General features: G+C 56.4%; 53 protein-coding genes and 3 tRNA genes (2 of these 56 cut by a window edge). 23 read left to right on the forward strand and 33 right to left on the reverse strand.

Annotation, left to right across the window (positions count from 1 at the left end; translation table 11 throughout):
• Positions 1-170: the 3' portion of a YtfJ family protein gene (locus ACWKXN_RS19045; protein ID WP_047059492.1), read on the forward strand. 388 nt of this gene lie to the left of the window's left edge; the window shows 170 of its 558 coding nt (coding positions 389-558); the start codon falls outside the window, past its left edge; its stop codon occupies positions 168-170.
• Here ACWKXN_RS19045 and cysQ read toward each other — a convergent pair.
• Entirely contained in the window at positions 164-904 is a 741-nt protein-coding gene (gene cysQ / locus ACWKXN_RS19050) for a 3'(2'),5'-bisphosphate nucleotidase CysQ (protein ID WP_023310160.1), read from the reverse strand. The genes ACWKXN_RS19045 and cysQ overlap by 7 nt on opposite strands.
• A gap of 190 nt (positions 905-1,094) precedes the next feature.
• Here cysQ and ACWKXN_RS19055 point away from each other — a divergent pair, with 190 nt between their 5' ends.
• The gene (locus tag ACWKXN_RS19055) at positions 1,095-3,038 is read left to right on the forward strand and encodes a bifunctional 2',3'-cyclic-nucleotide 2'-phosphodiesterase/3'-nucleotidase (protein ID WP_454544146.1); all 1,944 of its coding nucleotides are present in this window, start codon (positions 1,095-1,097) and stop codon (positions 3,036-3,038) included.
• A gap of 478 nt (positions 3,039-3,516) precedes the next feature.
• Here ACWKXN_RS19055 and ACWKXN_RS19060 read toward each other — a convergent pair whose 3' ends face one another.
• Positions 3,517-3,903, reverse strand: coding sequence for a winged helix-turn-helix transcriptional regulator (locus tag ACWKXN_RS19060; protein WP_023331869.1), 387 nt, complete (start codon positions 3,901-3,903; stop codon positions 3,517-3,519).
• 84 nt (positions 3,904-3,987) lie between these two features.
• On the opposite strand from ACWKXN_RS19060, the gene ACWKXN_RS19065 reads away from it, so the two are divergent.
• Positions 3,988-4,836 (forward strand): SDR family oxidoreductase, encoded by an 849-nt coding sequence (locus ACWKXN_RS19065; protein ID WP_454544147.1) that lies wholly within the window; start codon positions 3,988-3,990, stop codon positions 4,834-4,836.
• An 85-nt stretch (positions 4,837-4,921) separates the two neighbouring features.
• Here the strand turns inward: ACWKXN_RS19065 and ACWKXN_RS19070 are convergent, their stop codons facing one another.
• A complete protein-coding gene (locus ACWKXN_RS19070; RefSeq protein ID WP_454544148.1) occupies positions 4,922-6,376 on the reverse strand; it encodes a beta-ketoacyl synthase in 1,455 nt (484 codons plus the stop codon).
• A gap of 620 nt (positions 6,377-6,996) precedes the next feature.
• Between ACWKXN_RS19070 and ACWKXN_RS19075 the strand changes: the two genes are divergently transcribed.
• The 3 genes from ACWKXN_RS19075 (at position 6,997) to ACWKXN_RS19085 (ending at position 9,951) form a co-directional block, all read left to right on the forward strand.
• Complete coding sequence (locus ACWKXN_RS19075; RefSeq protein ID WP_454544149.1) at positions 6,997-8,037, forward strand: GlxA family transcriptional regulator; 1,041 nt, start codon at positions 6,997-6,999, stop codon at positions 8,035-8,037.
• 48 nt (positions 8,038-8,085) lie between these two features.
• Positions 8,086-8,910: an AraC family transcriptional regulator gene (locus ACWKXN_RS19080; RefSeq protein WP_182931466.1), complete on the forward strand. Its 825-nt coding sequence runs from the start codon at positions 8,086-8,088 to the stop codon at positions 8,908-8,910.
• A gap of 75 nt (positions 8,911-8,985) precedes the next feature.
• Positions 8,986-9,951: a DMT family transporter gene (locus ACWKXN_RS19085; protein ID WP_182931465.1), complete on the forward strand. Its 966-nt coding sequence runs from the start codon at positions 8,986-8,988 to the stop codon at positions 9,949-9,951.
• Positions 9,952-10,039: 88 nt separating this feature from the next.
• Here ACWKXN_RS19085 and ACWKXN_RS19090 read toward each other — a convergent pair whose 3' ends face one another.
• Entirely contained in the window at positions 10,040-11,689 is a 1,650-nt protein-coding gene (locus tag ACWKXN_RS19090) for a methyl-accepting chemotaxis protein (RefSeq protein WP_045888470.1), read from the reverse strand.
• Between the two features lie 244 nt (positions 11,690-11,933).
• Between ACWKXN_RS19090 and ytfE the strand changes: the two genes are divergently transcribed.
• Positions 11,934-12,596: an iron-sulfur cluster repair protein YtfE gene (gene ytfE / locus ACWKXN_RS19095; RefSeq protein WP_033144474.1), complete on the forward strand. Its 663-nt coding sequence runs from the start codon at positions 11,934-11,936 to the stop codon at positions 12,594-12,596.
• Between the two features lie 96 nt (positions 12,597-12,692).
• Here the strand turns inward: ytfE and cycA are convergent, their stop codons facing one another.
• Positions 12,693-14,102 (reverse strand): D-serine/D-alanine/glycine transporter, encoded by a 1,410-nt coding sequence (gene cycA / locus ACWKXN_RS19100; protein WP_048977313.1) that lies wholly within the window; start codon positions 14,100-14,102, stop codon positions 12,693-12,695.
• Positions 14,103-14,413: 311 nt separating this feature from the next.
• Entirely contained in the window at positions 14,414-15,034 is a 621-nt protein-coding gene (fklB, locus tag ACWKXN_RS19105) for an FKBP-type peptidyl-prolyl cis-trans isomerase (RefSeq protein WP_008502892.1), read from the reverse strand.
• 233 nt (positions 15,035-15,267) lie between these two features.
• Here fklB and ACWKXN_RS19110 point away from each other — a divergent pair, with 233 nt between their 5' ends.
• Positions 15,268-15,912: a LysM-like peptidoglycan-binding domain-containing protein gene (locus tag ACWKXN_RS19110; protein ID WP_454544150.1), complete on the forward strand. Its 645-nt coding sequence runs from the start codon at positions 15,268-15,270 to the stop codon at positions 15,910-15,912.
• A gap of 67 nt (positions 15,913-15,979) precedes the next feature.
• Here ACWKXN_RS19110 and rplI read toward each other — a convergent pair whose 3' ends face one another.
• Genes rplI through rpsF form a run of 4 tightly spaced genes read right to left on the reverse strand, consistent with a single transcriptional unit; the run spans position 15,980 to position 17,419 of the window.
• Complete coding sequence (gene rplI, locus ACWKXN_RS19115; protein WP_023310148.1) at positions 15,980-16,429, reverse strand: 50S ribosomal protein L9; 450 nt, start codon at positions 16,427-16,429, stop codon at positions 15,980-15,982.
• A 41-nt stretch (positions 16,430-16,470) separates the two neighbouring features.
• Positions 16,471-16,698: a 30S ribosomal protein S18 gene (gene rpsR / locus ACWKXN_RS19120; RefSeq protein WP_000135199.1), complete on the reverse strand. Its 228-nt coding sequence runs from the start codon at positions 16,696-16,698 to the stop codon at positions 16,471-16,473.
• Positions 16,699-16,702: 4 nt separating this feature from the next.
• Complete coding sequence (gene priB, locus ACWKXN_RS19125; RefSeq protein WP_008502895.1) at positions 16,703-17,017, reverse strand: primosomal replication protein N; 315 nt, start codon at positions 17,015-17,017, stop codon at positions 16,703-16,705.
• Between the two features lie 6 nt (positions 17,018-17,023).
• Entirely contained in the window at positions 17,024-17,419 is a 396-nt protein-coding gene (rpsF, locus tag ACWKXN_RS19130) for a 30S ribosomal protein S6 (protein WP_014068637.1), read from the reverse strand.
• Positions 17,420-17,760: 341 nt separating this feature from the next.
• On the opposite strand from rpsF, the gene yjfY reads away from it, so the two are divergent.
• Positions 17,761-18,036: a DUF1471 family protein YjfY gene (yjfY, locus tag ACWKXN_RS19135; protein ID WP_047059477.1), complete on the forward strand. Its 276-nt coding sequence runs from the start codon at positions 17,761-17,763 to the stop codon at positions 18,034-18,036.
• Between the two features lie 167 nt (positions 18,037-18,203).
• On the opposite strand, the gene yjfP is transcribed toward yjfY, so the two are convergent.
• On the reverse strand, positions 18,204-18,926 hold the full coding sequence (gene yjfP / locus ACWKXN_RS19140) for an esterase (RefSeq protein WP_454544151.1): 723 nt from the start codon (positions 18,924-18,926) through the stop codon (positions 18,204-18,206).
• A 137-nt stretch (positions 18,927-19,063) separates the two neighbouring features.
• Here yjfP and bsmA point away from each other — a divergent pair, with 137 nt between their 5' ends.
• The 3 genes from bsmA to ACWKXN_RS19155 all read left to right on the forward strand — a co-directional run bounded on the left by bsmA (position 19,064) and on the right by ACWKXN_RS19155 (position 21,921).
• Positions 19,064-19,393 (forward strand): biofilm peroxide resistance protein BsmA, encoded by a 330-nt coding sequence (bsmA, locus tag ACWKXN_RS19145; RefSeq protein ID WP_029740376.1) that lies wholly within the window; start codon positions 19,064-19,066, stop codon positions 19,391-19,393.
• Between the two features lie 136 nt (positions 19,394-19,529).
• A complete protein-coding gene (gene yjfN / locus ACWKXN_RS19150; protein WP_032665074.1) occupies positions 19,530-19,817 on the forward strand; it encodes a DUF1471 family protease activator YjfN in 288 nt (95 codons plus the stop codon).
• Between the two features lie 172 nt (positions 19,818-19,989).
• A complete protein-coding gene (locus ACWKXN_RS19155) occupies positions 19,990-21,921 on the forward strand; it encodes a methyl-accepting chemotaxis protein (RefSeq protein ID WP_454544152.1) in 1,932 nt (643 codons plus the stop codon).
• Here ACWKXN_RS19155 and ACWKXN_RS19160 read toward each other — a convergent pair.
• Entirely contained in the window at positions 21,918-23,540 is a 1,623-nt protein-coding gene (locus ACWKXN_RS19160) for an isovaleryl-CoA dehydrogenase (protein WP_454544153.1), read from the reverse strand. The two genes, ACWKXN_RS19155 and ACWKXN_RS19160, sit on opposite strands and share 4 nt — an antisense overlap.
• A 192-nt stretch (positions 23,541-23,732) precedes the next feature.
• Here ACWKXN_RS19160 and ACWKXN_RS19165 point away from each other — a divergent pair, with 192 nt between their 5' ends.
• Positions 23,733-25,007, forward strand: a complete 1,275-nt coding sequence (locus ACWKXN_RS19165) for an MFS transporter (protein WP_033144467.1) — start codon at positions 23,733-23,735, stop codon at positions 25,005-25,007.
• A 90-nt stretch (positions 25,008-25,097) separates the two neighbouring features.
• On the opposite strand, the gene rlmB is transcribed toward ACWKXN_RS19165, so the two are convergent.
• The 14 genes from rlmB to nnr form a co-directional block, all read right to left on the reverse strand.
• Entirely contained in the window at positions 25,098-25,832 is a 735-nt protein-coding gene (gene rlmB / locus ACWKXN_RS19170) for a 23S rRNA (guanosine(2251)-2'-O)-methyltransferase RlmB (RefSeq protein WP_454544154.1), read from the reverse strand.
• A 66-nt stretch (positions 25,833-25,898) separates the two neighbouring features.
• The gene (gene rnr, locus ACWKXN_RS19175) at positions 25,899-28,343 is read right to left on the reverse strand and encodes a ribonuclease R (protein WP_032662419.1); all 2,445 of its coding nucleotides are present in this window, start codon (positions 28,341-28,343) and stop codon (positions 25,899-25,901) included.
• 38 nt (positions 28,344-28,381) lie between these two features.
• Entirely contained in the window at positions 28,382-28,807 is a 426-nt protein-coding gene (nsrR, locus tag ACWKXN_RS19180; RefSeq protein WP_023310139.1) for a nitric oxide-sensing transcriptional repressor NsrR, read from the reverse strand.
• Between the two features lie 192 nt (positions 28,808-28,999).
• The gene (locus ACWKXN_RS19185) at positions 29,000-30,298 is read right to left on the reverse strand and encodes an adenylosuccinate synthase (protein ID WP_024907332.1); all 1,299 of its coding nucleotides are present in this window, start codon (positions 30,296-30,298) and stop codon (positions 29,000-29,002) included.
• A 104-nt stretch (positions 30,299-30,402) separates the two neighbouring features.
• Positions 30,403-30,600, reverse strand: coding sequence for a DUF2065 domain-containing protein (locus tag ACWKXN_RS19190; protein ID WP_003855996.1), 198 nt, complete (start codon positions 30,598-30,600; stop codon positions 30,403-30,405).
• 71 nt (positions 30,601-30,671) lie between these two features.
• Complete coding sequence (gene hflC, locus ACWKXN_RS19195) at positions 30,672-31,676, reverse strand: protease modulator HflC (protein ID WP_023334250.1); 1,005 nt, start codon at positions 31,674-31,676, stop codon at positions 30,672-30,674.
• Positions 31,677-31,678: 2 nt separating this feature from the next.
• Positions 31,679-32,938 carry an FtsH protease activity modulator HflK gene (gene hflK, locus ACWKXN_RS19200; RefSeq protein WP_094935126.1) on the reverse strand — a complete coding sequence of 420 codons (1,260 nt, stop codon included), beginning with the start codon at positions 32,936-32,938 and terminating at the stop codon, positions 31,679-31,681.
• Between the two features lie 56 nt (positions 32,939-32,994).
• A complete protein-coding gene (hflX, locus tag ACWKXN_RS19205; protein WP_023310136.1) occupies positions 32,995-34,275 on the reverse strand; it encodes a ribosome rescue GTPase HflX in 1,281 nt (426 codons plus the stop codon).
• 74 nt (positions 34,276-34,349) lie between these two features.
• On the reverse strand, positions 34,350-34,661 hold the full coding sequence (hfq, locus tag ACWKXN_RS19210; protein ID WP_023334248.1) for an RNA chaperone Hfq: 312 nt from the start codon (positions 34,659-34,661) through the stop codon (positions 34,350-34,352).
• An 85-nt stretch (positions 34,662-34,746) separates the two neighbouring features.
• Positions 34,747-35,697 carry a tRNA (adenosine(37)-N6)-dimethylallyltransferase MiaA gene (gene miaA, locus ACWKXN_RS19215; protein WP_023310135.1) on the reverse strand — a complete coding sequence of 317 codons (951 nt, stop codon included), beginning with the start codon at positions 35,695-35,697 and terminating at the stop codon, positions 34,747-34,749.
• Entirely contained in the window at positions 35,690-37,534 is a 1,845-nt protein-coding gene (gene mutL, locus ACWKXN_RS19220) for a DNA mismatch repair endonuclease MutL (protein ID WP_182072228.1), read from the reverse strand. Before mutL ends, miaA begins: the two co-directional genes overlap by 8 nt.
• Before the next feature lie 9 nt (positions 37,535-37,543).
• A complete protein-coding gene (amiB, locus tag ACWKXN_RS19225; protein ID WP_033144462.1) occupies positions 37,544-38,884 on the reverse strand; it encodes an N-acetylmuramoyl-L-alanine amidase AmiB in 1,341 nt (446 codons plus the stop codon).
• Positions 38,885-38,900: 16 nt separating this feature from the next.
• Positions 38,901-39,362: a tRNA (adenosine(37)-N6)-threonylcarbamoyltransferase complex ATPase subunit type 1 TsaE gene (tsaE, locus tag ACWKXN_RS19230; protein ID WP_013095283.1), complete on the reverse strand. Its 462-nt coding sequence runs from the start codon at positions 39,360-39,362 to the stop codon at positions 38,901-38,903.
• On the reverse strand, positions 39,355-40,878 hold the full coding sequence (gene nnr, locus ACWKXN_RS19235) for a bifunctional ADP-dependent NAD(P)H-hydrate dehydratase/NAD(P)H-hydrate epimerase (RefSeq protein ID WP_454544155.1): 1,524 nt from the start codon (positions 40,876-40,878) through the stop codon (positions 39,355-39,357). The genes tsaE and nnr overlap by 8 nt, the downstream gene beginning before the upstream one ends.
• On the opposite strand from nnr, the gene queG reads away from it, so the two are divergent.
• Positions 40,877-42,016, forward strand: coding sequence for a tRNA epoxyqueuosine(34) reductase QueG (gene queG, locus ACWKXN_RS19240; RefSeq protein ID WP_047059459.1), 1,140 nt, complete (start codon positions 40,877-40,879; stop codon positions 42,014-42,016). The two genes, nnr and queG, sit on opposite strands and share 2 nt — an antisense overlap.
• A 270-nt stretch (positions 42,017-42,286) precedes the next feature.
• On the opposite strand, the gene ACWKXN_RS19245 is transcribed toward queG, so the two are convergent.
• The 4 genes from ACWKXN_RS19245 to orn form a co-directional block, all read right to left on the reverse strand.
• A tRNA-Gly gene (locus ACWKXN_RS19245) sits at positions 42,287-42,362 on the reverse strand.
• Positions 42,363-42,398: 36 nt separating this feature from the next.
• Positions 42,399-42,474 (reverse strand) — tRNA-Gly (locus ACWKXN_RS19250).
• A 36-nt stretch (positions 42,475-42,510) separates the two neighbouring features.
• Positions 42,511-42,586: transfer RNA gene (locus ACWKXN_RS19255), tRNA-Gly, on the reverse strand.
• A gap of 196 nt (positions 42,587-42,782) precedes the next feature.
• On the reverse strand, positions 42,783-43,328 hold the full coding sequence (orn, locus tag ACWKXN_RS19260) for an oligoribonuclease (RefSeq protein WP_023310130.1): 546 nt from the start codon (positions 43,326-43,328) through the stop codon (positions 42,783-42,785).
• Positions 43,329-43,435: 107 nt separating this feature from the next.
• Between orn and rsgA the strand changes: the two genes are divergently transcribed.
• From rsgA to mscM, 3 genes are all read left to right on the forward strand, one after another.
• Positions 43,436-44,488, forward strand: coding sequence for a small ribosomal subunit biogenesis GTPase RsgA (gene rsgA, locus ACWKXN_RS19265; protein WP_023334242.1), 1,053 nt, complete (start codon positions 43,436-43,438; stop codon positions 44,486-44,488).
• Between the two features lie 97 nt (positions 44,489-44,585).
• The gene (gene asd / locus ACWKXN_RS19270; RefSeq protein ID WP_033144458.1) at positions 44,586-45,554 is read left to right on the forward strand and encodes an archaetidylserine decarboxylase; all 969 of its coding nucleotides are present in this window, start codon (positions 44,586-44,588) and stop codon (positions 45,552-45,554) included.
• Positions 45,555-45,573: 19 nt separating this feature from the next.
• Positions 45,574-48,897 carry a miniconductance mechanosensitive channel MscM gene (gene mscM / locus ACWKXN_RS19275; RefSeq protein ID WP_039261016.1) on the forward strand — a complete coding sequence of 1,108 codons (3,324 nt, stop codon included), beginning with the start codon at positions 45,574-45,576 and terminating at the stop codon, positions 48,895-48,897.
• Positions 48,898-48,941: 44 nt separating this feature from the next.
• Here mscM and epmA read toward each other — a convergent pair whose 3' ends face one another.
• Positions 48,942-49,919, reverse strand: a complete 978-nt coding sequence (gene epmA / locus ACWKXN_RS19280; protein WP_039261013.1) for an elongation factor P--(R)-beta-lysine ligase — start codon at positions 49,917-49,919, stop codon at positions 48,942-48,944.
• Between the two features lie 310 nt (positions 49,920-50,229).
• Between epmA and frdA the strand changes: the two genes are divergently transcribed.
• From frdA to frdD, 4 genes are read left to right on the forward strand one after another with little or no spacing between them, the layout of a single operon-like run.
• Positions 50,230-52,020, forward strand: coding sequence for a fumarate reductase (quinol) flavoprotein subunit (frdA, locus tag ACWKXN_RS19285; protein WP_454544156.1), 1,791 nt, complete (start codon positions 50,230-50,232; stop codon positions 52,018-52,020).
• On the forward strand, positions 52,013-52,747 hold the full coding sequence (locus ACWKXN_RS19290) for a succinate dehydrogenase/fumarate reductase iron-sulfur subunit (RefSeq protein ID WP_023310124.1): 735 nt from the start codon (positions 52,013-52,015) through the stop codon (positions 52,745-52,747). Before frdA ends, ACWKXN_RS19290 begins: the two co-directional genes overlap by 8 nt.
• A gap of 10 nt (positions 52,748-52,757) precedes the next feature.
• Positions 52,758-53,153, forward strand: a complete 396-nt coding sequence (frdC, locus tag ACWKXN_RS19295) for a fumarate reductase subunit FrdC (RefSeq protein WP_032662400.1) — start codon at positions 52,758-52,760, stop codon at positions 53,151-53,153.
• A 10-nt stretch (positions 53,154-53,163) separates the two neighbouring features.
• Positions 53,164-53,523, forward strand: a complete 360-nt coding sequence (frdD, locus tag ACWKXN_RS19300; RefSeq protein ID WP_000609653.1) for a fumarate reductase subunit FrdD — start codon at positions 53,164-53,166, stop codon at positions 53,521-53,523.
• A 29-nt stretch (positions 53,524-53,552) separates the two neighbouring features.
• On the opposite strand, the gene ampR is transcribed toward frdD, so the two are convergent.
• Positions 53,553-54,428, reverse strand: a complete 876-nt coding sequence (gene ampR, locus ACWKXN_RS19305) for a LysR family transcriptional regulator AmpR (RefSeq protein WP_182931456.1) — start codon at positions 54,426-54,428, stop codon at positions 53,553-53,555.
• 132 nt (positions 54,429-54,560) lie between these two features.
• Here ampR and blaACT point away from each other — a divergent pair, with 132 nt between their 5' ends.
• Entirely contained in the window at positions 54,561-55,706 is a 1,146-nt protein-coding gene (gene blaACT, locus ACWKXN_RS19310) for an ACT family cephalosporin-hydrolyzing class C beta-lactamase (protein WP_454544157.1), read from the forward strand.
• A 135-nt stretch (positions 55,707-55,841) separates the two neighbouring features.
• Positions 55,842-56,372, forward strand: a complete 531-nt coding sequence (locus tag ACWKXN_RS19315) for a lipocalin family protein (protein ID WP_045888999.1) — start codon at positions 55,842-55,844, stop codon at positions 56,370-56,372.
• Here ACWKXN_RS19315 and sugE read toward each other — a convergent pair.
• A protein-coding gene (sugE, locus tag ACWKXN_RS19320; protein WP_008502938.1) for a quaternary ammonium compound efflux SMR transporter SugE crosses the window boundary here: on the reverse strand, positions 56,369-56,659 show its 3' portion. 27 nt of this gene lie beyond the right edge of the window; only the last 291 of its 318 coding nucleotides appear in the window; the start codon falls outside the window, past its right edge — the gene reads right to left on this strand; its stop codon occupies positions 56,369-56,371. The two genes, ACWKXN_RS19315 and sugE, sit on opposite strands and share 4 nt — an antisense overlap.

Raw genomic sequence — 56,659 nt, forward strand, 5'->3', positions numbered from 1 at the left:
TCGTCGACAGCAACGGCGTAACCCGTAAGGCCTGGCAGCTGGAAGAAGAGAGCTCCGCGATTATCGTGCTGGATAAAGAGGGCCGCGTACAGTGGGCGAAAGACGGCGCGTTAACCCAGGAAGAGGTGCAGCAGGTTGTCGACCTGCTGCATAAGCTGCTGGCTCAGTAAATAGAGACGCGGAAGCCGGGGTTGAGGAAGGATTCGCGCGGGGTATAGTCCAGCGGCTTGCCCTGCCAGTCATGAACATGCGCCCCGGCGGCCGCGGCAACGGCATGACCTGCCGCGGTATCCCAGACGTTGGTTGGCCCAAAGCGAGGGTAGAGCTGCGCATGGCCTTCCGCCACCAGGCAGAATTTCAGCGATGAGCCAATCGAGGTGGTCTGGTGTTCACCCAGCTGCTGCAGGTACTCCTGCAGCTCGCTGTCGCTGTGCGAGCGGCTAATCACCACCAGCGGTGGACGCGCATCGCGCACCTGGATCTGCTTGCGCACGCCGCACTCTTCCTTCCACGCCTTCCCTTCTGCAGCGCTGTACATCACCTTCATTACCGGCGCGTAGACCACGCCCAGCACCGCTTTGCCCTTCTCAATCAGGGCGATATTGACGGTGAATTCACCGTTGCGCTTGATGAACTCTTTTGTCCCGTCCAGCGGATCGACCAGCCAGTAACGCTGCCAGTGCTGGCGCTCGTCCCAGCTTTGCGGCGCTTCTTCTGACAGAACGGGGATATCCGGCGTTAAAGCCTGTAATCCTTTCAGGATCACCTTATGCGCCGCGATATCCGCCGCCGTGACCGGAGAGTCGTCGGCTTTGCTGACCACCTCCATAGGTTTACTGCCGTCATACACCTGCATGATGGCATCTCCCGCATCCCGTGCGAGCTGACAAATTTTATCTAGCATTTTCCACCTCTTTGTTAACGCAGTGAGGTTAACTCTTTGTTTTAGTTATATCGTAATGTGAACAATTCCGCTATCTGTGAAGCAATTCCGGTTTCAGGTGACTTTTTTCTGTCAGGATTCACATTTCTGTAAGCAACAAGCTATAGATACATACTCTTTTGTGCTCTGCATCGAAAAAAGGACTCCTCTGATGATTAAGTTTAGTGCAACGCTTCTGGCGACGCTGATTGCAGCAAGCGTACAGGCGGCGACGATAGATCTGCGTATTCTGGAAACGACCGATCTGCACAGCAACATGATGGACTTCGATTACTACAAAGATACCCCGACGGAAAAATTCGGCCTGGTACGCACGGCAAGCCTGATCGATGCGGCGCGTGGCGAAGTGAAAAACAGCGTGCTGGTCGACAATGGCGACCTCATTCAGGGCAGTCCGCTCGGGGATTACATGGCGACCAGGGGGCTGAAAAAAGGCGAGATCCATCCTGTTTATAAAGCGATGAACACCCTGGACTATACCGTCGGCAACCTCGGTAACCACGAATTCAACTACGGTCTGACATACCTGCACGATGCGCTCGCCGGTGCGAAATTTCCGTACGTTAACGCCAATATCATCGACGTTAAGACGCAAAAGCCGCTCTTTACCCCTTACCTGATTAAAGAGACAAACGTCGTCGACCATGACGGTAAAAAACAGACGCTGAAAATCGGCTATATCGGCTTTGTGCCGCCGCAGATCATGACGTGGGATAAAGCCAACCTCGACGGTAAAGTGACCGTTAACGACATCACCGAAACCGCGCGGAAATACGTGCCGGAAATGCGCGAAAAAGGCGCCGATCTGGTGGTCGTTGTCGCCCACTCGGGTCTCTCCGCCGATCCGTATCAGGCCATGGCAGAAAACTCCGTTTACTATCTAAGTGAAGTCCCAGGCGTCGACGCGATCCTGTTCGGCCACGCCCACGCGGTCTTCCCGGGCAAAGATTTCGCCAGCATCAAAGGAGCGGACATTGAGAAAGGGACGCTCAACGGCGTGCCTTCGGTGATGCCGGGCATGTGGGGCGACCATCTTGGCGTGGTGGATCTGGTGCTGAATAACGACGGCGGCAGTTGGAAGGTGACGCAGTCAAAAGCCGAAGCGCGCCCGATTTACGACGCTGCGGCTAAAAAATCTCTGGCGGCGGAAGATAAAAAACTGGTCGACGTGCTGAAGCACGATCACGACGCCACGCGCGAATTCGTCAGCAAGCCGATCGGCAAATCCGCCGATAACATGTACAGCTTCCTGGCGCTGGTGCAGGACGACCCGACCGTTCAGGTCGTCAACATGGCGCAGAAAGCCTATGCGGAACACTTTGTGCAGGGCGATCCGGATCTGGCAAAACTGCCGGTCCTGTCAGCGGCTGCGCCATTCAAGGTGGGCGGGCGTAAGAACGACCCGGCAAGCTATGTTGAAGTCGAAAAGGGTCAGCTGACCTTCCGTAACGCCGCCGATCTCTACCTCTACCCGAACACGCTGGTGGTGGTAAAAGCGACGGGCCAGGAGGTGAAAGAGTGGCTGGAGTGCTCTGCCGGACAGTTTAACCAGATTGACCCGCACAGCAGTAAGCCGCAGTCGCTGATTAACTGGGACGGCTTCCGAACCTATAACTTCGACGTGATCGACGGCGTGAACTACCAGATTGACGTCACCCAGCCGGCGAAATATGACGGCGAGTGTCAGGCGCTCAACCTCCAGGCTGAGCGCATCAAAAACCTGACCTTCAACGGCAAGGCGATCGACCCGAATGCCACCTTCCTGGTGGTGACCAATAACTACCGCGCCTACGGCGGTAAGTTTGCCGGTACGGGAGATAGCCACATCGCCTTTGCCTCGCCGGACGAGAACCGCTCGGTGCTGGCGGCGTGGATCAGCGCGGAGTCGAAGAAGGCGGGCGAAATTCATCCGGCGGTGGACAACAACTGGCGACTCGCGCCGATCCACAGCGATACGAAACTGGATATCCGCATAGAAACGTCGCCGTCCGATAAGGCAGCCGCGTTTATCAAGGATAATGCCCAGTATCCGATGAAGAAGGTCGCAACGGATGATATCGGGTTCGCGATTTATCAGGTGGATTTGAGCAAGTAAAAACAAAACGGCAACATACGTTGCCGTTTTTCGTGTTTGTTCCCTCTCCCTATGGGAGAGGGGTCCTCAGTAATTTTCCAACTCGAAGCGATGAATATTTCTTCAGAAAAATTAATGAATTGCAGCGATGCCCTGGTCCGGCTGTAAATCGCCGAAGCGTTTCCGCAAGGCCGGGGCGAGGCGCAAGGATGCGCCGAGAGGGTGTGGCCTGCAGGGATGCAGGCTCATGCCCGACCCGATAGCCTGAAGGAATAAGCTGAGGGCACCGCGAAGCGGCGATTTACCGCCGGGAGCCCGGGTCGCCAGGGCGGCGGCGATTGAGCCGCCCTGGCACGTTCACAGGCCATGTCGTTACAGAGTAGCAAGGAACATAAAGTGAACGGAATGACCACCAGAGTTATATGTTCCCCCTCACCCCAGCCCTCTCCCTCAAGGGAGAGGGGGTCGCCCACGCAGGCATTAGGTCAGGGTGAAGACATCAGGCCGCGCGATCGTCCCGATTCGCCATCACCTTCGGGGTATTCACCTCAATCCAGTCCGCCAGCGCGGCGACTTTCTCGCTGACCTCAATCCCCATCGGCGTCAGGCTATACTCTACGTGCGGCGGCACCACCGGATACGACACGCGATCGACAAACCCGTCCTGCTCCAGCGCCTGGAGTGACTGGGACAGCATCTTTTCGCTCACCCCGCCCATTTTACGGCGCAGATCGCTAAAGCGATGCGTTCCCTGGCGCAGGGCCAGCAGAATCAGGACACCCCAGCGGCTGGTCACGTGTTTGAGCACCTCGCGTGAAGGGCACTGTTCCGCGAAAAGATTGCCATCGCGCATTTGTTCGCTGAGCGTCGGTATCGTTGTTTTCATACTTACCTTTTTGTACGTACTTACTAAAAGTTAGCTATGGTGCTAGTGTGCCACAACACCAGACAAACACGAAGGAGATTCATCATGATCGCGATTACCGGTGCTACCGGCCAGCTTGGCCATCTCGTTATCGAACAGCTGTTGAAAACCGTACCGGCCAGCCAGATTGTGGCCATCGTACGTAACCCGGCGAAAGCGCAGGCCTTAAGCCAGCAGGGAATTGTCGTTCGCCAGGCGGACTACACGGATGAAGCCGCATTCACCGCCGCGCTGAGCGGCGTGGATAAGCTGCTGCTGATCTCTTCCAGCGAAGTCGGCCAGCGCGCGACCCATCACCAGAACGTGATTAACGCCGCCAAAACGGCAGGCGTGAAATTTATCGCCTACACCAGCCTGCTGCATGCGGACAACTCACCGCTGGGTCTGCACGTTGAACACGTTGCCACTGAAAAAGCGCTGGCGGCGTCCGGCATCCCTTATGCCCTGCTGCGCAATGGCTGGTATACCGAAAACTACCTGGCGAGCGCGCCGCCTGCGCTGGAACACGGCGTGTTTATTGGTGCGGCAGGCGAAGGCAAAATTGCCTCTGCCACCCGCGCCGACTATGCCGCGGCGGCCGCCAAAGTGATTGCTGAAGAGGGCCACGCGAGCAAGGTCTACGAACTGGCGGGCGACCACGGCTGGACGCTGAGCGAACTGGCGGCTGAACTCAGCAAACAGAGCGGGAAGCCGGTAACCTATCAGAATCTCAGTGAAGCGGATTTTGCCGCCGCCCTGAAAAGCGTCGGCCTGCCTGCAGGGCTGGCAGATATGCTGGCGGACTCGGATGTGGGTGCGTCCAAAGGGGGACTCTTTGACGATAGCCATACGCTGAGCAAACTGATCGGGCGCGCAACGACGCCGCTGGCGCAGAGTATTAAAGCCATTCTTTAACAGTGTCACCGTTCTTTCCTGCGGCCGGGTGATTTCCCTTACCCGGCCCGCTCATATTTATTAATAATAAAAACAGATATAACGATTAAAAGTCCGGGTATTCTTTATCCGTCGCGTACGTTATCGGTTTTTCAAATCCGGGAATGGTGATGCCATTCATATCAATCTTAATATCTTCCTCATTTATCCCCTGCTGGCCGAAAAGATAAATGACATTGAGTTCACCCTGCGACGCAGCCTCGTCGTAGGCGTTAGCCTGACGTCGCACCTGCCGATTACGCTGCTGATAATCCGCAAACACCGCGTCCCCATAGCGTTTGCGCAACCATTGATGGGTAAGCTTTGGCGAGTAAACCACCCCCGTGGCATTATTACCGCCAAAGCCTTTTGAATTAATAAAGGCGATTTGTCCCTGGCCTTCCTCTAATTTGCAGTCCTGAAGAGGAATGGTTAAGCGCGCATTGTTCACCTGCGGCGCGATGTGGGACACGCTTTTAATTCCCGGCAAAATACCATAGCGGAAGACGCCGAGGCAGCTGATTAGCTGGTCGCCGCTGGCGGGGCCCAGAGAGTGACCGAGGTACGATTTCACCGCCGTCACCGGCCAGTCGCGAATCGAAAAGGCTTGCGCTACGCGGTCAAAAATATCGGCCTCGGAGACGCAATTCTTCGGCGTGCTTGAGCCGTGCGCCTGAATAAACGATCCCTTCTGCACCGTCTCTATCCCGGCCATCGATACCGCAGAGGCTACGGCTTTCGCCACGGTGATGTAATTCCCCGGCCCCGGTGACGCAATAGAGCGTTTAAAGCCGTCAGCGTTGATGAAGACATTCCCCACCGAACCGTGGATCTCTGCGCCAAGCTGCAGCGCCAGCTCGTCGTCCATTAGCACGACATACTGGCTGGATTCTGCGATAACAAAACCGCAGCTGTTGCCAAACGGGCGGCTGCTGTTGCGCCAGTCGGCCGTTTCCGTTTCATCAGTGTGCTTAAGCTTGCTCTCCGTTGCCAGGGCGCCCATGGCATCGAATCCTTCAATCACTTCTGAGGTGACCGGCGCTTCGGCGCTGCCAACGACGGCTACGCGAATGCGCCCCGCTTTGATATCTTCGACTGCCGCATTCAGGTTATACAGAAACGTGGCGCACGCCCCCAGCGTGGCGCTGGTATGACCGACGCTACCCAGCACATACGCATTGAGGAAATCGGCGCACATGCTGTTCAGGCCCAGCGGGCACTGTTTGGCGCTGGCGCGATGGCCTTTCAGGCGCGACTGCAGCATCCCGCCAAAGCCATAATCGTCGAGCTGCCCCATGATATTGCCCGAATAGACGCCGAGCTGATCCGGCGTGATTTTGTCCTGTATCTCTCGCCACGGGATCCCCAGGGCGTTGATGGCGTCTGACGCTCCGACAATCGCCATCTGTAACGCCCGCGGATGGAACTGTGAATTGTAATGATCGCCCGGACGGAATCCCTGCGGCAACAGCCCTGCAGCCTGAACCTCCGTGCGCAGCAACGCCTCAATTTTGCAGTCCATCTCTCCCTGAACGGTAATACGGACGCGCCGATCCGCTAATTCCTCAACGTGCCATCCCGCCGGTAAGGGTTGAGGTAATTGCCTGGCAGATATATTAAAACTGAATCCCTCTTCGCCTGAAGCCATATTCAATTTTGCATGGCTGGCAATAGCATCGACATCAAAATAGTCGCGCGTAATTTTTCTGATAAGGGTTCCCTCTAGCACCTCGTCTTTTATCCTCGCGGCAGCCTGAGCAGGTGTGAATCTTTTACCGGAAATATCGTAATGCCCACCTTCATCATATTTAAGGACGCCCATCAGGATGGCTAACGATAAAAAGGTATCCTGCTGTTCCTCTTCCGATAATGATTCAATAATCATTCGACGAAATGCATGATGTGAAGAACTACGACCAGCTGGACTATAGCCGCCAAAAGCCGTTATTACGGGTAATTTCACCATAATTTATTCTCTCGTGGTCGTGGATTTATTTTATTAAGCAAGTGCGATAATTTCAGATATTAGTTTACAAATCACCAACAAAAGCTAATATGAAAATCCAGCCAAAACGCTGACTTTTTTGGCCACGGCAACGATGAGCTACCAAAAATAATAGTCAAAACAGGTATTAATCAAAAATGACAAATACACAAATAGGATTTGTGTTATGTGAACGCATGCTAAGTTCCGGTCTCAGTCTTCCGATTGAAATGTGGAAAGCGGCAGCCAGTAGCTATTTAGCTGAGCAAAAAACAACATCCCACGCAGGCACGCACAAACCGGAGAAGTCGCCCTTCAGGCTCTGTCGCCCGGAGAATATTCTGAAGGTGAATACCATTGGCATAAACAGCGAGCCCATCCTGACGCACAGCGGCTTTAGCATTACCGCCGATACCACCCTTGCCGCAGACAGGCACTATGACGTGATCTATCTTCCTGCCCTGTGGCGCAATCCTCGCGCAGTGGTCAGACAGCCTGAGCTTCTGGAATGGCTGACCGAGCAGGCCGCGCGAGGAACCCGCATCGCCGCCGTCGGAACGGGCTGCTGTTTTCTGGCGGAGTCGGGATTGCTCAACGGAAAGCCTGCCACCACCCACTGGCACTACTTCAAACAATTCTCGCGCGACTACCCCAGCGTAAAATTACAGACAAAACATTTTCTCACTCAGGCCGATAATATTTTCTGCGCCGCAAGCGTTAAGGCCCTGTCAGATCTGACGATCCATTTTATAGAAACGATATACGGGAAACGTGTAGCCACCCATACTCAACGGACATTTTTCCATGAAATTCGTAGCCAGTTTGAACGTCAGTGTTACAGTGAAGAAAACAAACCCCATCCGGATGAAGATATTGTTCAAATTCAAATCTGGATAAAAGACAACTGCGCCTCGGATATATCCATGCAGAATCTTGCAGATATGGCTGGCATGAGTTTGCGCAACTTTAATCGCCGCTTTAAAAATGCCACCGACATGTCCCCACTGCAGTATTTATTAACCGCCAGAATTGAATCCGCCATGACAATGCTGCAATCCACCAATCTGTGTATTCAGGAGATTGCAAATGCGGTTGGATATCAGGATATTGCGCACTTTAATCGCCAGTTTAAGCATAAAACAACGGTTTCACCGGGGGATTACCGTAAGACCGTCCGGGCAAAGATGTTTAGTGCATAAATTCCGGTCATCTCTGATAATGAAAAGATGACCACGAGGAGGCTCAACGTGCAAGGCGTACCTGAACAGTTTAATGATGAAAGAGACAGCGCGCGCTTTCGCCATCTGGCGCAGCTGCCGGGCCTGGAGCTTTATCACGCGCATATTTCTGACTACGCCTTTGAGCCGCACACCCATGAAGCCTTCGGGATCGGCACGATTGAAACAGGTGCCGAACGCTTTCGCTATCGCGGTACCCAGCATCTCGCGGCGGAAAAATCCGTCGTCACCATGAACCCGGACGAGATCCATACCGGCGAATCCGCCACCGAAGGCGGCTGGCGCTACCGGATGGTCTATATCGAACCCGATCTGCTGGAAGAGGTGACCGGCCTCCGGCACTGGTGGTTTAGCGATGTCACGCGTCATGACCCGCTGCGCTCGCAGCAAATCGGCAGGCTGATTTACGGCTTGTGGCATACGGACGAGCCGCTTGCGCAAAAAGGATTACTGCTGGATCTGATTGAGACCTTCCAGCCGCTGGCCCATCACGCGCCGGTGATTCAGGAAGGCGCGCACCGCTTCGAACGCGTGCGCGAGTACCTGCACGACAACTACATGCACGCCCTGACGCTGGACGAGCTGGCCAGCGTCGTTTCGCTCAGCCCGTACCATTTCCAGCGCCAGTTCAAAGCCCATTTTCACGTTACGCCGCACCAGATGCTGATGGCCATTCGCCTCTGGCGCGCTAAAGCGTTCCTCACCCACGGCATGCCCGCCGCCGAAGTGGCAGCCGCGACCGGGCTGACCGACCAGTCCCATTTAACCCGCGCGTTTACCCGCCGCTACGGCATTACGCCCGTGCGCTACCAGAAGCAGGTCACCCGGCGCTAATGCGCAATCTCATACAATACGCGCGCATTTTCCCCTCCTACACTGCATGCAGCGTAAATACCTGTGGATGGAAAAATGATTAGTGGAGTGTTGTATGCCCTGCTGGCCGGGATGATGTGGGGGCTTATTTTTGTCGGCCCGCTGATCGTGCCCGAGTATCCGGCAATACTGCAGTCGACCGGACGCTATCTGGCGCTCGGGCTGATTGCTCTGCCCCTGGCGTGGCTGGGACGCGCGCGCTTGCGTCAGCTCAGCCGTCAGGACTGGGGCACCGCGCTGGCGCTGACCATGATGGGCAATCTTATCTACTACGTTTGCCTTGCGAGTGCCATTCAGCGTACCGGTGCGCCGGTATCTACCATGATTATCGGCACGCTGCCGGTCGTCATCCCCGTCTTTGCTAACCTGCTCTACAGCCACCGCGATGGCAAACTGGCGTGGTCAAAAATGGCGCCGGCGCTGGTATGCACCGCCGTGGGGCTGGTATGCGTCAATATTGCCGAGCTGCGTCACGGGCAGGCGGATGTTGACCTGTGGCGTTACGGTTCTGGCATTGTGCTGGCGTTCATTTCCGTGGCGTGCTGGGCATGGTATGCCCTGCGCAACGCGCGCTGGCTGCGGGAGAACCCGGACAAGCACCCGATGATGTGGGCGACGGCGCAGGCGCTGGTCACGCTGCCCGTCTCGCTGGTGGGCTATGCCGGGGCGTGCATCTGGTTAGGCCATCAACAGCCAGACTTCGCCCAACCCTTCGGGCCAAGACCGTGGGTGTTTATCGGCCTGATGGTTGCGATTGCGGTGCTGTGCTCATGGGTGGGCGCGCTGTGCTGGAATATTGCCAGCCAGAAGCTGCCGACGGTGATTTTAGGGCCGCTGATTGTCTTCGAAACCCTGGCCGGACTGCTTTATACCTTCCTGATGCGCCAGAGCGTACCGCCGCTATTCACGGCCTGCGGCATCGCGCTGCTGGTGGTGGGAGTGGTGATGGCGGTAAGAGCGAAGCCGGAAAAACCGAGGGTCGTTCCGGCGTCGGAGGCGTGATTTTTGCCGGGTGGCGGCTCCGCCTTACCCGGCCTACAAGAAGCCGTTTCGTAGGCCGGGTAAGGCGGAGCCGCCACCCGGCATGATGTTAAAACGTTTCCCAGTTCCCTTCAGACGCCGCCGCTACGGGCTGCGCTTTAGGTACATAGGTTTTCACCGGCGCCGCTTTGACCGCCTGGTTGCGGGTGATTTTGAACACCGCCACCGCTTCGTTCAGGCGTGCAGCCTGATCTTCCAGCGCCGCCGCCGCGGCCGCAGACTCTTCAACCAGCGAGGCGTTCTGCTGGGTCACGCGGTCCATCTCGGCTACCGCCTGGCCCACCTGGTCGATACCGCGGCTCTGCTCGTCAGAGGCCGAGGCAATTTCACCCATGATGTCCGTCACGCGGGTGACCGCATTGACGATCTCTGCCATCGTCTCCCCGGCTTCGTTAACCAGCTGGGAGCCCGCGTTCACGCGCTCGCCGGAATCATCGATCAGCGCTTTGATCTCTTTCGCCGCCTGGGCGCTGCGCTGGGCGAGAGTACGCACTTCTCCTGCCACCACCGCAAAACCACGGCCCTGCTCGCCTGCACGCGCCGCTTCCACCGCAGCGTTCAGCGCCAGGATGTTAGTCTGGAAGGCAATACCGTCGATTACGTTAGTAATTTGCGCGATTTTACTGGAGCTGGTGGCGATTTCGTCCATCGTACGCACCACGCCTTCAACCACGTTACCGCCCTTCTTCGCCGTAGAGGAGGCGTCCAGCGCCAGACGGGAAGCCTGACGCGCGTTATCGGCGTTCTGCTTCACGGTTGCCGTCAGCTGTTCCATGCTGGCTGCCGTCTCTTCCAGAGACGCGGCCTGCTGCTCGGTACGGGAAGAGAGGTCGTTGCTGCCGGCAGAAATTTCACCGGCACCGGTGTAGATGGTATCCGCACCTTCACGCACCACGCCCACGGTGTTCGCCAGCGAGGTCTGCATCTCCTGAACGTTGCGCGCCAGGATAGCCATTTCGTTCTTACCTTCAGCCTGAATCGGCTGGGTTAAATCCCCCGCCGCAATGGCGCGAATATGGTTAATCACCTCTTCCAGAGGCAGCAGCAGCACGCGGCGCATGGCTACCCAGCTGGAGATAATCACCACAATCACCAGCAGCATAACCGCAGAGAGGATCCACAGGATGCGCCTGTAGTCGCTTTCATTGTCCTGGATGCCTTTATCGGTAAGCGTTGCCTGCGCTTCACGCCATTCACGGTAAACCGCCTGCATCGCGGTCTGCTTTTGCTCCGCGTTCTGCTTGAACATGTCTTCCAGATTGCCCTGGCTCAGCAGAACGTTCATTTGCGTCAGCGTTGAGGAGTAAATGCGGTACTGCTCTTCCAGACGCTTGGCCAGGTTCTCGTCCAGGCCCGGCGTATTTGGCAAGGCATAGTATTTATCGTAATGGACCTGCGCATCGGCGAGCAGATTTTTCGCCGTGTTGACCAGCTCATTGAGCTGCCCACCGTTAATCTGAGAGGCCATGCTGCTTTGCAGACGCAGCATCCCGCGGTTCAGCGTCACGCGCGCCTGGTTCAGACTGATCCACGCATCGGTAAACTCCGCCACGTTCTTGCTGGAGAGCTGCGACACGGTGAAATTGTCTTTATCGTTATTCAGCGCGTTGATAAAGATACCCGCGGAAATCACTTGCATGATGCCGAGCACAAGCAGCACCGAAATCAGAAGGGTAATGACTTTTATACGTTTAAACATGCGTTGCCTTTGTTATATGCAGGTTTGTCTGACGTGGATATATCGGCAGGCGCGGCGGGTTGTTTACTGTTTCTACACCTTTAAAAAGTTTCTAAACCACTTTCCTAAGTCCATTCAGAGAGTTAAACGGGGTATTTTTTTGTGATCTGCATCCCACTTTCCCCCTTCCCTCTAAAGGGTTATAGCGCTGGCTTAAAGATGCATTTAATATACATCTTATATTATTGATGACGAGGTAACTGCTATGGCCTTTCGCGACCAACCCCTTGGCGAGCTGGCGCTCTCCATTCCTCGCGCTTCTGCGCTGTTCCGTAAATACGATATGGATTACTGCTGCGGCGGTAAGCAAACCCTGGCGCGTGCGGCCTCACGCAAGGAACTGGACGTTGAGGTGATTGAAGCAGAGCTGGCGCAGCTGGCCGGGCAGCCCGTCGACAAAGACTGGCGAACCGCCCCGCTCGCTGAAATCATCGACCATATCATCGTGCGATACCATGACCGTCACCGTGAACAGCTGCCGGAACTGATCCTGCAGGCGACCAAAGTTGAGCGCGTACATGCCGACAAACCTTCCGTACCGCGCGGTCTGGCGAAATACCTGACCCTGCTGCACGAAGAGCTTTCCAGCCACATGATGAAAGAAGAGCAGATCCTCTTCCCGATGATTAAACAGGGAATGGGAAGCCAGGCGATGGGGCCTATCAGCGTGATGGAAAGCGAACACGATGACGCGGGTGAACTGCTGGAAGTAATCAAACACACCACCCACAACGTCACGCCGCCGCCAGAAGCGTGCACAACGTGGAAAGCGATGTACAACGGCATTAACGAGATGATTGACGACCTGATGGAACACATCAGTCTTGAGAACAACGTTCTGTTCCCGCGGGCATTAGCTGGGGAATAAAAAAGGCCGCTGCGGCCTGATGCCCTCACCCCGGCCCTCTCCCACGGGGAGAGGGTGCAAAAACTAAAAACGGCAACCGAAGTTGCCGTTTTGCTTTTACCTTACGCCTGCCATACGTTTCTTACCGATAAACACCCAGCCCAGCCCCAGCGCGATAAACCACAGCGGCGTGACGATGAGTGCCTGACGGGTATCATCTTCCAGCGTCAGCAGAACCAGCACGAAGACGAAGAACGCCATGCACACCCAGCACATCAGCTTGCCCAGCGGCATCTTGTAGATCGATTTTTCATGCAGGTGCGGGCGCTGCTTGCGGTACACCAGGTATGAACAGAGGATGATGGTCCAGACGAACATAAACAGGATCGCTGAGACCGTGGTGATCATGGTGAACGCGCCAATCACGCTTGGGTTCACGTAGAGCATCACCACGCCGCCCAGCAGGCACATGCAGGAGAAGGTCAACCCTTTTGCCGGTACCGCGCGCTTCGACAGCTTGGCGAACGCGCTCGGCGCCACGCCTTCCTGCGCCAGACCAAACAGCATACGGCTGGTGGAGAATACGCCGCTGTTGGCAGACGAGGCAGCAGAGGTCAGCACCACGAAGTTAATCAGGCTCGCGGCAGCAGGCAGGCCTACCAGCACGAACAGCTCAACGAACGGGCTCTTGGTTGGCACCACGGAGCTCCACGGCGTCACGGACATAATGACGATCAGCGCGAAGACGTAGAACATGATGATACGCAGCGGAATAGAGTTAATCGCGCGCGGGAGAGACTTCTCGGGATCTTTGGTCTCCGCTGCCGTCGTGCCCACCAGCTCAATGCCCACGAAAGCAAAAACCGCGATCTGGAAGCCGGCAAAGAAGCCGCTAATGCCTTTCGGGAACCAGCCGCCGTCATTCCACAGATGGGTAAACGACGCCTGAACGCCCGTTGGCGACTGGAAGTGGGTGAGCACCATCACCAGACCCACGACGATAAGCCCGACAATCGCCACGATTTTGATCATCGCGAACCAGAACTCCATCTCACCGAACATTTTAACGGTGGCGAGGTTAAGACTCAGCAGCAGAACAATGACCGCCAGCGAGGCGACCCAGTCCGACAGCCCCGGGAACCAGAACTGCGCGTAGGCGGTAATCGCCACGACGTCCGCCATACCGGTGACGACCCAGCAGAACCAGTAGGTCCAGCCGGTAAAATAGCCCGCCCACGGCCCGAGCAGGTCAGAAGCGAAGTCGCTAAAGGATTTGTATTCGAGGTTCGAGAGCAGCAGTTCACCCATTGCACGCATCACGAAGAAGAGCATAAAACCGATGATCATATAAACGAATATGATCGACGGCCCGGCGAGACTGATGGTTTTGCCTGACCCCATAAACAGCCCGGTACCGATGGCACCCCCAATCGCAATGAGCTGAATATGACGGTTAGTGAGATTGCGCCGTAGCGACTGTTCAGACGACGCCTCTTCGTCGGCGACGACTTTGACCTGATCTACCATGTGATATTTTCCTGTTTATGCCTGTCTGTGTTGTTAAGGCTCTTCTGGCCTTTAAATACGTCAAAAGATGACGTTCCCTTGTAAGGGCTAATCGATATTAGGTAAGAATCGGCGGGATGAATACTATGATTTAGATATTATGTTAATAATATGTTGAAAGTGAGTGTCATATCACTCATACAGCGCGAAACAGCTCACAAAAATACACGCAACAGTTTCGTTTGCAAGATAAAATGTTGATAGCACCGTAACTATAGGTTTTTACACTATTTTCCTCTCCCCAACCGGGGAGAGGAAATAAGAAAATTCGATTACAGAATTTCCAGCAGCTCGACTTCAAAGACCAGGGTGCTGAATGGCGGGATGGACGCGCCAGCGCCGCGCTCGCCGTAGGCCAGGTTATGCGGGATAGTCAGTTCCCATTTGGAACCGACCGGCATCAGGGTCAGAGCTTCGATCCAGCCTGCGATCACGCCGTTGACCGGGAATTCAGCCGGTTCGCCGCGCGCCACGGAGCTGTCGAACACGGTACCGTCGATCAGCTTACCGGTGTAATGCACGCGAACGTGGTCGGTACGCGCCGGGATTGCGCCGTCGCCCTGATTGATCACGCGGAACTGCAGACCAGACTCGGTGCTGTTCACGCCTTCACGCTCGCGGTTCTCTTCCAGATATTTCACACCTTCGGCCGCCATCTCTTCGAAGCGCGCGCGACGCACGGCGTCAGCACGTTCGTGGATTTCACGCAGCGCACGGTGCACAACGTCTACCGGAACGGCAGGCTGTTTGCCTTCCAGCGCGTCAGCGATACCCGCCACCAGCGCTTCAGGTAACAGACCTTCCAGGCCGGATTCGCTCAGCTGCTGTCCTACCTGCAAGCCGATACCGTAACTTGCCTGCGCTTCGATAGTGTCAAAAGTCGGGGTGGTCATGGGTTTTCCTTCCATCACATTTAAAGTAGCGGGCAGCATATCAGCCATGCCCTTATGGGTAAAACTTTGTCTGAAGTTAAGGTGACAAACCGCGACGAAACAGAAACAATAGAGATAACCAGGATTAATCCCGAACTGATGTCACGGATGTCGGGTTTACTACGCCGTTCAGGCAGTTAGCAAACTATACTTCGGGGCACAGGATAAAAAATACGCGGAGCAGGAGGAGTGCCATGCCCGGGCGATTTGAACTGAAACCTACCCTGGCGAAAATCTGGCAGGCGCCGGACAATTTTCGCATCATGGACCCGCTGCCTCCTCTGCATCGCAGAGGGATCATCATTGGCGCGCTGATGGTGATCGTGGGCTTCCTGCTTCCTTCCGAGGGCGATGATGTCGATACCGCACCCGTCACCCGCAATGCTCAGCTGGATATTCAGTCGCAGACGCGGCCGCAGCCTGACGCACAGCCGATGCAGACGCAGCTTGTGACCCCGTCTAACGATCCGGGTCAGGTCGCGCCGGTTGAGCCAGAACCTATTCAGGATGAACAGCCGCAGGATCAAGCCGCCGCCCCGTCTCAGCCTCAGACGCAACAGCCTACCGGCATTGAGCAACAGTGGCGTTCCTATCGCGTAGAGCCGGGTAAAACGCTGGCACAGCTGTTCCGCGACCACAACCTGCCGCCTACCGACGTGTATGCCATGGCGAAGGTGGAAGGTGCGGGTAAGCCGCTCAGTAACCTGCAGAATGGACAGATGGTACAGGTTCGCCAGAATGCCAGCGGGGTGGTGACAGGGTTAACGATTGATACGGGAAGTGGACAACAGGTGCTGTTTACCCGCCAGCCAGACGGCAGTTTTATCAGGGCGCGTTAAGACCCGGTTCTCTAAAAAGCAAAACGCCGGCACAAGGCCGGCGTTTCAACGTGAGCAGAGTAAAAAATTACTCAGCTACAACGTTAACAACCAGTTTAGCGAACACTTCGCTGTGAACCTGGAAGTCAACTTCGTGCTCACCAGTGGTACGCAGAACGCCGTTCGGCAGACGAACTTCGCTCTTAGCCACTTTAACGCCTGCTGCAGAAACTGCATCAGCGATATCGCGAGTACCGATGGAACCGAACAGTTTACCTTCGTCGCCTGATTTAGACGCGATGGTAACGGTGCCCAGTGCGTTGATTGCTTCAGCGCGAGCGTTAGCAGCCGCCAGAACGTCAGCCAGTTTGGCTTCCAGTTCAGCGCGACGTGCTTCGAAAAACTCTACGTTTTTCTTGGTAGCTGGAACAGCTTTACCCTGTGGAACCAGGAAGTTACGTGCGTAACCCGCTTTAACGTTAACCTGATCACCCAGGCTGCCCAGGTTTGCTACTTTATCAAGCAGAATAACTTGCATTACCTTATCCTCTTAAAGTCGTATTAATGGACCGTGCCCGATTACTGATGACGATCAGTGTACGGCAGCAGGGACAGGTAGCGAGCGCGTTTGATAGCGCGAGCCAGCTGACGCTGGTATTTTGCACGAGTACCGGTGATACGGCTTGGGACAATCTTACCGCTTTCGGTGATGTAGTTTTTCAGCGTTGCGATATCTTTATAGTCGATCTCTTGAACGCCTTCCGCGGTGAAACGGCAGAACTTGCGACGACGGAAATAACGTGCCATATGGCTAGTCTCCAGAATCTATCAAATCAATCTGCTCGGCATGCAGAACCATTTTGCTCAGGCCGTTCTTTGCCTTGTGGCAAGAGATGAACCCCTGAACGATTACTGCGCTACCGACCGTTAAACTGTGAGTAATGGCCTGGTTTTCGTGTCCGCTAATAATAACGGGCATTTGGCACCACGCCTGCCGGTGAAACCCGGCTTCCTCTTGCACAGAACGATGCTCAAGCACGAACTGGCAATGCGGAATTCCTGATGGACTGACCTTTCGAAGGGGAGCCCTGCATACGATGCCGGACAACGCCAGACGGTTGGTCATCAGAAATTACTCTTCAGAATCCCCAGCATCAGAATCATCTGCGGTTTCGTTTGCGAAATCATCGCGACGCTCACGGCGCTCGTCTTTCGCTTTAACCATCGGAGATGCTTCGGTAACTGCGTTTTTGGTACGCATAACCATGCTGCGGATAACGGCATCGTTGAAGCGGAAGGTAGTTTCCAGCTCATCGATCACTTCCTGCGGCGCTTCAACGTTCATCAGAACGTAGTGTGCTTTGTGCAGTTTGTTGATCGGGTAAGCCAGCTGACGGCGGCCCCAGTCTTCCAGACGGTGGATCGTACCTTCTGCACCAGTGATGGCAGCAGAGTAACGCTCGATCATACCCGGAACCTGTTCGCTCTGGTCAGGATGGACCATAAAAACGATTTCGTAATGACGCATCGAATTGCTCCTTACGGATTATTCAGCCTCCTGTCTGGGTCAGCCGAGGCCCGGGGAGGCAAGGAACGTGTTAAAGGTCGGCTGAAAAATTGACGCGTCATAATACTTGCGCGCCCCTGGAAACTCAAGCTGATTGCACAAATAATTCGCACAAAGCGCGAAGCGGGTCTAAGTGGGTGATTTAAAATTGGTCACACCCGGAAGCGTTGTTTTTTTGAACAACTGCATCAGAAATGGTCACGCATCCCCGCCGGATGAGTGATTACACTTTAATCAGAGATCGCCTGAATTAAAGAAGGAGCATCCCCCCTCTCGCAGCACGTAGTCGTGGAGCGCATATCATGAAAAAAATCGCATTAGCCATGATGGCGGCGCTTTTGCTCAGTGCAAACGCGATGGCAGCCATCAAGATAGACAGCCGACAGGCCAGAAACATGGATGATGTGCAAAGCTTGGGCGTAATTTACATCAATCATAATTTCGCCACGGAAAGTGAAGCAGATCAGGCATTAAACGCAGAAACCGATGCGCAGGGCGCAACCTATTATCACGTGATGTTAACCCGTGAGCCCGGCAGCAACGGCAACATGCACGCCAGTGCAGATATTTACCGATAACGCTTTAACGCTAGCACCAGGAAAGCCAACAACGAGAACATAGCCATAGTTGACGTTGCCCCCTGCCCGGGGGCTTTTTTTTGTGAATAGCTCCGGAATACTCCCGGTAAAAGAGCCCCCAGAGATCCTCCCGAAGCGGGAAGATAAGGGCGTCAAAGTCCCGCGCGTTACAGGTGCTGGCGGAAAAACGCCACCGTGGCGTCCAGCGCCGTTGGCGTAATGCGGTGGCGGACGCCCGGTTCCCACAGGCAGGTCAGATTACCGTCCAGCCCTTCATTGATTAACGCCTGCTGCAGACGGAAGGTTCCCTCGGGCGGGACCACATCATCCGCGTCACCGTGCCACAGCAGCAGCGGACGATCGGCCACGCGCGGCAATGCCCGGGTCACTTCCCACTCTGCCAGCGTCGCCGTCATTTCCGCTAAATTCTGAGGGGGGAAAAGGGTCTTCGCCAGCGAAGTAAAGTAGCCCGAGCCCATCAGACAGGCGACAGACTTCACTTCAGGATGATGCGTCATAATCCCCAGCGCCGTCATACCGCCCATCGATGCCCCGGCTACCGCCAGACGATTGTCGGCCACCAGCCCTGCCTCATAAAGCGCATCGCGCAGCCCGGCAAACTCGGTCAGACTCCCGTGCAGAATCTGCCAGAACTGACCCAGCCGCGCCTGTTCATTACCCGTAAAGCGTGCGCCGTGGTCGGGTGCATCTGGCATCACCACGCGAAAACCCGCCTGCGCCAGCGCTACCGCAAAATAACTGTAAACCAGCTTCGATGAGGTAAACCCGTGATAGAAAACGACAACAGGCAGCGGTTTATCACGTTTACCCGCCGGCATCGCGTGTAAAATTTCATGGTCGCCGAGGTGGCGTATTTCAATTTCAATCATTGTCGACCCTGTGCGAATCTATGATTCATAATGTTGAGAACTGGGTTACGCTTTCGCGTCATTTTCATTCGAAATATACGTCCCAGATAACACTTCGGGAACATTCCCCCAAAACTAAATTCACAGCCAACTACACTATGGCTATCAGGAAACGAGATATGGTTATGCGCAGGTTTGCTGCTTTATTGCTGGTGTTTCTGCTGAGTGGCTGTAGCGCGCTGCAGGGAACGCCGCAACCCGCTCCACCGGTCGCCGATCATCCACAGGAGATTCGTCGTAATCAGACGGAAGGATTACAACGAATGGGCACCATCTCCGCGCTGGTTCGCGGTTCTCCGGATGACGCAGAATCGGCAATAAAAGCACAGGCCGTCGCTGCCAAAGCAGATTATTACGTCATCATTATGATCGACGAAACCATCATAACGGGACAATGGTATTCACAGGCCATTTTGTACCGTAAATAATGGTTTTCCTTTGAACGAGATTTACACTGCTTTGCGTCCATAGACATTTTCCTGTCCACAATAAACTCCAAGCCCGCGTTAATGGAAGGGAGTTTATTAGCGAAGGATTGCCCGGCGGATACCGGATATATGTGAAATGGAGCTGACGATGAAACGAACTCTTGCTTTGACCTCACTGTTGCTCTCAGCAGGCCTGCTGAGCACCACCGCGCAGTCAGCAGAATTCGCCAGTGCTGATTGTGTGACTGGCCTGAATGAAATTGGCCAGATCTCCGTGAATAATATCTCGGGGAGCCCGCAAGACGTTGAACGTGTCGTGGCATTAAAGGCCGATGAGCAGGGTGCTTCATGGTATCGCATCATCCAGATGCAGGAAGATAACCATATCGATCGCTGGCGGGTACAGGCCATTCTCTACGTGTAAACTCCCTCCTGATAAAAGCCACTTACTTTTAGTGGCTTTTCGTTTTTGCAAATTTTTTATCTTATATAAAACCAATAAAGAACAATTAAATAACATTTTGTTACATTAAAACAGTAAACGTAATCCCCGCTCTGCCGTTGAAGAACCATAACTTTTCAATGATGAGCAATTTATGATCAACTTTTTCCGCCGTGCGGGCCTGGGGTCGAAACTCTCGCTGCTGACTGGCGTCAGTGTCGCCACGCTGTTTCTGCTATTCACTTTTCTGCTCAGCCAAAAAGCCAGCCAGCAGCTTGAAGCCCTTGCGGTCGAAGATCTGCATAATCAGTCCACCGGCATGGTCGACATGGTGCAGATGTTCAATACCAGCCTGAGTGAAGAGGTTGAGAGCTATACCCGTCTGTTTACCACCTTTTTACCGCAGCCCCTGAACATTGATACTTCCCAACCCCAGACGATTAACGGACTTAGCGTTCCGCTTCTGAAAGGCGGAGACACCGGGCTGCATGAAAATAACACCCTTTCGGACGAGTTCCTGAACCGTACGGGAGCCATTTCGACGCTGTTTGTACGCAGCGGTAACGACTTTGTGCGCGTAGCCACTTCCCTGCGCAAAGAGAATGGCGATCGGGCAATGGGTACCGTTCTGGATAACGCCAGCCCGGCCTTTGCAGCCGTCAACAAAGGTGAAGTCTACCGCGGCCTGGCGCTGCTTTTCGGCAAACGCTACATCACCCAGTACCAGCCCGTTAAAAACGCCGAAGGGCAGGTCATTGCGATCGTCTTTGTCGGGGTGGACATCACCCACTCCTGGAACGTCATGCGCGAGAAAATCCTCAACCGCCGCCTGGGCGAGAGCGGTCACTTCTTCGTGCTGGATCGCAGCAACGGCAAAACGCGCGGGCAATACCTGTTCCACGCCAGCGAAGAGGGAAAACTGCCGAAATGGGACGGCGCGACGCAGCAACAGCTTCTGAGTGACAAACCCGGCACGCTGGAGCGTACAAGCGACGACGGCCGGACGCTGAAAATGGCCTATACCCCGCTGCCGGGCTGGAACTGGACTATCGTGGGCGAAGTGGATAAATCGGTGCTGCTCTCAAGCGTTACCGCCATGCGCGATCGCTTCCTGCTGGCCGGCGTAGTCTTGTCCATCCTTTTTGCTGGCCTGTTCGTGGTCATTATTCGCCGCGTGCTGACCCGACCGCTGCGCAACGTGATCCATCTTGCCCGTCAATATGCCGCAGGGGATCTCCGTTCCACCCTGCCCGTGACGCTTCAGGACGAAGTCGGCCAGCTGATCGATGCCATCAACGGCATCGGCGGCGGCCTGCAAAAAATTGTCCTGCAGGTCCGTGAGGCTGCAGGCGAGATCCATTTGGGCACCAACGCGCTGGCCGCCGACACTGGCGAGATTTCAGAGCAGATCAACAAGCAGGCCAGCAGCGTGGAGGAGACGTCCGCCAGCATGGAGCAGCTGGCCGCCACCGTGCAGCAAAATGCCGCCAACATGGAGCAAACGCAGCAGCTGGTGGGTGAAACCTCGCTCGCGGTCCATCAGGGCGGTGAGACGGTCACCCACGCGGTGTCGACCATGGACGACATTCGCGAAGCGTCAAAACGCATCGAAGACATCACGCGCGTGATCGAATCCATCGCTTTCCAGACCAATATTCTGGCGCTGAACGCGGCAGTGGAAGCGGCCCGCGCAGGCGAGCACGGAAAAGGGTTTGCGGTAGTCGCGCAGGAGGTTCGCGCGCTGGCGGGACGCAGCGCTAACGCGGTGAAGGAGATTGAGCAGCTGATTGGCGATACGCTCAGAAAAGTGAGTGAGGGTCATGCGCTGTCTGAACGGACGCGCCTGGCGATGGACGACATCATCATTCATATCGATAACATCAGCCAGCTGGTCACGGAGATTAACCATGCCTCACGCGAGCAGTCCGCCGGGATCGGCCAGGTGAACCTCGCCATGACCCATATTGGCGAAGCGTCGCATATCAATGCCGACCGCATCTCACGCAGCGAGCAAACCGCTCAAACGCTGCGCGAGAAGGGTTCACACCTGACTCAGCTGGTGAGCCTGTTCCAGCTAAAAGGCTAGCCAACTCTGCCCGTCGCACGCAGCAGCAGGTCGCTTTGTACCTGCTCGCTCATCAGCGTGCCGCCACGGGTGTCCAGCATCATGCTGCACCACGCCTGCGCCACCGGGGGCGATGCGTGCCGCAGCATCTGGCTTCCGGCACCCAGCAAGAAAAGCTGCTGCGCGATCTCCCGCCCCTGCGCCTCCTGCGGTTTACGCAGTTTTTGCTGAAGCTGTCGCCAGCTGCGGTCGAAGTGTCTGTCCTGCCCTTTCACCTGCGCAAACTCGTCGGCAAGCAGGTCGTGAATACCCGGCTGCTTCGCCAGCACGCGCAGCACGTCCAGGCACATGATATTTCCTGACCCTTCCCAGATGCTGTTCACCGGCATCTCGCGGTACAGGCGGGGAAGTTCGCTCTCTTCGCAATATCCATTCCCACCCAGCACCTCCATCGCCTCAGCCACAAACGGGATGCCTGCTTTACAGACGCTAAATTTCGCGGCCGGGGTAAACAGCCGCGCCCAGGCGGCCTCCTGCGGATCGGCACGCTTGTCCCACGCCCGGGCCAGGCGGAACAGCAGCGCCGTGTGCCCCTCCAGCACCAGCGCCATTCGGCTTAATGCTTCCCGCATTAAAGGCTGATCGATGAGGTTTTTGCCGAAGGTCTGACGCTGGTGGGCATGGTACAGCGCCACCGAGAGCGCCCGACGCATCAGTCCGTGGCTGCCCAGCGCGCAGTCAAATCGCGTCAGACTGCCCATTTTGAGGATCTGCCGTACCCCTTCGCCCTCTTCCCCCAGCAGCCAGCCGGAGGCATCAAGAAACTCCGCCTCGCTGCTGGCATTGGATCGGTTCCCTAGCTTGTCCTTGAGGCGCTCCAGCCGGACGGCGTTGCGCTGTCCGTCAGGCAAAAAGCGCGGCACAAAAAAGCAGGATAGCCCGCCCTTCGCCTGGGCCAGCACCAGATGCGCATCGCTTTGCGGGACGGAGAAAAACCATTTATGCCCCACAAGCCTGTAGCTGCCGTCGCTGCATTTTTCCGCTTTGGTGGTGTTGCTGAGCACGTCCGAGCCGCCCTGCTTTTCCGTCATCCCCATGCCGATCAGCAGGCCGCGCTTTTGCGCACCGGGGGCAAGGTGCGGATCGTAGCGATCGCTGAGCAGCGGCGTCAGCCAGTCGTGAAATACTTTGGGGAGCGCCTGCTGCAGCAGCGGCGTGGCGGCGAACGTCATGGTGACCGGGCAAAGCGTGCCCGCCTCCACCTGAGCATGAAGCACAAAGCGTGCGGCCCGAGCGACAAACGACCCTTTACGCGCCTCCTCTTCCCACGCCAGGTTATGCACGCGGTTGGCGCAAAGCCCCTGCATCAGCAAGTGCCATGCCGGATGAAAACGCACGTCGTCCAGCCGCTCTCCGGTGGCGTCATAGCGTAGTAACTCCGGAGGATTAACGTTTGCCAGCCGGCCCAGCTCCAGCGACTCCGCGGTGCCTAACTGCTGTCCGATGCTGGCGAGCAGCTCAATATCCCACTCGGCCCCTTCACGCGCGACCGCATCGCGCAGGGCGCAGTCCGAGAGGAAAAGGTTGCTGTTGGAAAGCGGTGCAGGTTGATTGAAAACGGTATGGGTCTGCCAGTGCATGCTGTCTCCCTCCTTCAGTGGCAATGACGATAAGTATGGACAGACCGCGCGCACGCTGCATGGGAGGGGAGTCACACGTTCACGATCCCGCTGATATCATTCGTGAAATAGCTCACAGAACATAAGAATAAACTATTTCATGACTCCGCTTTTGTTGAATAATTTATTCTTACACCTTAAGTGAGGATCGTTATGCAACCGGACGCGCACAAGCGAGCATTAATTGCAGGCTCCATTGGTAACTTTATCGAGTGGTATGAGTTTGCGGTCTACGGTTTTCTGGCGACCGTCATTGCGAAAAACTTCTTCCAGCTTGAAGGAGAGGCGGGGCTGACCAGCCTGATCCTCACCTACGCCTCGTTTGCCATCGCCTTCTTCTTCCGCCCGCTGGGTGCGGTGGTGTTTGGCCGCATCGGCGACCGGATTGGCCGTAAGCCGACGCTAATTATCGTGCTGGTGCTGATGACGCTCGCTACCGCCGCCATCGGCGTTGTGCCGGTCTACGCCAGCATCGGGATTGCCGCGCCGCTGATTATTACGCTGCTGCGCATCCTGCAGGGGCTGTTCGCGGGCGGCGAGTACGGCGGCGCGGTCTCGCTGATGACGGAGTTCGCCCCGCGCGGCAAGCGTGGGCTCTATGGCGCGTGGCAGTCCTTTACCGTGGCGCTGGGGCTGCTGGCGGGCGCAGGCATCGTGGCGCTGCTCTCCACCCTTCTCACGCCTGAAGCCCTGCACGACTGGGGCTGGCGCATTCCGTTCTTCCTGGCGCTGCCCATGGGCGTTGTGGCGCTGTGGCTTCGCGTCAGTATGGAAGAGACACCGAGCTTTGTGCAGCAGCAGGATAAACCGGCTGTCGCTCAGGCGGATACTGCCGCCACGCTCCGGGCCATCGTGATGGGAATCGGGCGCGTCATGGTCTGGTCTGCGGCGGGGTATACCTACCTGGTGATTATGCCGACCTATCTTCAGTCGGCGCTGCACACCGGGTTCAACCAGGCGCTGTTGATAGCGGTGATTTCGAATATTGGTTTTGCGCTGACCATCATTCCGTCGGGGATCCTGAGCGACCGGATCGGACGCCGCACGGTGATGATTCTCGCCACCGCGCTGCTGCTGATCCTCGCCCTGCCGCTGCTGAAAATCCTGCAGGCGGAGTCGAGTACGCTGGCGGTGAAGGCTGTTGTGGTGCTGATTGCGGGCGGTCTGGTGGGCATGCTGGCGGGTCCGGGCCCGGCGATGCTGTCTGAGATGTTCCCGACGCGCGTGCGCTATACGGGGCTGGGGCTGGCCTACTCGTTGTCGAACGCGATCTTCTCGGGATGCGCAGGGTTAATCATTACCGGGCTGATTAAGCAGACGGGCAACCTGGATATTCCGGCGTATTACGTGATGGCCACGGCGGTAGTGAGTATTTTCGCGCTGATGACGCTGAGGAAGGACGACCATTTGCGGTCACTGGAGGAGTGAGGTTGTCACCGTCTGGTGCCCTCACCCAGCCCCTCTCCAACGGGGAGAGGGAGAAAACACAAAAGGCCGTCCTGTGGACGGCCTTGCTGTTTATTCTCCGCGCTGACGCACCGCTTCAAACAGGCAGATGCCCGTCGCAACGGAAACGTTCAGGGACGACACGCTGCCCGCCATCGGTATGCTGATCAGCTCGTCGCAGTGCTCGCGGGTGAGACGACGCATGCCTTCGCCTTCCGCACCCATCACCAGCGCCAGACTGCCGGTCATTTTGCTCTGGTACAGAGTATGATCCGCTTCACCAGCGGTACCGACGATCCAGATGTTCTCTTCCTGCAGCAGACGCATAGTGCGCGCCAGGTTAGTCACGCGGATCAGCGGAACGTTTTCCGCCGCGCCGCAGGCCACCTTCTTCGCCGTCGCGTTCAGCTGCGCGGAGCGATCTTTCGGCACGATCACCGCATGCACGCCCGCAGCATCGGCGCTGCGCAGGCACGCGCCGAGGTTGTGCGGATCGGTAACGCCGTCGAGGATCAGGAAGAACGGGTTATCCAGCTCGGCAATCAGATCCGGCAGATCGTTTTCCTGATACTGACGACCCGGCTTCACGCGGGCAATGATCCCCTGGTGGACCGCGCCTTCGCTTTTCTCATCCAGGAACTGGCGATTCGCCAGCTGAATCACCACGCCCTGCGCTTCCAGCGCGTGGATCAGCGGCATCAGACGCTTATCTTCACGCCCTTTCAGAATAAACACTTCCTGAAAACGCTCCGGTGCGCGCTCGAGAAGGGCCTGCACCGCGTGGATGCCGTAAATCATTTCACTCATTGATGGTTCTCGTAATAAGTATTTCCCCTCCCCCCGCTGGGGAGAGGGTCAGGGTGAGGGGAGAATTTACTCCGCCTGCTTTTTCTTGGCCGCGCGCTTCGCTTTGGTGGCGGCAGCGATTTTCTGCGTTTTCGCGGAAGGTTTTTTCGCTGAACGGGCTTCTTTCTTCGCCGCCTTCGGCTTCTGTTTCTTCTCGCCGCGGAACGCGCTGTCCGGCTCGAAGTTTACCTTCTTGCCCGCCTGACGACGTTTACCGCCGCCCGGTTTACCGTTACCGGTTTTTTTCGCCCTTTCACGCTCGGTTTTACCGACGTTACGCGGCGCGCGCTCGCTGGAGATCAGGCTGAAGTCGATCTTACGGTCGTCCATATTCACGGCTTCGACCTTCACTTCCACACGGTCGCCCAGACGGTAGGTCTGGCCGCCAGATTCACCAATCAGGCGCTGGCCGACCTGGTCGAAGCGGTAGTAGTCGTTATCCAGGCTGGAGACGTGCACCAGACCGTCGATGAACAGCTCGTCCAGACGAACGAAGAAACCAAAGCCGGTCACGCTGGCAATCACGCCTTTAAAGACGTTACCGACCTGATCGAGCATAAAGTCACACTTCAGCCAGTCCGCCACGTCGCGTGTTGCTTCATCGGCACGACGTTCGGCCATGGAGCAATGCTGACCCAGCTGCAGCATCTCTTCCATCGAATAGTGGTAGCCACCGGTTTCGGTGGTGTTCCCTTTATGGCCCTGCTCCTGCGCCAGCAGATACTTGATCGCACGGTGCAGAGAGAGGTCAGGATAACGACGGATCGGCGACGTAAAGTGGGCGTAAGACTGCAGCGCCAGGCCAAAGTGTCCGCGGTTTTCCGGATCGTAAATCGCCTGCTTCATAGAGCGTAACAGCATCGTCTGCAGCATTTCTGCGTCAGGACGGTCGCCAATAGACTCCAGCAGCTCAGCGTAATCGCGCGGCTCTGGCTTGTTGCCCCCGGGCAGTTCCAGACCCAGTTCAGCCAGCACGGAGCGGAACGACGTAATGGCTTCCGTGGTCGGCTTATCGTGAATACGGAAAAGCGCAGGCTCTTTGGCTTTTTCGACGAATCGTGCCGCCGAGATGTTCGCCAGAATCATACACTCTTCGATCAGCTTGTGCGCGTCGTTACGCTGGGTCTGCTCGATACGCTCAATGCGGCGTTCGGCGTTGAAGATGAATTTCGCTTCTTCACTCTCAAATGAGATCCCGCCGCGCTCCTCCCGCGCCTGATCCAGCGTTTTGTAGAGGTTATGCAGCTCTTCGATGTGTTTGACCAGCGGCGCGTACTGCTCGCGCAGATCCTGGTCGCCCTGCAGCATATGCCAGACCTTGGTATAGGTCAGACGCGCGTGCGAGCTCATCACCGCTTCGTAGAACTTGTAGCCGGTTAAGCGCCCTTTGGTGGAGATGGTCATCTCGCAAACCATACAGAGGCGGTCAACCTGCGGGTTCAGGGAGCACAGGCCGTTAGACAGCACTTCCGGCAGCATCGGCACGACCTGGGACGGGAAGTAGACCGAGGTACCGCGGCTGCGGGCTTCGTTATCCAGCGGGGTGTGCGGACGGACGTAATAGCTTACGTCAGCGATAGCAACCCACAGACGCCAGCCACCACCGCGTTTTTTCTCACAGTATACGGCGTCATCAAAGTCGCGGGCGTCTTCACCGTCGATAGTGACCAGCGGCAGATCGCGCAGATCCACGCGGCCCACCTTAGATTCTTCCGGCACTTCTTCGCGCAGGCTTTCGATCTGCTCTTCAACCGCTTTCGGCCAGATGTACGGAATTTCATGGGTGCGCAATGCCATATCAACGGCCATCGTGGTGCCCATATTATCGCCAAGCACTTCGACGATTTTACCTACCGCTTTGGTGCGACGGGTTGGGCGCTGGGTGAGTTCAACCACCACCACAAAGCCCATGCGGGCGCCCATCACCTCTTCAGGTGGGATCAGAATGTCGAAGCTCAGACGGCTGTCGTCCGGCACCACGAAGCCCACGCCCGCGTCGGTAAAGTAGCGGCCGACGATCTGGCTGGTTTTTGGCACCAGAACGCGTACCACGCGCGCTTCGCGGCGGCCTTTACGGTCAGCGCCCAGCGGCTGCGCCAGGATCTGGTCGCCGTGGATGCACATTTTCATCTGTTCAGATGAGAGGTACAGATCGTCCTTACGGCCTTCCACGCGCAGGAAGCCGAAGCCATCGCGGTGACCAATGACGGTCCCTTTCAGCAGATCGAGGCGTTCTGGCAGCGCGTAGCACTGGCGGCGGGTAAAGACCAGCTGCCCGTCACGCTCCATCGCGCGCAGGCGGCGGCGAAGGGCTTCAATTTGCTCTTCACCTTCAATGTTTAATTCAACGGCAAGTTCTTCACGATTGGCGGGTTTTTCGCGTTTTGTTAAGTGTTCAATGATGAACTCGCGGCTGGGAATAGGATTCGCGTATTTTTCGGCTTCGCGTTCCTGGAAAGGATCATGTGACATGTCGGTTCCTCCGTTGTCAGCTCCGGTGGAAATTTTCTTCATTCCACCAGCAATAATTTATAAAGCGGTTGATTCTCTTCAACCAAATCGGCCAGCGTGTAGTTATCCAGTTCCATGAGAAAACTTTGCACGGCCTTTGAAAGCGCCTTTTTCAGGCGGCAAGCGGGCGTGATGTGGCAGAACTCGCTGCTGCAGTTCACCAGAGACAGCGGCTCCAGTTCACGTACCACATCGCCAACACGAATACTCTGTGCCGGTTTACCGAGACGGATCCCACCATTCTTCCCGCGGACGGCAGCAACGTATCCGGCACGACTAAGTTGATTGATTATTTTGACCATATGATTACGGGATACGCCGTAGACCTCTGTCACTTCAGAGATACTGGTCATCTTCCCATCGGGTAACGACGCCATGTAAATCAGCGCACGTAAGCCGTAATCGGTGAAACTTGTTAACTGCACATCAACCTCAGGAAAAAGGGAAAACGCGGTTAAACCGCAGAGATATTCATTAATGATGATAAACCAGCCAGATAGTGAGCGGCTAATTTATTTGACAGACGGGGCGAAAAAGCGGAGATCCAGGAGCGGTCGCCGGATGGCGCTACGCTTATCCGGCCTACGGGTCTCCCCGCAGGCCAGCATTCACGAAGATTATGCGTCGAACGGGTCGCGCAGGATCATCGTTTCAGTACGATCCGGGCCGGTAGAAATAATATCGATCGGCACTTCGGTCAGTTCTTCAATACGCTTGATGTAATCCAGCGCCGCCTGCGGCAGGCCGCTACGCTCTTTCACACCGAAAGTGGTCTCAGACCAGCCCGGCATGGTTTCGTAGATTGGCTCAATGCCTTCCCAGTCGTCAGCAGCCAGCGGAGTAGTGGTCACTTCGCGGCCATCTGGCATACGGTAGCCTACGCAGATTTTCACTTCTTTCAGGCCGTCCAGTACGTCCAGCTTGGTCAGGCAGAAGCCAGACAGGGAGTTGATCTGCACTGCACGACGCACTGCAACCGCATCCAGCCAGCCGGTACGACGACGACGACCGGTGGTCGCGCCAAACTCGTTACCCTGCTTGCACAGGAACTCGCCGGTTTCATCAAACAGCTCGGTCGGGAATGGACCCGCACCCACGCGAGTGGAGTACGCTTTGATGATGCCCAGTACGTAATCCACATAGCGTGGACCCAGGCCAGAGCCGGTCGCCACGCCACCTGCTGTGGTGTTAGAGGACGTTACGTACGGATAGGTACCGTGGTCGATGTCCAGCAGCGTACCCTGCGCACCTTCGAACATGACGAAATCGCCACGCTTGCGCGCCTGGTCCAGCAGATCGGACACATCAACAACCATACCGGTCAGAATGTCAGCGATCGCCATGACGTCATCCAGCACTTTCTGGTAGTCAACAGCGTCAGCTTTGTAGAAGTTCACCAGCTGGAAGTTGTGATATTCCATCACTTCTTTCAGTTTTTCAGCGAAGGTTGCTTTGTCGAAGAGGTCGCCCACGCGCAGACCGCGACGTGCAACTTTATCTTCGTAAGCCGGACCGATACCACGACCGGTGGTGCCGATCGCTTTCGCGCCGCGCGCTTTCTCACGCGCTACGTCCAGCGCCACGTGATAATCCAGGATCAGCGGGCAGGCTTCGGAGAGCAGCAGACGCTCACGAACAGGGATACCACGGTCTTCCAGACCTTTCATCTCTTTCATCAGCGCAGCAGGAGACAGCACAACGCCGTTACCGATGATGCTGGTGACGTTATCACGAAGAATGCCTGATGGAATAAGATGGAGGACGGTTTTTTCACCGTTGATTACGAGAGTATGGCCTGCGTTGTGACCGCCCTGGTAGCGTACAACATATTTAGCCCGTTCAGTCAGAAGATCAACAATCTTCCCTTTACCTTCGTCACCCCATTGGGTGCCCAGTACGACGACGTTGTTACCCATTTTTTTCAAAATCACCGTTTGCTTAAAAATGGATTCTACCATCGCTTTTTCAGATATACAGCACTTTTTGACCTCAAAATACGCCGATTGCGCCTACTTTTTGATCAGCCAATCGTTTTCCTCAACATGTAGTAGATCACGATGCCCGCAACCACAAGACCGCCGCCAAAACGACGCAAAATATTATCCGGCAGCTGACTCATCGTGGCGATCATTCGGCGCCAGGCACGCGGATAAAGCATCGGTCCAAGACCTTCCAGCACAAGGACCAAAGCCAGTGCGAGCCAGATCGTTGAATTCATTTTTATTCCTTATAAAAGAAAACCACCGCTCCGTTGGGAGCGGTGGTTTGAATACTCAAACGGGCCTGAGTTTATCGCGTTGCGTTAGTCGGCGTCTTCATATAACGGAAGAAATCGCTGTCCGGGCTGAGCACCATCACATCCTGGTTGCTCTGGAAGCTATTCTCGTAAGCGCGCAGGCTACGGATAAAGGCGTAGAAGTCAGGATCCTGGCTGAAGGCATCCGCGAACAGCTTCGCCGCTTCGGCATCGCCTTCACCGCGCAGGATACGGCCCTGGCGCTCAGATTCCGCCAGCGTCTTGGTGACTTCGTAGTCCGCTGCAGCACGCAGCTTCTCAGCCTCTTCCTGGCCCTGTGAACGGTGACGACGGGCTACCGCTTCACGCTCGGCGCGCATACGGTTGTAAATCGCCTCGGACACTTCTACTGGCAGGTTGATCTGCTTGATACGCACGTCAACCACTTCGATACCCAGCGCAGCCATACTGTTCGGGTTGATCACCGGCACTTTACCGTTGGTCTCCGCCTGAACGCGTTCAGCCGCTTTGGCAATCGCATCATCTGCTGCCGGCGTTGAAACTTCATCTTCAGTGCCCGCTGTACCGGAGTTCAGCGCATCGCGAACTTCCAGGGTCAGACGACCACGGGAGTCGGTCACGATGTCTTTCACATCCAGACGACCAATCTCGGAACGCAGGCGGTCAGAGAACTTACGTTTCAGCAGCACTTCTGCCTGAGAAACGTCACCGCCGCCCGTTGCCAGGAAGTAACGGCTGAAATCGCTGATGCGCCATTTGATATAGGAATCAACGATCAGGTCTTTCTTCTCTTTGGTCACGAAACGGTCGGCCTGGTTATCCATGGTCTGGATACGCGCATCAAGCGTTTTCACGGACTGAATAAACGGCACCTTGAAGTGCAGACCCGGCTCGTAAATCACCGGGCGTTTGTCGCCGTCACGCACGACGCTGCTGAACTGGAACTTAATCCCACGCTCGCCTTCTTTCACCACAAAGATCGAGGTATAAAGCGCGACCAGTACGATGACGATGATCGCAATAACTGACTTACGCATCCTTATTCCCCCTGACGCTGGTAGTCGTTACGCTGCGCGTTAGCACGGCGTTGGTCCATAATGTCACCATCGTTCGAAGAAGGCGTTGTGTTCGTGCTGGCGCTGCCTGATGAGGCTGGCGGCAGACGCAGCAGGTTATTCGCGCCGCTGGTGTCGCCTTTCGCTGCTGGCGCAGAACTGCCTTTCAGCATCTGATCCAGCGGCAGAACCATCAGGTTTCCGCCTTTGTTGTCGTTAACCAACACTTTGCGGGTATGGCTCAGCACTTTTTCCATGGTCTCGATATAGAGACGCTCACGGGTAATTTCCGGTGCCGCTTTATATTCCGGCAGGATCTTCGCAAAGCGAGCCACTTCACCCTGAGCTTCCAGGATGGTCTGCGTCTTATACGCGCGCGCTTCTTCCAGAATACGCTGCGCCTGACCGTTAGCGCGTGGCTGAACTTCGTTGGTGTACGCTTCTGCTTCACGGATGTACTGCTGTTCGTTTTCACGGGCAGCAATCGCATCGTCAAATGCGGCTTTCACCTCTTCCGGCGGACGCGCAGCCTGGAAGTTGACGTCCAGCAGGGTGATACCCATGTTGTACGGACGAATGGTCTCTTCCAGCTCGCGCTGGGTATCGCTACGAATAACGGTACGACCTTCGGTCAGGATACGGTCCATGGTGTATTTACCGATCACACCGCGCAGGGCGCTGTCGGTCGCCTGACGCAGGCTGTCATCGGCGCTGGTCACGCTAAACAGATAACGCTCAGGATCGGTCACGCGGTACTGCACGTTCATCTCAACGCGCACCACGTTTTCGTCAGAGGTCAGCATCACGCCAGAGGCGGCCAGTTCACGGACAGATTCCACGTTTACCGCGGTCACATCGTCAATGAAGGTCGGCTTCCAGTTCAGACCCGGCTCAACCAGATGGCTGAACTTACCGAAACGGGTGACTACGCCGCGTTCTGCTTCTTTAATGGTGTAGAACCCGCTGGCTGCCCAGATGATGACTACCGCAGCGGCCACGATGCCCACTACGCGGCCACCCATTGGCGGGCGCGAACTCTGAGTGGAATTGCCACCCGAGCCAGAACCTTTTCCTCCGCCAAGGCCACCAAGCTTCTTGCTCAGTTTGCGGAAGATATCATCCAGATCCGGCGGCCCCTGCTCGCGACCACCTTTGTTGCCATTTCCCTCAGAGTTGCCGCCAGGTTTGCTGCTTCCCCACGGGTCGCGGTCTTGTCCGTTATTACCGGGCTGATTCCACGCCATGTATATGCTCCATATTTGTTATGCAAGGGCGAATTATTCAGGCATCCCCTTTCTGATCAGACGATATAGTCGACCAGCGCAGGTTCTTGTTTACAGAGGCGACGCCAGTCAACGATCGGCATACGCACCTGCATCCCCACGCTGCCGTCATCCTCCATCCACTCTTTTTCTATCGCCTGAAGCTGATAAAACCGGCTGCGCAGCCTGCCTTCCTGTGGCGGCAGTCGCAGCGTGTGCTGAGCTACCTCACCGGAAAGACGTTCTGTCAAAGCCTGGAAAAGCAGTGGCACACCAATACCGGTCTGGGCAGAAAGCCAGACCCGAATCGGTTTGTTTTCTTCATCTCTGTCGATACGCGGTTCGAAATCGTCCAGCATATCGATCTTATTCATGACCAACAGCGTGGGGATCTCGTGGGCGTCGATCTCTTCGAGCACCACGTTCACCGCGTCGATGTTCTCCTGCACGCGCACGTCTGCCGCATCAATCACGTGCAGCAGCAGAGTCGCCTGTCGCGTCTCCTGCAGGGTGGCTTTAAACGCCGCCACCAGGTCATGCGGCAGGTGGCGGATAAACCCTACGGTATCCGCCAGCACCGTTTCACCGACGTCTGCGACGTCAATACGGCGCAGCGTAGGGTCCAGGGTCGCAAACAGCTGGTCTGCGGCATACACCTGGGCCTCGGTTATCTGGTTAAACAGGGTGGATTTACCGGCGTTGGTATAGCCCACCAGCGACACCGTCGGGATGTCGGCTTTGGTTCGCGCCCGACGCCCCTGTTCACGCTGTTTCTCTACACGTTCCAGACGTGAAAGGATCTGGGTAATTCGGCCACGCAGCAAACGACGGTCGGTTTCGAGCTGGGTTTCACCCGGGCCGCGCAAACCAATCCCGCCTTTTTGTCTTTCAAGGTGTGTCCAGCCACGCACCAGACGCGTTGCCAGATGGCGCAGCTGCGCCAGCTCAACCTGCAGTTTCCCTTCGTGGGTACGTGCACGCTGAGCAAAAATATCTAAAATCAAACCCGTGCGATCGATAACACGGCATTCGCAAAGGGCTTCCAGGTTGCGCTCCTGGGCTGGAGACAGCGCATGATCAAACAACACGACTGACGCGCCGGTTGCTTTTACGGCATCCGCAATTTCGACTGCTTTACCTTCACCAACAAAATACTTTGGGTGCGGCGCTTTACGGCTACCGGTAATCACCTGCATTGCTTCGACACCGGCGGAAGAGACCAGAGATTCAAACTCCTGGAGGTCTTCCATATCTTTGTCTTGCGAAAAATAGATGTGTACCAGCACCGCCTGCTCACCGGCATCATAACGGTCAAACAAGCGTAAACCTCTCTAAAAAGATCAGCGGGGAACGCAGGATCCCTGGCTCCCCGTGTGGATAACAGTGCGAAACCTTATTCGGTCTCGTCGCTGTCCTGCGCCGGCGTTGAAGAACCCTGCGCGCTGCTGCCATGATGGTAGTTACTACCAGTGCCGCCGCCAGCGTTATTGCTGTGATGAGATACCGGACGGGACGGAACAACAGTAGAAATAGCGTGCTTGTAGACCATCTGACTGACCGTGTTTTTCAACAGAATCACAAACTGATCGAAAGACTCAATCTGACCTTGCAGCTTAATACCATTCACCAAATAAATAGAAACTGGAACACGTTCCCGACGCAATGCGTTCAGGAACGGATCTTGTAAAGATTGCCCCTTAGCCATTCTATCTTTTCCTTATATGCTTGTTTTGTACTTAGAACCTTGCGATTCTGAAAAATTGCGCACGATACGTCTCAATTGTACACATTCAGTGAGCGATATCACCAACAACCTCAATCACTTCGTTTAACGCCTGTTGCGGTTTTTCACTGTCTAACCAGTGAACACCCTCCCAACCGCGCAACCAGGTGATCTGGCGCTTCGCTAACTGTCTCGTGGCGCAAACACCTCTATAAACCATTTCATCGTATGAAATCTCACCTTCAAGATACGACCACATCTGGCGATATCCCACACAACGAATGGAAGGCATGTCCGTATGCAAATCTCCACGGGCAAATAGCGCCCGCACTTCTGCTTCAAAATCTGAAGCTAACATCTGATGAAAACGCTGCTCAATTCGCTGATGGAGCAGTTCACGGCTCGCCGGGGCGATGGCGAACTGATGCACCTGATACGGCAGAGCGTCTCCTGACGTTTGCGTCAGTTCCGTTAAAGTTTTACCCGAAATGAAAAAAACTTCCAGTGCCCGGGAAAGCCTTTGCGGATCATTTGGATGGATCCGTGCTGCAGCAACCGGGTCAATCTCCGCCAGTTGCTGATGCAAAACGTCCCAACCCTGCTCTGCCGCCTGCTGCTCAATTTTCGCTCTTATTTCCGGATCCGCGGATGGCAGAGGTGACAACCCCTCCAGCAACGCCTTGAAATAGAGCATGGTTCCGCCAACCAACAGCGGTATACGTCCCGCCGCCGTTATCTCGGCCATCTCGGCTAAGGCATCCCGGCGGAAATCCGCTGCGGAGTACGCCTGAGCCGGGTCGAGAATATCGAGCAAACGGTGCGGTGCCGCACGCAACTCTTCTGCGTCAGGCTTCGCCGTGCCGATGTCCATCCCCCGGTAGATGAGGGCGGAGTCGACGCTAATCAACTCTACAGGCAAAACTTTACGCAACTCAATGGCTAGCGCCGTTTTGCCGGAGGCCGTTGGGCCCATTAAAAAAATTGCCTTAGGCAGGCTCGCCTTACTTGCGTCAATCATGTTTCAGGGCGTTCATCGCCGTTTGTAAATCAACAGGTTGTAATAACCCACCCGGCGGCGTTTTCACCAGATGCGGACAGAGGCGTTCTACCTCCGCCAGCACGCTAATGGCCTGCGCCATACTCCACGGCGCGTGTTCGCTTGCCAGATGGCGGGCGATCCACTGCGCGGTGTTGGCGGCATCAAACGACGTTTGCTGCGCCAGGTAGCCTATCAGTTCAGGAATCAAGTTTTGTAAATTTTGTTGGCGTAAGGGTAAAGGCACTGCACGAATTGTCACATGTTGTGGTTCGAGCACAGTTTCAATACCCATTTGCGCCAGCTGCGGCTCTGCGCGCTGCAATACCCTCGTTTCATCAGGGGATATTTTCAGGCGAACCGGAATTAATAACGGCTGCGCGCAGGCTGCATTTTCGCCTGGCGTAAGCTGCACCTGCTTGAGCCAGCGTTCGGCGACCGGCAGGGCCAGAAGCATCAGTTTGCCGTCACGCTCAAGCAGCGCCATATCGGGCGCGATAATTGTCAGCACCCGGCCAAAACTTTGGCTATGGCCGTCCAGAGAAGGCTGAGCTGGCGGAATGTGCTCTTTACGCTCCACGGCGGGCGTTTCCAGCAGCTTGCGGTACAACGCTCCCTGCTGCTTCTGATAGCCCGGCTGGGCATTCGGGTAGTTCGCGCCCGTTGGACGCGGTGCGCTCCCGGCCTGGGAGAAACGCGGAGCTTCCGGTTCACGCGCGACGGCAGGCTCAGCAAAATGGTTGCGCCCTGCCGCTACACGGTTTTCAGGCAGCGGACGCGGCGCAGGGGCGTCGTTCTCCAGCGGCAGCGTTGGCGCTGCCTGCTGCTGCAACACGGCGGCCACGCCCTGATAAATGAAGTCGTGAACCAGACGCGACTGGTGGAAACGCACCTCATGCTTGGCAGGATGAACGTTTACATCCACCTGATGGGGGTCGATTTCCAGATAAAGGACGAAAGCTGGCTGCTGATCGGCCCCGAGTTTGTCTTCGCAGGCCTGGCGAATCGCGTGATTGATGAGACGATCGCGCATCATGCGCCCGTTCACGTAGCAATACTGAATTTCAGAGAACGCAGCACTGCTCGCGTTTGGATCGGCAACCCAGCCGCGTAAAGCCAGATCGCCGTGCTGCCACTCAATGGCCAGAGCCTGTTCCAGAAACGGCGTCCCGCAGATAGCGCCCAGGCGACGCTCTTTCTGTCCACCTTCCGCCACCGCGCGGTACTGGCGCATCACCTTACCGTTATGGCTGAGGTTGATGGCGACATCGAATCGGGCGAGCGCAATACGGCGAATGATCTCGTCGATATGGCCGAACTCGGTCTTCTCGGTACGCATAAACTTGCGTCGGGCGGGGGTGTTGTAGAACAGATCCAGGACTTCCAGCGTCGTGCCGACAGGGTGCGCCGCGGGTTTGACCGTCACATCCATATCGCGCCCTTCGGCGTAAGCCTGCCAGGCTTCCTGCTGTTCAGCGGTACGGGAGGTCAGCGTTAAGCGCGAAACGGAGCTAATACTGGCCAGCGCTTCGCCGCGAAAACCGAGGCTAATAATCGCTTCCAGATCGTCCAGAGAGGCGATTTTACTGGTGGCGTGACGAGCCAGCGCCAGCGCCAGCTCCTCTTTTTTAATGCCGCAGCCGTTGTCGCGAATGCGGATAAGCTTCGCGCCACCGCGTTCGATATCAATATCGATGCGGGTTGCGCCCGCATCGAGGCTGTTTTCCACCAGCTCCTTCACCACCGACGCAGGGCGTTCCACCACCTCACCGGCGGCGATTTGGTTCGCGAGCTGCGGCGGTAGAACCTGAATCGGCATGAATGCTCCTTAGTTGGTCGCGGTCATCTCACCCGGCAGCGCTGCGCTGGCCGTCTGTGCTGAGCCGCTCTGCGGCGCAGACTGCAGAGGATGCGCCTCAAAATATTTACGTAAACCGTTATAAATCGCTTCGGCAATTTGCTGCTGGTAACTGTCGCTTCCTAACAGACGCTCTTCACCGTTGTTACTGATAAAGCCCGTCTCTACAAGGATGGACGGAATATCCGGGGAGCGCAGAACACCGAGGCTGGCATGTTCCGGACGGCGCTTATGCAGCACGCCAACGCTTTGCAGCTGGTTCAATACGTTAGTGGCGACATCATACCCGACGCGCTGCGAATGACCGAACTGTAAATCCAGCACCGCCTGGCTGAGGTACGGATCGGACTGGCTGTTCGCCAGCACGTCGCCCGCGCCGCCTAACAGTTCAGACTGTTTCTCATGCTCTTCCAGCCAGTTGGCCATTTCGCTGTTAGCGCGACGGTTCGACAGCACCCAAACCGAGGCGCCGGTGGCGCTACGATTCGGTGCGGCGTCCGCATGAATAGAGACCAGGAAGTTCGCGTTTTGCTTACGCGCCACGTCCGAGCGTCCCATTACGGAGATAAAGTAGTCCCCGTCGCGGGTCAACACGCCTTTAAACATGGGGTCGTCATTGAGCAGCGAACGCAGTTTCCGCGCGATAGCGATAGTGACGTTTTTCTCTCGCGTGCCGCCAGGGCCAATCGCCCCCGGGTCTTCCCCGCCGTGGCCCGCATCAATGGCGATAATCACTTTGTCACCGCTGACCGTCGCGCGTCGCGCGCTGGCCGCCGGACGCGTCACCGTATTGCTGCTGGTTGCCGCAGTAATGCGATCGTTCTGCGATTTAAACGGATTACGCGCAGGTTCAGAAGGACGCGGCGTATACACCGGTTCTTCCACGCGCTTCGCTACGACCGGCGGCGGTGGAGGCGGTGGCGGCGCGTCGGCATTGATGGTAAACACCACCGTATAGTTCGCCCCGTTTTGCTGCTTCACCGCCTTCGTTTTGCCCTTTTCGGTCAGATCAACCACCAGGCGTAACGACTGGCTATCCTGCGGCGTTCCCGAACGGATACTTTTTACCAGGTTGTTGCCGCTGAACCGCAGCGGTAGCCCCTGGATCACGCCTGTTTGTTTGATATCCAGCGCCACGCTGTGGCTGTCTGGCTGTGAGAACGCATATTCAGGATCGCCCATAAAACTGAACGTGATCCGGGCCTGGCTTTCGCCGTTTGATACCTGAATATCTGAGAGGTTTGCCGCCCCGGCCTGCGCGCACAGCAGCACGGTGGCAGCCAACAACCAACCTTTAACGCGATTTATCATCCCGTCATCCCTACGCTTAACCGGCCAGTCGCGCCAGTAAGGAACTGCCTGATGAGGAAACAGCACTGATGCGCGCCTCACGCCCTTGTGCCTGGTAATCTAAGTGAATTTCGACATCCGGGTCAGGCAGCACACCCGCACCTTGTTGCGGCCACTCCACCAGGCAAATGGCGTCGTTGGCAAAATAATCACGGATCCCCATAAATTCCAGCTCCTCAGGATCCGCAAGGCGGTATAAATCGAAGTGATACACCATGAGATTTTCAAGGGTGTACGGTTCTACCAGCGTGTAGGTTGGGCTTTTCACATTCCCGTTATGCCCTAACGCCTGCAAAAAACCCCGGCTGAAGGTGGTTTTACCCGCACCTAAATCACCATACAGATAAATGACGGTTGCCCCCTGACAGGCCTGCGCCACGCGCTTGCCGAGTTCTAAAGTGGCTTGTTCATCAGGTAAAGGAATCGCTCGATTAGTCATTTTCTACGTCAATCACATCCGGGTTAACAACACGCCGCAGCGTGCAAAAAAGATCGGTGGCCAGCATGCCGCGTGTACCGTAACGCGCGGCCAGTTTATCCGCCGCGACACCGTGGGCCACGCAGCCCGCGCAGGCTGCATCATAAAGGGGAAGTTTCTGTCCAAGCAATGCGCCAATGATGCCGGAAAGCACATCGCCCATGCCACCGCTTGCCATGCCCGCATTTCCGGCATCAATAATGCCCTGCGTCTCGTCACTGGCAACAACGGTTCCTGCCCCTTTCAAAACAGCAACACCTCCGTAACGTTTTACCAGACGCTGAGCAGAAAGTAAGCGATCGCTTTCAATTTCTGCCACGCTGCAGTTAAGCAGGCGCGCGGCTTCGCCGGGGTGTGGCGTCAGAATGCGATTGTGACGCTTATCGGGGTTTATTGCCAGAAGGTTAAGCGCGTCGGCATCCCACAGCATCGGTTTACGAAAATTCTCGACCTTTTGCAGGGCCTGTTTGCCCCATGCCTGCTGCCCGAGCCCGGGGCCGATCACCACCACATCCGCCCATTCCAGGCTTTCTTCAAGCGACTGAGGCGTAAGCTCATGGACCATCAGCTCCGGTCGGGCCGTAACGATCGGCGCTAAATTCTCAATGCGAGTGAGTACTCGCACTAATCCGGCACCGCTGCGCAGAGCCGCTTCGCCGGTCATGCGAATTGCACCTGCCGTACCATGGTCGCCGCCAATAATCACCAGCCTGCCGTGATCGCCCTTATGGGACGTCTGCCGGCGCGGCGGGAGCCACGCCGCAAGCTGCGAAGCATCAAAACGCGCGAGGTGCGTTTCCTGCCCGGACAGCCAGCTCTCCAGCCCCAGCGCATGGTGGTGCAGCACGCCAACAACGTCTCGTGCTTTACCGGTCAGTAGCCCCGGCTTGAGGGCGATGAAGGTTACCGTATGTGCAGCCTGAATGACCGCCCCCGGCGTCGCGCCGGTTTGTGCAATCAGGCCAGAGGGAATATCCAGGGCAACTACCGGCGCGGAATGTCTGTTAGCGTGTTCAATAAGGGCGGCAATGTTCTCGCGAGGCGCACTGCGTAGCCCGGTACCCAGCAGACCGTCAACAATCAGATCCACCTCTTCCGGCCAGACGATATCAGGCGCATGAATCACGCCGCCTGCGTTAAGCCACGCCTCCCGCGCCGCGCTGGCCTCTTCAGGCAGCGGTTTATCACTCTCCAGGGCCAGCAACGTCACGCGGATACCTGCCGCAACCGCGAGACGGGCGACGACGTAGCCGTCGCCGCCGTTATTGCCGTGACCGCACAGAATCATCCAGTGGGCGGCCTGAGGGTACGCGCTGCGGGCAACGTTAAACGCCGCCTCCCCCGCGCGCAGCATCAGTTCATAAAGGGTAATCCCGAGGCTGTCTGCGGCCTCTTTTTCGGCGCGCCGGAGGTCATCCGCATGCCAGATGGAATGTGGTATACTTGCGGGGTTTTTCTTCACCGTATGGTCCGTCATGTCACAGCCCCTCGATCTCAATGAATTAGCGCAAAAAATAAAACAGTGGGGTGCTGAGCTTGGCTTCCAGAAGGTGGGCATTACCGATACCGACCTTTCCGCCAGCGAGCCAAAACTGCAGGCCTGGCTGGACAAACAATACCACGGCGAAATGGAGTGGATGGCGCGTCATGGCATGATGCGCGCCCGCCCTCACGAGCTTTTGCCGGGCACGTTACGCGTCATCAGCGTGCGCATGAATTATCTGCCCGCCAACGCGGCCTTTGCGCGCACGCTAAAAAATCCCGCTCTGGGTTACGTCAGCCGGTACGCCCTGGGACGTGATTACCATAAGCTCTTGCGTAACCGTTTAAAAAAACTCGGGGAAACTATTCAGCAGCACTGTGTTTCGCTGAATTTTAGACCCTTTGTCGATTCTGCGCCTATTCTTGAGCGCCCGATCGCCGAAAAAGCCGGGCTTGGCTGGACAGGTAAGCACTCACTTATCCTCAGCCGCGACGCCGGATCGTTCTTCTTCCTGGGTGAACTGCTGATTGATTTACCATTGCCGGTAGACGGCCCGGTAGAGGAAGGCTGCGGACGCTGCGTGGCCTGCATGACCATTTGTCCGACGGGTGCCATCGTCGAGCCTTACACCGTTGATGCGCGCCGCTGCATCTCCTACCTCACTATCGAACTGGAAGGAGCCATTCCAGAGGAATTTCGACCGCTTATCGGCAACCGCATCTACGGCTGCGACGACTGCCAGCTGATCTGCCCGTGGAACCGCTATTCGCAGCTCACGGACGAAGAGGATTTCAGCCCGCGTAAGGCGCTGCATGCGCCGCAGCTCATTGAGTTATTCGCCTGGACCGAAGCCTGGTTCCTGAAAGTGACGGAAGGTTCGGCCATTCGCCGTATCGGTCATCTGCGCTGGCTGCGTAATGTTGCCGTCGCGCTGGGTAATGCCCCGTGGGATGAAGCGAATATTCGGGCGCTTGAAAGCCGTAAAGGTGAGCACCCACTTCTTGATGAACACATAGAATGGGCGATTGCGCAGCAAATAGAGAAGCGTAATGCCTGCACGATCGAGGTGCAGTTACCGAAGAAACAGCGTCTGGTGCGGGTGATTGAAAAAGGGCTTACGCGGGATGCCTGAACTATTCACAGCCTGTGAATAAAATTACAAACTCAAGCGCCATCTGGGCTGGAGAAGAGGTCAAGTGATCTCAATAACATTTTGAAATGAAAATTTATTTACTAAATACAGCGCGTTACAAAGATATTATTCACCCTGCTAAGTTTTAAGCCTGTTACGGTTAAGCGTAGTTTCTGTGGATAACTCTGTTCACAAGAGTATTTCAGAGACAATAGAAAACGTCCCCAACGACTCTTTTCGCTGTGGATATTTTAGAGATTAAGAAGAATTTGGAGCGGGAAACGAGACTCGAACTCGCGACCCCGACCTTGGCAAGGTCGTGCTCTACCAACTGAGCTATTCCCGCTTGGGTGGTCCGTGCTTTAGAAGCACTTTCAAATTTTGGAGCGGGAAACGAGACTCGAACTCGCGACCCCGACCTTGGCAAGGTCGTGCTCTACCAACTGAGCTATTCCCGCTTGGGTGGTCCGTGCTTTGGAAGCACTTTCAAATTTTGGAGCGGGAAACGAGACTCGAACTCGCGACCCCGACCTTGGCAAGGTCGTGCTCTACCAACTGAGCTATTCCCGCAAATCTGCACTGCTTTTGTTGCTGTCGTAACGTGTAATTCTCTGTCGTTACGGGAGGCGCATTATACGAGAAATCCTTTTAGCTGCAACCCCCCTTAAAGCGATTTTTTCGAAATTAAGTTCAAATGCTTAATTAATCGGCAAGCTGAACAATTTAACGACAAAAACCCGGCCACGCAAGGCGCCGGATCGCAAAATCACAGCTTAATAAAGTTTTCGCGGTAGTAGGAAAGCTCCGCCACAGACTCACGGATATCGTCCATCGCCTGGTGAGTCCCCTGCTTTTTGAAGCCGTCGAGGATTTCAGGCTTCCAGCGACGCGCCAGCTCTTTCAGAGTGCTGACATCCAGATAGCGGTAGTGGAAATATGACTCCAGCTCCGGCATGTACTTAAACAGGAAACGGCGATCCTGGCCGATGCTATTCCCACAGATAGGCGATTTGCCTGCCGGAACCCACTGTTTCAGGAACTCAAGCGTCGCCAGCTCCGCCTCGCGATCGCCGAACGTGCTCGCCTTCACGCGCTCTACCAGGCCACTGCCGGTGTGGGTGCGCACGTTCCATTCATCCATCAAAGCCAGCTGGTCGTCGGACTGATGCACCGCAATCGTTGGCCCTTCAGCCAGGATATTCAGGTTAGCGTCCGTCACCAGCGTTGCAATTTCAATGATGCGATCGCGCTCGGGATCCAGCCCGGTCATTTCGAGATCGATCCAAATCAGGTTGTTTTCATCCGCGCTCATGTTATTTTCCACCCTTCTCGCATAACCGGCAGTAGCAGGTTAACTAGTATTAATTAGAGTGTATCATAGAGGTTTTGCCCCTTACGGGCGACCAGGAGCCAGCGCGATTGAGTAAAAATAAACTCTCCAAAGGGCAGCAGCGCCGCGTAAACGCCAACCACCAGCGCCGTCTTAAAACCACTTCGGAGAAGCCGGATTATGACGACAACCTGTTTGGTGAAGCGACAGAAGGCGTAGTCATCAGCCGTTTCGGTATGCATGCCGATGTCGAATCCGCCGACGGGGATATTCACCGTTGCAATATCCGTCGCACCATCCGTTCACTGGTTACCGGCGATCGCGTGGTCTGGCGACCGGGTAAAGAGGCGGCGGAAGGCGTTACGGTAAAAGGTATCGTTGAAGCGGTTCATGAGCGCACGTCCGTGTTAACCCGTCCCGATTTCTACGACGGGGTCAAACCTATTGCCGCCAACATTAACCAGATCGTCATTGTTTCGGCGATTTTGCCCGAACTTTCGCTCAACATTATCGACCGATATCTCGTCGCCTGCGAAACGCTGCAGGTTGAACCGATTATCGTGTTGAACAAAATCGATCTGCTGGATGACGACGGTATGGCCTTCGTGAATGAGCAGATGGATATCTACCGCAAGATTGGTTACCGCGTGCTGATGGTCTCCAGCCACACCAAAGATGGCCTTAAACCGCTGGAAGAGGCGCTGACCGACCGCATCAGCATCTTTGCGGGCCAGTCCGGCGTAGGTAAATCGAGCCTGCTGAACAACCTGCTCGGCCTCCAGCAAGAGATCCTGACCAACGATGTGTCCAACGTCTCTGGCCTGGGCCAGCACACCACCACCGCCTCGCGTCTGTATCATTTCCCGCACGGCGGCGACGTGATCGACTCCCCGGGGGTGCGTGAGTTCGGTTTGTGGCACCTTGAGCCGGAACAAATCTTTAACGGATTTGTCGAATTCCATGATTATTTAGGCGCCTGTAAATACCGCGACTGTAAGCACGATAACGACCCAGGCTGCGCTATTCGTGAAGCGGTTGAGAAAGGTGAGATCGCGGAAACCCGCTTCGAGAATTACCACCGCATTCTTGAGAGCATGGAAGACGTAAAAACGCGTAAAAACTTTTCTGATTCTGATAACTGACAACTAAGCTAAGCATCGCTAAAATCGTCCCCTTTTTTCAGGTTCCGGCGGCTTAACGCCGGATCAGGAACGACAAAACAATGGCCTGGAGGCTACCTTGTTAAACGCATTTAAACTTTCGCTTCAATACATTCTGCCAAAACTGTGGCTCACTCGCCTGGCGGGCTGGGGCGCAAGCAAACGCGCGGGCTGGCTGACCAAACTGGTCATCGACCTTTTCGTAAAATATTACAAGGTCGATATGAAAGAGGCGCAGAAGCCGGATACCGCCAGCTACCGCACCTTCAACGAGTTCTTCGTACGCCCGCTGCGTGACGAAGTGCGCCCGCTGAACACCGACCCTAACGTCCTGGTGATGCCGGCAGACGGCGTGATCAGCCAGTTGGGTAATATCGAAGACGACAAAATCCTGCAGGCGAAGGGCCATAACTACAGTCTGGAAGCGCTGCTGGCGGGTAACTACCTGATGGCGGATCTGTTCCGTAACGGTACCTTTGCCACCACCTATCTTTCACCGCGCGACTACCATCGCGTGCACATGCCGTGTAACGGTATCCTGCGTGAAATGATTTACGTCCCGGGCGACCTGTTCTCCGTAAACCACCTGACCGCGCAGAACGTGCCGAACCTGTTTGCCCGCAACGAGCGCGTCATCTGTCTGTTCGATACTGAATTTGGCCCTATGGCGCAGATTCTGGTGGGTGCGACCATCGTAGGCAGCATCGAAACCGTCTGGGCGGGCACCATCACCCCACCGCGCGAAGGCGTGATCAAACGCTGGACCTGGCCTGCCGGTGAAGCGGAAGGCTCGGTGGCCCTGCTGAAAGGTCAGGAGATGGGTCGCTTCAAGCTGGGCTCTACCGTAATCAACCTGTTTGCGCCGGGCAAAGTGAAGCTGGCTGAACAGCTCGAAAGCCTGTCGGTCACCAAACTGGGCCAGCCGCTGGCGGTCTCTACCGAAACCTTCGTTACGCCGGATGCAGAACCAGCGCCGCTACCGCAGGAAGAGATCAACGCCGAGCACGACGCCAGCCCGCTGGTTGACGACAAAAAAGACGAAGGCTAACAACAGAAGGATCGCTGACGTGCGCCCGATTATCGTTCTACTGATGGCCTGGTGCCTCAGCATGGGGGCGTACGCAGCGACAGCCCCCGACGCCAAACAGATAACCCAGGAACTGGAGCAGGCAAAAGCGGCCAAACCCGCTCAGCCAGAGACCGTCGAGTCGCTCCAGGCTGCCCTGAACGCGCTTGAGGAGCGAAAAGGCTCTCTTGAGCGCGCTCAGCAGTATCAGCAGGTTATCGACAATTTCCCCAAACTCTCGCAGACGCTGCGCGCGCAGCTCAATAATTTGCGTGACGAACCGCGCGATGTGCCAGCAGGTATGACCTCCGACGCCCTGAACCAGGAGATCCTGCAGGTCAGCAGCCAGCTTCTGGAAAAGAGCCGCCTTGCCCAGCAGGAGCAGGAGCGAGCGCGTGAAATTGCCGACTCCCTCAGCCAGCTTCCGCAGCAGCAAACCGATGCCCGCCGCCAGCTTAATGAAGTTGAGCGTCGCGTGGGTACGCAAAGCGGCAATACGCCACAGGCTCAGGCTCAAAATCTGGGCCTGCAGGCAGAATCTGCTCGCCTGAAGGCCCTTGTCGATGAGCTGGAGCTGGCGCAGCTTTCCGCCAATAACCGCCAGGAGCTGTCGCGGATGCGCTCTGAACTCGCTCAGAAGCAGAGCGAGCAGCTGGATGCGTATCTCCAGGCCCTGCGCAATCAGCTTAACAGCCAGCGTCAGCGCGAAGCCGAGCGTGCCCTTGAAAGCACCGAACTGCTGGCGGAAAACAGCGAAAACCTGCCTGCCGGTATCAACGAACAATTCAGGGTCAACCGCGAGCTTTCTGCCGCGCTGAATCAGCAGGCGCAGCGCATGGATCTGGTTGCCTCGCAGCAGCGTCAGGCCACCAATCAAACCCTGCAGGTTCGCCAGGCGCTCAACACCCTGCGCGAGCAGTCCCAGTGGCTCGGGTCATCAAACCTGCTGGGCGAAGCGTTACGCGCCCAGGTCGCGCGCCTGCCTGAAATGCCGAAGCCGCAACAGCTGGATACCGAGATGGCCCAGCTGCGCGTTCAGCGACTGCACTTTGAAGATCTTCTCAATAAACAGCCGCAAATCCGCCAGATCCGTCAGGCTGACGGCCAGCCCCTGACCAGCGAGCAAAACCGCATTCTGGAAGCCCAGCTGCGTACCCAGCGTGAGCTGCTGAACTCCCTGCTCCAGGGCGGGGATACGCTGATTCTGGAGCTGACCAAGCTAAAAGTCTCCAATAGCCAGCTGGAAGATGCGCTGAAAGAGGTGAACGAGGCTACGCACCGTTATCTCTTCTGGACGTCCGACGTGCGTCCGATGACCTTCTCGTGGCCGATTGAGATTGTCCAGGACCTGCGCCGCCTGATTTCGCTGGACACCGTCAGCCAGCTGGGACAGGCCAGCGTGATGATGTTTACCAGCAAAGAAACCATTTTCCCGCTGCTGGGGGCGTTGATTCTGGTGGGCTTCAGCATTTACTCGCGCAGACATTTCACCCGCTTCCTGGAGCGTTCCAGCTCCCGGGTCGGGAAAGTCACACAGGATCACTTCTGGCTGACGTTGCGCACCGTATTCTGGTCGATTCTTGTCGCCTCTCCGCTGCCGGTGCTGTGGATGACGCTGGGGTATGGCCTGCGGGAAGCCTGGCCCTATCCGCTCGCGGTCGCGATTGGCGATGGCGTCACCGCCACGGTGCCGCTGCTGTGGGTGGTCATGATTTGCGCCACCTTCGCGCGCCCCAATGGCCTGTTCATCACCCACTTTGGCTGGCCGCGTAATCGCGTTGCGCGCGCCATGCGTTACTACCTGATGAGCATCGGGCTGATTGTGCCGCTGATTATGGCGCTGATCATGTTCGATAATCTCAACGACCGGGAATTCTCAGGCTCGCTGGGCCGCCTCTGCTTTATGCTGATATGCGGGGCGCTGGCCATCGTCACGCTCAGCCTGAAACGCGCGGGTATTCCGCTCTATCTCGATAAATCCGGCAGCGGCGAAAACATGTTCAACCGGCTGCTCTGGAACCTGCTGCTTAGCGCGCCGCTGTTTGCGATGCTGGCAGCCGCGGTGGGCTATCTGGCAACCGCGCAGGCGCTGCTGGCGCGGCTGGAAACCTCGGTGGCCATCTGGTTCCTGCTGCTGGTGGTGTACCACGTGATCCGCCGCTGGATGCTGATCCAGCGCCGCCGTCTGGCCTTCGATCGTGCCAAGCATCGCCGGGCGGAGATCCTCGCCCAGCGCGCGCGTGGTGAAGAAGAGCCAAACCACGTCAACAGTACGGAAGGCACAACGGAAGCGGACGAGGTCGAACTGGATCTGGATGCCATCAGTACCCAGTCCCTGCGCCTGGTTCGTTCCATCCTGATGCTGATTGCCCTCCTGTCGGTGATCTTCCTGTGGTCCGAGATCCACTCCGCATTTGGCTTCCTGGAGAACATCTCGCTCTGGGACGTGACGTCGACGGTGCAGGGTGTTGAGAGCCTGGAGCCGATTACCTTAGGGGCGGTGCTGATTGCCATTCTGGTGCTGATCATCACCACGCAGCTGGTACGCAACTTCCCGGCGCTGCTGGAGCTGGCGCTGCTGCAGCATCTGGATTTAACGCCGGGGACGGGCTATGCGATTACGACCATTACCAAATATCTGATCATGCTGTTTGGCGGGCTGGTTGGCTTCTCGATGATCGGTATTGAGTGGTCGAAGCTGCAGTGGCTGGTGGCGGCCCTTGGTGTAGGGTTAGGTTTTGGTTTACAGGAGATCTTCGCCAACTTCATCTCTGGCCTGATCATTCTGTTCGAAAAACCGATCCGTATTGGCGATACCGTAACGATCCGCGATTTGACCGGCAGCATCACGAAGATCAACACCCGCGCGACGACGATCAGCGACTGGGATCGCAAAGAGATCATCGTGCCAAACAAGGCGTTTATTACCGAGCAGTTCATCAACTGGTCGCTGTCAGACTCCGTTACCCGCGTGGTGCTGACGGTACCGGCGCCGTCGGACGCCAACAGCGAAGAGGTCACCCAGATCCTCTACACTGCGGCTGAGCGCTGTTCGCTGGTAATCGACAACCCGGCGCCGGAAGTATTCCTTGTGGATTTACAGCAGGGGATCCAGATTTTCGAGCTGCGCATCTACGCCGCCGAAATGGGACACCGTATGCCGCTGCGCCATGAGATCCACCAGCTGATTCTGGCGGGCTTCCGCGAGCACGGTATTGATATGCCGTTCCCACCGTTCCAGATGCGTCTCGAAAGCCTGGACGGGCGTAAAACGGGAAGAACGCTGACGTCAGCGGCGCGTACGCGCCCGGCGGGAAGTTTGTAAGGTAAGCGGGGCAACCCTCTCCCGCGGGAGAGGGTAAACTGCCGTCAGGCGCGATCTACGGTAAACGCAATCACATCGCCAAGCTGCTCTGCGCCCAGGGCCAGCATCACCAGACGGTCAACACCCAGCGCCACGCCGGAGCAATCCGGCAGACCTGCTTTTAATGCTTCAAGCAAATTCACATCAATAGGCTGCTGCGGCAGACCGCGCGCGGCGCGCTTGCGGTTATCCTGCTCGAAGCGCTGCTGCTGCTCGCGGGCATCCGTCAGTTCGTGGAAGCCGTTCGCCAGTTCGATGCCTTTGTAATAGACCTCAAAACGCTCTGCGACACGATGATCTTCGGTACTGATCTGCGCCAGTGACGCCTGGCTTGCCGGGAAGTGATAGACAAACGTCGGACGGTCTTTGCCAATCTGGGGTTCTACGCCGAAGGTAAACAGCAGCTGCAGCAGCGTGTCGCGATCCTCTTCGGTATCCGCCACGTTGCTCAGATCCAGTTTTGCCGCCACTTCGCGCAGCTGGGTTTTGTCCGCCGACAGCGGATCGATTTCCAGATGGCGCTGGAAAGCCTGCTGATAGGAGAGCGTTTCGGCTTCCGAGCAGTCCAGCACCTGCTGGAGCAGATCGTCCACCTCATTCATCAGGCGGTACATATCATAATGCGGGCGGTACCACTCCAGCATGGTGAATTCCGGGTTGTGGTGACGCCCCATCTCTTCATTACGGAAGCTGCGGCACAGCTGATACACCGGGCCACACCCCGCCGCCAGCAGGCGTTTCATGTGGTATTCCGGGCTGGTCATCAGATACAAATTTATGCCCTGAGAGTGGCCGGGGCCAACAAAACGGGTTTCAAACGGCACCAGATGAATATCCGTTACCGTTGCCTGACTCATGCACGGCGTTTCCACCTCCAGGACTCCGCGGTCGGCAAAGAAACGGCGGATCTCCGCCATAATTGCAGCGCGTTTTAACAGATTAGGGATGGATGCGCTCGGCTGCCAGGTGGCCGTTTCGCTCATGAGTTGTTCTCCGATTTCAGACAAGGGCACGAAGTCTACTCGTTAGCAGGGGCAGAGACAAATTTTGCGCAGTAAAAAAGGGCATTTCATTTAGGTGAACTTTTTCGTGACGTATTTCATCAATCTTCATGATAAATCGCCGTACAGAACAGCAAAAAAATCGAACACGTCAAATTTCCCTGACATCTACACGGTTATACTGTTTTACCCATAAAGGAGCAGTGGAAACGCTTTCGCAATCGTCCTTTTGGACGGGTGAACTACCTTTAGTTTGTCGCGTTGCGAAATAACAAAAATCTGGAGGAATGTCGTGCAAACTTTTCAAGCCGATCTTGCCGTAATAGGCGCTGGCGGGGCTGGATTACGTGCTGCGATTGCTGCAGCACAAGCTAATCCCAACGCTAAAGTCGCATTGATTTCAAAAGTCTATCCAATGCGTAGTCACACAGTGGCAGCAGAAGGAGGATCCGCCGCCGTTGCGCAGGATCATGACAGCTTTGAATACCATTTCCACGACACGGTTGCAGGGGGCGACTGGCTTTGCGAACAGGATGTCGTTGACTACTTTGTGCATCATTGTCCAACGGAAATGACCCAGCTTGAGCAGTGGGGATGTCCGTGGAGCCGCCGCCCGGACGGCAGCGTCAACGTTCGCCGCTTTGGCGGTATGAAGATTGAACGCACCTGGTTCGCCGCCGATAAAACCGGCTTCCACATGCTGCACACCCTGTTCCAGACCTCCCTTCAGTTCCCACAAATTCAGCGCTTCGATGAACATTTCGTCCTCGACATTCTGGTTGATGACGGACAGGCGCGTGGCCTGGTGGCGATGAACATGATGGAAGGCACGCTTGTCCAGATCCGCGCCAACGCGGTAGTGATGGCGACGGGTGGTGCGGGTCGCGTTTATCGTTATAACACCAACGGCGGCATCGTCACCGGTGACGGCATGGGTATGGCGCTCGGTCACGGCGTACCGCTGCGCGATATGGAGTTCGTGCAGTATCACCCAACCGGTCTGCCGGGCTCCGGCATTTTGATGACGGAAGGCTGCCGCGGTGAAGGCGGTATTCTGGTCAATAAAAACGGCTACCGCTATCTGCAGGATTACGGCATGGGCCCGGAAACCCCGCTCGGCGAGCCGAAGAACAAATACATGGAACTCGGCCCGCGCGACAAAGTCTCTCAGGCCTTCTGGCACGAGTGGCGCAAAGGCAACACCATCTCCACGCCGCGCGGCGATGTGGTCTATCTCGACCTGCGTCACCTTGGCGAGAAGAAACTGCTGGAACGTCTGCCGTTCATCTGCGAGCTGGCGAAAGCTTACGTCGGCGTAGACCCGGTGAAAGAGCCGATTCCGGTGCGTCCTACCGCGCACTACACCATGGGCGGGATCGAAACCGACCAGCAGTGCGAAACCCGTATTAAAGGCCTGTTCGCCGTCGGCGAGTGTTCCTCCGTGGGTCTGCACGGCGCCAACCGTCTCGGGTCTAACTCGCTGGCAGAGCTGGTCGTCTTTGGCCGCATGGCGGGCGAGCGCGCGATGGAGCGGGCAGCTACCGCAGGCGAAGCCAACGGTGCCGCGCTGGATGCGCAGGTCGCAGACGTTGAAAAACGCCTGAAAGATCTGGTGAACCAGGAGGGTAACGAGAACTGGTCGAAGATCCGCGACGAGATGGGCCTGTCGATGGAAGAAGGCTGCGGTATTTACCGTACACCAGAGCTGATGCAAAAAACCGTCGATAAGCTGGCGGAACTGCAGGAGCGCTTCAAGCGCGTACGCATCACCGATACCTCCAGCGTATTCAACACCGACCTGCTCTACACCATTGAGCTGGGCCACGGTCTGAACGTCGCGGAATGTATGGCGCACTCTGCGCTGGCGCGTAAAGAGTCGCGTGGGGCCCACCAGCGTCTGGACGAAGGCTGTACCGAACGTGACGACGTCAATTTCCTGAAACACACTCTCGCCTGGCGCGATGCAGATGGCACCACACGTCTGGACTACAGCGACGTGAAAATCACCACGCTGCCGCCGGCTAAACGCGTGTACGGTGCAGAAGCAGAAGCCGCCGAGAAGAAGGAGAAGGCGAATGGCTGAGATGCAAAAAATGAAGGTTGAAGTGGTGCGCTACAATCCGGAAGTGGACGCCGCACCGCACAGCGCTTTCTATGAAGTCCCTTATGACGAGCAAACCTCCCTGCTGGATGCGCTCGGCTATATCAAAGACAACCTGGCGCCAGACCTGAGCTACCGCTGGTCCTGCCGCATGGCAATCTGCGGCTCCTGCGGCATGATGGTCAACAAGGTGCCGAAGCTGGCCTGTAAGACCTTCCTGCGCGAGTACACCAAAGGCATTAAGGTCGAAGCGCTGGGCAACTTCCCGATTGAACGCGATCTGGTGGTCGATATGACCCACTTTATCGAAAGCCTGGAAGCCATTAAGCCGTACATCATCGGTAATCCGCGCACGCCGGATCAGGGGCCAAATACCCAGACGCCGGCTCAGATGGCGAAATATCATCAGTTCTCCGGCTGCATCAACTGCGGCCTGTGCTACGCAGCCTGTCCACAGTTTGGCCTGAACAAGGAGTTCATCGGCCCGGCCGCCATTACCCTGGCGCACCGCTATAACGAAGACAGCCGCGACCACGGCAAAAAAGAACGTATGGCGCAGCTTAACAGCCAGAACGGCGTCTGGAGTTGTACCTTTGTGGGTTATTGCTCCGAAGTGTGTCCGAAGCACGTCGACCCGGCCGCCGCAATTCAACAGGGTAAAGTGGAAAGCTCGAAAGACTTTCTTATCGCTACCCTGAAACCACGCTAAGGAGTGCATGATGACGACTAAACGCAAAGCCTATGTGCGGCCTGTGCCGTCCACCTGGTGGAAAAACCTGCCGTTTTATCGCTTCTACATGCTGCGTGAAGGCACGGCGGTACCGGCGGTCTGGTTCAGCCTTGAGCTAATGTACGGCGTTTTTGCCCTCAAGCATGGTCCGGAAGCCTGGGCCAGCTTTGTCGGTTTCCTGCAAAACCCGATCATTGTTGTTCTGAACCTGATCGTGCTCGCGGCCGCGCTGCTTCATACCAAAACCTGGTTTGAGCTGGCGCCAAAAGCGGCAAACATCATCATAAAAGACGAGAAAATGGGGCCAGAGCCGGTGATTAAAGGGCTCTGGGCAGTGACGATTCTGGTCACTGTGGTCATTCTGTTTGTCGCATTGTTCTGGTAAGGAGACACCTGTGATCAATCCAAATCCAAAACGTTCTGACGAGCCGGTCTTCTGGGGCCTGTTTGGCGCAGGCGGCATGTGGAGTGCCATCATCGCCCCCGTCATCATTCTGCTGGTCGGCATTATGCTGCCGCTGGGGCTGTTCCCGGGTGATGCGCTGAGCTACGAACGCGTACTGGCGTTCGCGAGCAGCTTTATCGGCCGCGTGTTCATCTTCCTGATGATCGTCCTGCCGCTGTGGTGTGGCCTGCACCGTATTCACCACGCGATGCATGATCTGAAAATCCATGTACCGAGCGGGAAATGGGTGTTCTACGGTCTGGCGACCATCCTGACCGTGGTGACGCTGATTGCCGTGGTCACCATCTGACGCTTCTGGCCCGCCATCTGGCGGGCCTTTTATTTCTGCATCTTCCCCACCAGCCACTGGGCAAACTCGCGCATTGCGGGCGTTTCTGTCCGTGACTGTAGTCTTGTCAGCCAGTAGCTGCCGAGGTCAATCTGCGTTGCAAACGGCTGCACGATGCGTTCGCTGCTGAGTAAATGGGTAAACATGTCGACAGGCGCAATGGCAATCCCTGTGCCTGCCTGCGCGGCTTCCAGCATGGTCACGGACGAATCAAACACCATCACCCGGTGCGTCGGCGAGGGAGGATGTTCACCCGCTGCCTGCATCCACGCAGCCCACTCGTCGCGCCGGTAGGAGCGCAGCAGGGTAAACTTCAGGATATCTGCCGGGCTTTTTAGACAGGAGGCAATGTCGGGTGTACAGAGCGCAGACAGCGGCGCAGGGCAAAGGAATTCAGCATCGGTTCCATGCCACGCGCCGCCACCGTAGCGAATGGCGTAATCAAGCCCTTCAGCCGCCGGGTCGACGCGATTGTTATGGGTGGAAAGCTGAAGATCAATATGCGGATAGCAGCGGCGAAAGTCCGCAAGCTCAGAGAATAAAACCCCCGTAGCAAAGGTTCCTACCACACCTATTTTGAGCTTCTCCTGAGCGCGCTGGCTGGCAAAGCGATCCAGCATTCCGGCGATGCGATCGAACGAGTCATTCAGCACCGGCAGCAAATTCTCGCCTTCGGTGGTCAACATCAGCCCTCGCGAAACGCGGACAAACAGCTGGCAATTAAGATGCTGCTCCAGCGCCTTGACGTGCTGGCTAATTGCGGAATGGGTGACGTTCAGCTCGATAGCGGCATGCGTAAAACTTAGGTGCCTGGCGGCTGCTTCAAACGCCCGAAGGGAATTAAGAGGGAGATAGCTGCGCGTCATGGTCTCGTCCGTTAGAAAAATTAACAGCTAATGCTAAATTTAACCGTTTGTCAGCCATAGTCAAATCCAACAGACTACAGCGGTCTGACGGGCCCGGACACTCCCTTGAACTGCTATTACGGAAGATAACTGATGATGACTAAATCCCTTTGCTGCGCCCTGCTGCTCAGCACCTCCTGCTCGGTATTGGCTGCCCCGATGTCAGAAAAACAGCTGGCTGAGGTGGTGGAACGTACCGTTACGCCGCTGATGAAAGCTCAGGCCATTCCGGGTATGGCGGTGGCGGTGATTTATCAGGGTCAGCCGCACTACTTTACCTTCGGTAAAGCCGATGTCGCGGCGAATAAACCTGTCACCCCACAAACCTTATTCGAGCTGGGCTCTATAAGTAAAACCTTCACCGGCGTACTGGGCGGCGATGCCATTGCTCGGAGTGAAATATCGCTGGGCGAGCCGGTGACAAAATACTGGCCTGAGCTGACAGGCAAGCAGTGGCAGGGGATCCGCATGCTGGATCTGGCAACCTATACCGCAGGTGGTTTGCCGTTACAGGTACCGGATGAGGTCACGGATAACGCCTCTCTGCTGCGCTTTTATCAAAACTGGCAGCCGCAGTGGAAGCCGGGCACCACGCGTCTTTATGCCAACGCCAGCATCGGTCTTTTTGGCGCGCTGGCGGTCAAACCTTCCGGCATGAGCTATGAGCAGGCCATAACGACGCGGGTCTTTAAGCCGCTCAAGCTGGACCATACCTGGATTAACGTTCCGAAAGCGGAAGAGGCGCATTACGCCTGGGGATACCGCGACGGTAAGGCGGTACACGTTTCGCCAGGGATGCTGGACGCTGAAGCCTATGGCGTAAAAACCAACGTGAAGGATATGGCAAGCTGGGTGATGGTCAACATGAAGCCGGACTCGCTTGAGGATAGTTCACTCAGGAAAGGCCTTACCCTGGCGCAGTCTCGCTACTGGCGCGTGGGTGCCATGTATCAGGGGTTGGGCTGGGAAATGCTTAACTGGCCGGTCGATGCAAAAACCGTGGTTGAAGGTAGCGACAATAAGGTGGCGCTGGCACCGCTGCCTGCGAGAGAAGTGAATCCACCGGCGCCCCCGGTCAACGCATCCTGGGTCCATAAAACCGGCTCTACCGGCGGGTTTGGCAGCTACGTGGCATTTATTCCTGAAAAGCAGCTCGGCATTGTGATGCTGGCGAATAAAAGCTATCCGAACCCGGCACGCGTTGAGGCGGCATACCGTATCCTCGACGCGCTGCAGTAAAACATTGCCGGGTGGCGCTAACGCTTACCCGGCCTACAAAATCCACGGGGTGACCACCCGGCGAAACACACCGCACAAAAACCACATTTTCCTTGCCGTCATCTACACTTAACAAAAAACAGTAAGGAAACTCCTATGCGCATTCTGCCTGTTATCGCCGCGGTGACAGCCGCGTTTTTAGTGGTTGCCTGCAGTTCCCCTACCCCACCTCCTGGCGTTACCGTCGTCACGCCTTTCGATGCACAACGATTCCTTGGTACATGGTATGAAATCGCGCGCCTCGACCATCGGTTTGAGCAGGGCTTAGAGAAGGTCACTGCGAATTACAGCCCGATGGATGATGGCGGTATTCAGGTGATCAACCGGGGCTATAATCCCGATCGGGAGATGTGGCAGCAGTCGATTGGGAAAGCGTACTTCACGGGCGACCCGCGACGGGCCGCGCTCAAAGTCTCTTTCTTCGGCCCGTTTTATGGCGGCTATAACGTGATCGCGCTCGACAGAGAGTACCGTCACGCGCTGGTGTGCGGGCCGGATCGCGACTATTTGTGGATACTTTCCCGCACGCCAACTATTTCGTCAGAAATGAAACAGCAGATGCTGGACGTCGCGACCCGGCAAGGGTTTGATGTGTCAAAACTCATCTGGGTAAAACAGCCCCATTAATGGGTGCTGAGCTTCAGCCCAACGATGCCGGCCACAATCAAGGCGAGGCTGGCGATACGCGCCAGACTCGCTGACTCTCCCAGCAGCAGAATGCCGGTGATGGCGGCCCCCACCGCACCAATGCCCGTCCAGACGGCATAAGCCGTTCCCACAGGCAGCGAGCGCATCGCCCAGGATAACAGGACAATACTCACGATCATTGCGGTGACGGTTATGACGCTGGGCGTCAGGCGGGTAAATCCGTGGGTGTACTTGAGACCAATTGCCCATACCACTTCGAGCAGGCC

The organism is Enterobacter sp. UPMP2060, from assembly GCF_053709655.1.

Excerpts from the sequence above, each read along its gene's own strand:
- cysQ (WP_023310160.1), bottom strand. The coding sequence starts at position 904 with ATGCTAGATAAAATTTGTCAGCTCGCACGGGATGCGGGAGATGCCATC.
- ACWKXN_RS19055 (WP_454544146.1), top strand. The coding sequence starts at position 1,095 with ATGATTAAGTTTAGTGCAACGCTTCTGGCGACGCTGATTGCAGCAAGC.
- ACWKXN_RS19060 (WP_023331869.1), bottom strand. The coding sequence starts at position 3,903 with ATGAAAACAACGATACCGACGCTCAGCGAACAAATGCGCGATGGCAAT.
- ACWKXN_RS19065 (WP_454544147.1), top strand. The coding sequence starts at position 3,988 with ATGATCGCGATTACCGGTGCTACCGGCCAGCTTGGCCATCTCGTTATC.
- ACWKXN_RS19070 (WP_454544148.1), bottom strand. The coding sequence starts at position 6,376 with ATGGACTGCAAAATTGAGGCGTTGCTGCGCACGGAGGTTCAGGCTGCA.
- ACWKXN_RS19075 (WP_454544149.1), top strand. The coding sequence starts at position 6,997 with ATGACAAATACACAAATAGGATTTGTGTTATGTGAACGCATGCTAAGT.
- ACWKXN_RS19085 (WP_182931465.1), top strand. The coding sequence starts at position 8,986 with ATGATTAGTGGAGTGTTGTATGCCCTGCTGGCCGGGATGATGTGGGGG.
- ACWKXN_RS19090 (WP_045888470.1), bottom strand. The coding sequence starts at position 11,689 with ATGTTTAAACGTATAAAAGTCATTACCCTTCTGATTTCGGTGCTGCTT.
- ytfE (WP_033144474.1), top strand. The coding sequence starts at position 11,934 with ATGGCCTTTCGCGACCAACCCCTTGGCGAGCTGGCGCTCTCCATTCCT.
- cycA (WP_048977313.1), bottom strand. The coding sequence starts at position 14,102 with ATGGTAGATCAGGTCAAAGTCGTCGCCGACGAAGAGGCGTCGTCTGAA.
- fklB (WP_008502892.1), bottom strand. The coding sequence starts at position 15,034 with ATGACCACCCCGACTTTTGACACTATCGAAGCGCAGGCAAGTTACGGT.
- ACWKXN_RS19110 (WP_454544150.1), top strand. The coding sequence starts at position 15,268 with ATGCCCGGGCGATTTGAACTGAAACCTACCCTGGCGAAAATCTGGCAG.
- rplI (WP_023310148.1), bottom strand. The coding sequence starts at position 16,429 with ATGCAAGTTATTCTGCTTGATAAAGTAGCAAACCTGGGCAGCCTGGGT.
- rpsR (WP_000135199.1), bottom strand. The coding sequence starts at position 16,698 with ATGGCACGTTATTTCCGTCGTCGCAAGTTCTGCCGTTTCACCGCGGAA.
- priB (WP_008502895.1), bottom strand. The coding sequence starts at position 17,017 with ATGACCAACCGTCTGGCGTTGTCCGGCATCGTATGCAGGGCTCCCCTT.
- rpsF (WP_014068637.1), bottom strand. The coding sequence starts at position 17,419 with ATGCGTCATTACGAAATCGTTTTTATGGTCCATCCTGACCAGAGCGAA.
- yjfY (WP_047059477.1), top strand. The coding sequence starts at position 17,761 with ATGAAAAAAATCGCATTAGCCATGATGGCGGCGCTTTTGCTCAGTGCA.
- yjfP (WP_454544151.1), bottom strand. The coding sequence starts at position 18,926 with ATGATTGAAATTGAAATACGCCACCTCGGCGACCATGAAATTTTACAC.
- bsmA (WP_029740376.1), top strand. The coding sequence starts at position 19,064 with ATGGCTATCAGGAAACGAGATATGGTTATGCGCAGGTTTGCTGCTTTA.
- yjfN (WP_032665074.1), top strand. The coding sequence starts at position 19,530 with ATGGAGCTGACGATGAAACGAACTCTTGCTTTGACCTCACTGTTGCTC.
- ACWKXN_RS19155 (WP_454544152.1), top strand. The coding sequence starts at position 19,990 with ATGATCAACTTTTTCCGCCGTGCGGGCCTGGGGTCGAAACTCTCGCTG.
- ACWKXN_RS19160 (WP_454544153.1), bottom strand. The coding sequence starts at position 23,540 with ATGCACTGGCAGACCCATACCGTTTTCAATCAACCTGCACCGCTTTCC.
- ACWKXN_RS19165 (WP_033144467.1), top strand. The coding sequence starts at position 23,733 with ATGCAACCGGACGCGCACAAGCGAGCATTAATTGCAGGCTCCATTGGT.
- rlmB (WP_454544154.1), bottom strand. The coding sequence starts at position 25,832 with ATGAGTGAAATGATTTACGGCATCCACGCGGTGCAGGCCCTTCTCGAG.
- rnr (WP_032662419.1), bottom strand. The coding sequence starts at position 28,343 with ATGTCACATGATCCTTTCCAGGAACGCGAAGCCGAAAAATACGCGAAT.
- ACWKXN_RS19185 (WP_024907332.1), bottom strand. The coding sequence starts at position 30,298 with ATGGGTAACAACGTCGTCGTACTGGGCACCCAATGGGGTGACGAAGGT.
- ACWKXN_RS19190 (WP_003855996.1), bottom strand. The coding sequence starts at position 30,600 with ATGAATTCAACGATCTGGCTCGCACTGGCTTTGGTCCTTGTGCTGGAA.
- hflC (WP_023334250.1), bottom strand. The coding sequence starts at position 31,676 with ATGCGTAAGTCAGTTATTGCGATCATCGTCATCGTACTGGTCGCGCTT.
- hflK (WP_094935126.1), bottom strand. The coding sequence starts at position 32,938 with ATGGCGTGGAATCAGCCCGGTAATAACGGACAAGACCGCGACCCGTGG.
- hfq (WP_023334248.1), bottom strand. The coding sequence starts at position 34,661 with ATGGCTAAGGGGCAATCTTTACAAGATCCGTTCCTGAACGCATTGCGT.
- miaA (WP_023310135.1), bottom strand. The coding sequence starts at position 35,697 with ATGATTGACGCAAGTAAGGCGAGCCTGCCTAAGGCAATTTTTTTAATG.
- mutL (WP_182072228.1), bottom strand. The coding sequence starts at position 37,534 with ATGCCGATTCAGGTTCTACCGCCGCAGCTCGCGAACCAAATCGCCGCC.
- amiB (WP_033144462.1), bottom strand. The coding sequence starts at position 38,884 with ATGATAAATCGCGTTAAAGGTTGGTTGTTGGCTGCCACCGTGCTGCTG.
- tsaE (WP_013095283.1), bottom strand. The coding sequence starts at position 39,362 with ATGACTAATCGAGCGATTCCTTTACCTGATGAACAAGCCACTTTAGAA.
- queG (WP_047059459.1), top strand. The coding sequence starts at position 40,877 with ATGTCACAGCCCCTCGATCTCAATGAATTAGCGCAAAAAATAAAACAG.
- nnr (WP_454544155.1), bottom strand. The coding sequence starts at position 40,878 with ATGACGGACCATACGGTGAAGAAAAACCCCGCAAGTATACCACATTCC.
- orn (WP_023310130.1), bottom strand. The coding sequence starts at position 43,328 with ATGAGCGCGGATGAAAACAACCTGATTTGGATCGATCTCGAAATGACC.
- epmA (WP_039261013.1), bottom strand. The coding sequence starts at position 49,919 with ATGAGCGAAACGGCCACCTGGCAGCCGAGCGCATCCATCCCTAATCTG.
- ACWKXN_RS19290 (WP_023310124.1), top strand. The coding sequence starts at position 52,013 with ATGGCTGAGATGCAAAAAATGAAGGTTGAAGTGGTGCGCTACAATCCG.
- frdC (WP_032662400.1), top strand. The coding sequence starts at position 52,758 with ATGACGACTAAACGCAAAGCCTATGTGCGGCCTGTGCCGTCCACCTGG.
- ampR (WP_182931456.1), bottom strand. The coding sequence starts at position 54,428 with ATGACGCGCAGCTATCTCCCTCTTAATTCCCTTCGGGCGTTTGAAGCA.
- blaACT (WP_454544157.1), top strand. The coding sequence starts at position 54,561 with ATGATGACTAAATCCCTTTGCTGCGCCCTGCTGCTCAGCACCTCCTGC.
- ACWKXN_RS19315 (WP_045888999.1), top strand. The coding sequence starts at position 55,842 with ATGCGCATTCTGCCTGTTATCGCCGCGGTGACAGCCGCGTTTTTAGTG.